Source organism: Candidatus Neomarinimicrobiota bacterium, assembly GCA_036476315.1.
Lineage (GTDB): Bacteria > Fidelibacterota > Marinisomatia > Marinisomatales > S15-B10 > JAZGBI01.
The window spans coordinates 1-45,000 of record JAZGBI010000015.1 but is presented as its reverse complement, the minus strand read 5'-3'; the positions used below and the strand labels follow the sequence as shown (position 1 = coordinate 45,000).

Below are 45,000 nucleotides of genomic sequence, written 5' to 3'. Positions count from 1 at the left end.
ATTGGGAAAACTATCTCTCAGCCTGAAAGAGTCGGGTGCCCCGGAACCTCCCTCGAGAGCCACGGGCCAACCGGCGGGATAAGATACGGGATTCGCTGAATCCGGGAAACTACATGCCACGTTTTGTGCATCAACATCGGACAGACGAACTCCACCAAAACTATCGAAATAGAACGAGAGCATCTCCGCAAGCGGCTTCACTATGCTGAACGTAATCTGAACGAGGGTATCACCCACACCGGGCTGAGTCTTCTCACCCGAAAGGCTGAACCCCAGAATGAGACTGGTGCCGTGATACGTTTCGACGATGGGAACGGTCCACCCTTCGATCTTGTTGCCCGCTTTGGCGGATCTTGCCTTCAGAGCGTCGCCCGTATTGTCGGCGATTTCAAATTGAAAAGCGCGAAGGGGTTCATTGTCAGTAAGAAGAATAGTAAGGGTGACCGTTGAGTCCGTTCCCGCAAGGGTGGATCCAAAATCGAGGCAGGCACAGAGCCCTGTGGCTACGGTATTACCGAACGATGCACTCGTCGTGTCCAGGTCCGGAAAATAAGCACTATCCGGCGGACAATCGAAAGCTGGTGCGCCCGCGAGCACTGTCATAAGAAAAACATTCACCAGATGGAAACCAACGTTTGACATGGATGCCCCTCTCGAAAAATCTACGACCGTTCCTGCTGCTGAGAAACCTTTTTCCAGGACCCGGAGCTTCTATTCCGTCTCAGAAGAACCTCTGTTCGTACACGTACAAGCCCACCGGATCAGGCCCCCGGGAAGTATGTGCCGCTGAAAACGGGACCGCCCTGGACGTTCCTTCGAGTCCCGGATGACCCGGTAGAATGGCGGAAGGTGATGGAGGAAAAGGAATGTGGAGACGACCGGTCTAACGTCTCTCCAGGACTCTATCAATCAGACCGTATTCCTGTGCCTCCGTGGGTGACATGAAAAGGTCGCGATCGGTGTCCCTCTTGAGCTTTTTCAGGGTTTGTCCGGTCTGTTCGGCAAGAATCTTGAGCAGACGATCCTTCACTTCAATGAGTTCTTTTGCCTGGATTTCGATATCGCTTGCCGTCCCCTGCATACCAGCCCAGGGCTGATGAATCATAACACGTGCATTGGGGAGTGCGGAACGCTTACCTCGACAACCGGCAGCCAGAAGAACAGCACCCATGCTCGAGGCCTGGCCCATGCAGATTGTGGCCACGTCAGGCTTAATGTAATTCATGGTATCAAGTATACCGAGACCTGCGGTCACGGACCCTCCGGGAGCATTAATGTAAAGCGATATGTCCTTGTCGGGATTCTCCGCTTCGAGAAACAGCAACTGGGCAATCACGACGCTGGCCACATTGTCGTCGATGGGCATGCCGAGAAAGACAATCCTCTCCTTCAGGAGACGTGAGTAGATATCATACGCTCGCTCCATCCGGCCTGTCTGTTCAACCACGATAGGGATAACTTGGGATTTGCTGCTCATGTTTTTCCTTTCCTATTCAACGATCTTGGGTGGACCACCTCGCTGTCTTCTGAGATCCCTGGTGAAGACCTTGACCTCATCTGCCTTTATGAAGGATGTCAAATGATGGAATAGCTTCTTGTCGAGAAGATCCTCTCTCAGGTGCTCCCTGTTGCTGGGCTTTCGGTAGAATCTCCGGATTTGTCCCTTTCCCTCGTCCGCATTCTCCAGAATCTGCTGGATTCTCGCCTCCACCTCCTCATCGTCAACAGTAAATCCCTCTGCCTCAACAATGGCCTTGCGTATGAGGTACCATTTCAGATTTCTGACGGCCGGGGGTTTCATCTCCTTCCTGAATGCCACTTCGTCTCTTGAGGATCCTTCGGAAAAAGCTTCGCCATCGTTCTTCCTGGCATCGTCCAGAGCATTCTCGACATAATTCTCAACCATTGACTCAGGAACTTCGAGACTCATGTTCCGGACAAAATAATCTCTTATCGACTGTCTTAGCTCACTTGCGGAATCCCGCTGCAGTCTCGCCGTGATCTTATTCATGACATTCTGTCGAAACTCCGCCTCGTTCGCTGCCGATTCGTCGAGCTTCTTGATGAACTCGTCGTTCAGCTCCGGCACTATCTCTTCGTGTACATTCTTAATCGTCAGTCTGTATTTACTCCTGGTATTTTCGGCCTCTCCTTTGACTTCAATGACGACTTCATCGCCCGCCTTAAGACCTGTAAGACGGTCAAGGTTCTCGCCACCGAAAACACCGTCCCCCACCTGTATGTATCGATTCTCCACCTTTCGACCGATGATGGGCAGTCCGGTTCTTTCCAGTTCCTGCATGTCTACCAGAAGAAGATGAGCCTCTTCCGAGCCCGTTTCAACGGTGCGCAATTCCGCGAACTGGCGGCGGGCTTCCTCTATATAGATGTCAACATCCTCAACATCGGGGACGTAGACGTTCTTCTTGATTTTGAATTTCTTTTTGTAATTGGGCAACTGCACATCAGGCTCCATCTCAAATGTGGCTTTAAAACTAAGGGATTCTCCCCTCTCAAAGTGGACGTCATCGATTTTCGCCTGACTCACAGGAGAAATGTTCTTCTCCTTCAGGACTTCCAGATAGTATTTCTGCACCGCCTCTTGAATAAAATCTGCTTCAATCTCCCGTCCAAAATTCCGAAAAAGAATCCGGCGCGGCAGCTTTCCTTTTCGGAATCCCGGCAGGCGCACTCCCCGGCCGAACCTGGCCGCTGCCTGCTCGAACGCCTCCTCGAGGCCATTCCAAGGGACGGTCACGGACATTTCCCTTTTGTACGAGTTCATTTCTCTGATTACGAAATCCATGGGCTCAGAGGATAAGATTCGAAAAATTTACGACCTGCCGCGGCGCGCATCAACGGGAAAAGGCGCCGCGACGCGAGGCGCTTTCGAAGCCACCAGTCGCCAACGCACCCCGGTAAGTGACCCAGAGGGCAACTGTTTGAACCACGTGGTAGATGTCATTGTGAGAGAAACCGGTGTCCGGGGACCAGCTGGACACCCAGAATAGACCGCTCACTAGAGCCAGAACGAGACCCCCCGTTATGACGCCGATTCCCCTGTCATCCGTCCTCAGATAGAGATAAACCATCATCACCAGGGCGAACACAATCACAGGTCCACAGAATCTGACAGCCCAGGTGACCTCTCCCGTGGCCAGCAGTTTGCCCGAATAGACAAGAAATGCCAGAACAGGAATCCAGCGTGAGAGACCATACGTATTACCTGAGAGCACGGCAGAAAGCGATCCAAGCAAGAAGAAAACTCCAGATAGATTCACCAACTGAAGAACTGCCCCCCAGAGGAAGTTCTTCAGATACTCCGGAAAATGAGGACCGAAACCATGAAGGATACCACTAAGAAAAGCCGCCCCTGATATCATGTAAAGGGTCCAGCTTAAGTGAAAATGGAATGGATAGTATTTCTGCCAGTACACTTCTGATATCCTGACGGCGCAGTAGAAAGTCACGAGCCCGAGAAAAAAATCAGTAACGGATGTCATAGGTTCGTAAATCCAGCTACCACCCATCCTTACCGCCTTTGAAGATTGAAGCCAGGAGACCTGACGCTACTCATCCGGTTTCTTTTCTCCACAATAGATGCACTCTGTGCCCATCTGCACGTGGAATCCGCAGGTTGGGCAGATCCACTCGGACAGATCCGCTTCATTTTCCCCGGCCTCCTCGGAAGGATGTTTCAGGATCCGGGCAAACACTCCCGCCACGAGGATTAGCGTAAGGAAAATCAAAATCCAGAGAACGTAAGCCGTCATTCCGCCTGTGAAACCGTCTAACCTTGATTATCCGCAGGATCTTGAGATCCACAGGATCTTCCAAAGGATCTTGAGATGAGATTCATCAGCAAGGGCTAAAACTACAGCGTGAATCCGCCGACGGGGAATACCTTAAACTGACTGATCCGTGACGTCGTCCCATCTGGATTTCTCTGGATGTCCTACACGTTATCCCAGTCAAAAACATTTTGGATGTCCACATAAGCCACCAGACTCATTCAACCAAAATTGTAATGCCACAAAACCGTGATGTCGAATCTCCGGCACGTTGGCTCCCTTGAGAGGCTGATGGGTCGCCTCATCTCGAACCACGCCCCGAATGGTGCTATCTGCTGCCAGAAGCCGGGAAAAGCCGACCAATATGATGGCTGACCTCGCGAGGTCAGCCCCACAGGCCTGAATTGAAAGTGCCAGCGACATTATGTGAAATTCCTTCCCACAATTTGAATAAGGAAGACTAGAACGTTGACGACATGAACAGCGACACAAAGCCGGCAAATCACCCGAAGCCTGATTAACCCCCAGACAAGATATCCCGTCATCGCGAGGGATGCAACGGACAGGTATAGGGTGACCCACGAAGCCGCATCAAGAATCTCCATGCTCACAACAGCGCCAAAAAGGGTGGGATAATAGATGCATCCCCAGAACGCATTCGGCTTTCCCATCAGGCTCCCATATGGCGTATCCGTGATATTCCGGCAGGAGTTTGAATCGATCCTGCAAATCGTGGGAATCCACCAGGTATTGGGAGCCAGTTTTCCGCGATAGACCTGAAGAAAATAAAATGAAAATGCCCCCCCAGCCAATGCCAGAAGGGCCAGAAAAACTACGGATAGGCTCATCTGGTTATTGTCTCAAACGATAGGCAATCCCTTCAATACACTGTGTAAACTTTGATACCTGTGCAGACGTATTGAACAGTCCACTCATGTCCTCGAACGAATCGGAAGGATGATTTTCTTCATCATAATCCTTCAGGAAATTCGACTCCAGTTTCAAACGATAATCCTGGAGAACCGGCCTGGGAATACCCTTCTGCTTTATGGAATTAATGGGGAACTTGATTAATCCCCTGGTGCTGATTTGAAAGAGCGATATCATTCCGAAATCAGATCTTACCTTGAACGTGAGCGTTCCGTGCTCCTTTCCCCTTCCCCACGAGGCTGTATCCGCCTGGCTTTCGGTGAACTCACATAAGGTCTCTCCAATTTGTGCCACCTCTCGGGTGGCATTACCCCTCAGCTCTTTGAGGAAGGTTTCTCTGTTCCACCTCACAAGGGTGGTCCGCTTTTTTCTCTGATTTTCAATTGAACAATTTCCTGGCGAGAAAAGACCCCGTAATTTACCCCTGCCGGGATGAAAAAGGAATTCTGTTTTAGAGTTAGCTACCGGGGTCGATTGAATACTCAAAAACAGGACATCCTGAAAAAGAAGCCTTAAGAACCTCCCAGAACAATTGAAGGTGGGGAAAGTTCAAATCTTATCCTTGCCTTGAGCCAATCGTAGCCAGTAATCAGTGACGCCTCTTCCCAGCTCTGGTATAGCGGAATATATAGATGCAAGACACCGATGGATACCTTGAGACCCGCATCCCAAAAGACCTTATTCAGATCTGTGGCACCAGCAACATCCCCGAACGCACTCACTGGCCCCAGCGACAGGCTCTGATCCATGTTTAACCCCCAGGCGGTGGCAGTGGAAGCCTTACGAACCGCGCCGCGAAGACCGGGTCCAGCCAATATATAGTGGTGATCGTAGATTCGTAGAAAAGTTGTTGTTTCCCCAGGCGTTCGATCGAAAACGAAACTGTTAGCGAAATCGGGGTCTACTCCTCCGCTCATCCAGATCCGATACTGTGGGGGAACGTCGTCAGCGAGAAAAAATGTTCCTAACCAGCCGCGAGCTTTGAAAACCAGCTTCTTGTGATATCTCCATCTGAAATGTCCCGTCACGTGAACCAGACCAAATGAACCGCTTCCGGTTCCGAGAGTAACACCACTGCCCCCTTCGTAACGGACGAATGCGTTGGGCCTGTGACGGTAGCGAACCTGGACCCTGCCAACCGTGTAATCTCCAGACTCATAGAAATTGGGATTTACCGCTTTGTCCTCGATGTGGTGATAAAAAAAGGTCGTGTTAAAAGAGAGTGACGGAGTGGATTTGATGGCCCGTCGAACCGTCCCCGCAAAAGAAACCTGTCCACCCTGCCGGCCACTATAATCACCAAGTCTGGCTCGCACACTCCACGATCGGAAACCCAGGGACTGGTAAAAAGTCTTCTGTGCCGTCAAGTGGCCGACGGGTCTGCTGTGCCTGAAATCCCATTGGGGCGAAAGACTGATCCCGAACCGGTAGCCCGGGATGAAGCCAGCGTAGGCAACAACGCCCGTGGTTGTCCTGTTATATGCATTCCAGGCCAGCCATGGAACCAGATTGATATCTACGTGATCGAATGTGGGCTGATCAAAGACGAAGTTGAAATGTGGCGGCTTGTGGGAGAAGTTGTTCTGCCGGTTCAGATCGGGCATATGATTGTCAGGATCAATGGCTACCTTGACTGTTCCCCTTGGGGGGAAAACGGTCCTGGCCCCTTCAAATCCTCCCATCCATTCCCGTTTGATTTCGGTGCCACTTTCATTGTAGAAGGCCAACTCCACTGGTGGGGACATACTACCAAGGTTTTCCACCTCCACGCCGTCGTCTTCCACCTTACTCACGCTGTAATCGATCACTTTCGTATGGTTGATCATGTCAGCGAAAAACCAGGACAGGTCTTCATCAAGATGTTTCTCAAAGAAGCTTCTGAATTCTGCGGGCGTCGGGTGTTTGAATTTCCAGGTTTCGTAGTAGTCCTGCATGATTTGATCAATCCGTTCTTCACCAAGGTAATGGTGGAGGAATCGCATGCAAACAGCTGTTTTGAAATAGACGATCGATCCGTAATTACCTCTGTCGAAATCAGCCGACGTCATTTCGATGGGTTGATCATCTCCGGATGCAGCACGAGCCTGGTATCCAAAATAGTGTATCCAGCTGAAATCGAGGTTTCGTGCGATACCCAACTTATTCTGAAGAAAGTCCACAATGGTAAGTGCACCATTTCGATGCGGATACTTTTTTTCCCAATAGCGAATGTTCGAATACTCATTTAACCCCTCATCCATCCATGCATGATCACGCTCGTTGGATCCGAGGATGCCGTAGAACCAGTTATGTCCCACTTCATGCATGATAACGAATTCCAGGAGATCTTTGGAGCCTCCGCTGGAGATAACCGTGATGTTCGGATACTCCATCCCGCCTCCTGCTGAAAGGTCACCGTCTACAGCGGTAATGTGGTTGTATGGATAATCTCCATAGAATTTGCTGTACCAGTAACCGGCGTCGTGAACATATTCAATTGAATTTTCCCAGAGCTTTGCGTTTTTCGGAAGGTACATGCTCCAGAGAGTTACTTTCCTTGAAGAATCCGCAAACCATAACTCACCCTTTCGGACAATCCAGTCTGCATCGGCAAACCAGGCGAAATCGTGAACGTTTTCCTGATGAAAATGGAGAATTTTTGAATCTTCATCTGCCGATCTTCTCTCCCCCTTTTCCTCAAGCTTCTTCGATTTCTTCCGGCCTTTTCTCAACTTCTTTACCTTCTTCTTGAATGCCTTTTTGTCCAGGCTGTGAAGGGATTCTCCCTCAGCCGCCAGGGAATCGAGCCAGGCGTACTCTTCATCACCGTCCACAAGATCACCGGTTGCCATGATCCGGTATTCTTTCGGGAGAGTGATGTATACATCGAACGATCCGAACTCGCTGTAAAACTCACCCTGGTCAAGATAAGGCATTGGGTGCCAACCGTCCCTGTCGTAAACGGCCGGCTTGGGATACCACTGGGTAATCTCGTAGTGCTTTCCGGAGTGCCCTAATCGTGAGAATACCAGAGGGATCTTCAAGAAAAATGGGGTCTCGACTGTAACGCTTGCCCCGGGAGGCAGTGGATCTTTCAAGAAGACCTGCGCCACATCAATCCACCGTGGATGGTATTCCCAGCTCAGTGGGTGACCATCCACAGTGAAATTGAGACTGTCGATGTACCCCCTGTCGTCCTCATCTGTATAGAAGAATCGCGTCGAATAATGGTCCAGTTTTTGTTTCGCGAATGCAGTCTCTCTGTTCTTGTAAGCGTTGGGCCATAAATGAAACCAGATGTATTCCAGTGAATCAGGAGAATGATTCGTATAGATCAACGTTTCGCGACAAGTAAGCGTGTGTGCGGAGTCGTCCAACGTTACGTGGATTTCGTAGGCTACATGCTGCTGCCAGTATTCACTTCCCATGACACAAGCGGGAAGCAGCAGCGCCAAAAAGCGGAAGGATCGGATAGAAGAATATGGTGAATTTCTCATGAGGGCGTCTTCGCGAATGGATGTCAAATGAAACCGGAGGAAGTTACGAATCAAGAATCTCCATTCAAACCGAGGAAGGAAATTCCTTGAGAGACCGCAGGTTGATCCGAATGACGAGAAAGAGAAGAGGAAAGAGTGGAAATAAACTCTGTGGCAGGGAAACCTAGCGAAGAAGAACGACAGTTTTCGAGATGATATTGCGTTCCCCTCGAAGATTCACGAGATAAACTCCTGAGCTCGAAGCATGGTCACTTTCATCCGTTGCCCTCCAGAGAAACCGATGAAAACCGGGATTCAACCATCCTGAATAGATGGTATCCACCCATCGACCCGTGATATCGTAAACATCAATCTCAACGCCCTGGCCCGATTCGTTCTCCACCTCGATGGCTACGGACGAATTAAAGGGATTGGGGTAGATCTTTGAAAGGGAAATTGTCCGGGGGATAATGCCTTCCATAATGCCTTCCACATGGTCCACACTCGTGGCGCGCTCACCGATTAAGGACTCTATCACCCGAATCATGGTACCGGGATCGTACTCCGTATCCGCAAAACGAATAGTGCCCCGGGCATCCACGATAAAGTCCCTGGGATAAGGGGACTCGCCACCGCTGAGACTGTAATCTGAATAGGTTCTTCTTCCGTCATCCTGGAGGATTGGAAATGTGATTCCCTGATCGTTAATAAAGCGTTCGATGGTGGAAACCGATTGATTCGAAATTCCCAGGACGATGACATTCTCCTCCCGGTATTCCTGCCATATGGCTACTTCCAGGTCCGAAAACTCCGGAGCACAAACGGGTCACCAGCTGGCAAAGAAAGCTACAACCACAATCTGATCACGAAGCTCAGACAGGGTAATCGACCCGGAACCGTTCACAATATCCAGAGAAAAATCAGGAGCCGGTTCGCCGGATTCCACTCCCCACGATGAATTCCCTTCCACTCTCACATCAACCTGAGGCTCATCGGGATCATTCGTTCGAATGACCAGATTCGTCTCACCCTGGTCAGACGTGGCGCAGTAGGTTATCGTGCCTTCGATTTTTTCACCCGGCTGGAGGGTTTCCATCTGGATGTTATGCTCATAGTCATGATGGCCCAAATCGACTTCCTCAAAGACGAGGGGAGACAGCCCAGTATTGAAAATCGTGATTACGGTATCGCGGCAGCTATTGATCCCTGTATGGGGAAAGTCGACATTCCGAAACGAGAGATCAATGTCCGGACCCTCAACGGGACCGAATTTGAAAGTGTGGAAGAACCGCCATTCAGCAGAGTAGACTATATCGTCAACCATGTTGATCGCCATCACTCGGCCGCCCGTATTCTTATATCCCGCCAGCGTAAGAGATGGAGATTCATCCCACCTGAGAATCTCAACGTCATCCCAGTCTGATACCGCTACGAGATCACCACTCACGGACACCCGTGATGCATAGCCTGACGTATTGTAGTTCGCAACCAGGATGGGATTTGCCGGATCGGACACGTCAAACATGTCCACGCCCCATGCCCCAACCGCCACAAAAACAGAACTCCCAGCAGCGGTCACATCCTTCGCTGTCCCTGAGGTCTCGGACCTGCCCACCACCCGGGGAGACTCCGAATTCCGGACGTCTACAACCTTGAAACCGCCGGCACCATCCGCTACATAGACGAACTCCCCGGTTTCGGATACTTCCACCGCCCAGGCGTTTTGTGTGGGAACGCGTGAAACGAGTATCGGAGATGAAGGATCGGAAATATCTATCACCTCCACGCCTCCAGAATGAACGGCGGCGTATAGAAACGCCTCTCCATCGCCCAAACTGTGTCCTGCGGCATGCTCATAAGACTGGCCCCCAGCTCCGTAGTCTCCCACAAGGAAAGGACTCCGGGGATTGGATACATCCAGAACCTTGATTCCACAGCTTCTGCCACTTCCGTAGGCATAGGATCCGACAACGTGCCACGCATACAGCCGGCCAAATTCGCATCCACCCCCGTAAAAAGTTGCCACGTTGACAGGACTCGAAGGGTCAGAGATATCGATAATGTTCAATCCGCCAAGACCAGCCGGGACGTACGCGTAGTGTCCTTTGATTTCGACGTCGAGCAGTTCATGGTTAGGGGAATCGTACGATGCCAATCGTTCAAGATTCCAGCCAAGAACAACAGCGTGCAGCGATATGGCCGTCGTGAAAATCAGACGGCGAAAAAGGGAATTGTTACTTCCCATTGTTCCGGGTCTCCACAGCGGTCAGAAGTTCCTTCATTTGCACAGGTGATCTAAATCCAGCATACTTGCCCACGACTTCCCCCCGACCATCCAGAAAAACAATGGTGGGTATGCTTACGACACCCACTCTTTGGGCGATTTTCAATCCTTCTCTGCTGTCCACATTCACCCGTATGACGATAAATGATTGGAGAGAGTTCACAACCGCTTCGTCCGTGAACGTTTCTGAATCCATAAGCTGGCACCAGTGACACCAGTCAGCGTGGAATTTGACGACAACTGTTTTGTTCTCCTTCTCAGCCAGTTCAACAGCATCTTTGAAGGAGAGAGCCATGAAGACATCCTCGCCGCCAAGGAGGGTTCTGATTGGCAGGCTAACAATGAGTAAGAGAGCAGCTGCCGAGGTACTCTTCATGGCCTCTCCATACTGAACGTGGTTGTCAGGGTTAGTCCGAGAACAGGTTTTTCTTCGAACCCTGCAGGAAGAACATTGTTCGACCACCTCAGAGTTGGATAGTAGCCGTACAGCCTGAGGATTAGCCCTTGAAGAAAAGTGCCCTTGTACTCCAATCCGGCTCCAACAAGCCCATAGGTAAACAGTGTCGCCGGGAATCTTGTCTGGTAAACAGTCACATCCAGAGGCTTCAGTGCGCCGTGCTTTGCAAACAAAGAAACAAACGGAACGATGTCAGAGTATATCCTGTACCTCAATGCCACCTCTCCTGTAGAGTAGTAAGTGAATTGATATAGGTTGTCTGTTCTTCCGTCTTTGCGCACGTTTGCCCTCAGGGAGATGACTCGCCCCTTTCCACCACTGTTCACGTAATTCTTGACATAACCATACCCAATCTCAACTGACCGGGCTGGTGATAGAATGAAAGGGAAATCCCGGTTCGAATAATGGGACACAAACGGCAGGATAAGACGGGACCAGAACGCGTGGCGCCGGTTTCCGCTGAACCAGCTGCTTCTTAACTGCAGTGTATGGAGTGCCAAACTCGACTCATTCTGTTGAATTGTGAGCATTTCAGAAATGGTCGAAAAATTCCCCGAGACCGCAGCACCCACAAGGAGGCTTCTTCTGGCGAAATGGTTAACGATAAGAGAATAGCTGAGAAGCGGCCCGTTTGTGATAAAACTGTCGCGATCCCAGTCATCGGAACCGGAGAGCTGAAACTGTATCTGGGTGTGATTCCGGGGATTCGCAAAATCGAGACCATCGAAATCCCAAAGGGATCCGTAGGCGGCACTGCCGTTAAATCCTTGTAACGTGCAACAGGCCTGACCCCAAAGGAAAGTACCCGCCAGACCCCAAACAAGAATGCCCGGCGCGACGAGACGGGAGATGTGATGAATCGCTAGAAACATTCCTATTCACCCACCCAGAGCTGAGCCTTAGGATAGAATGCCGTCCAGGAAAACCAGTAGCAGATAAACGAGTCGCCGTAGTCCAAGATTTCACCTTGAAGAGGTCCCGAAATCGCCTCTCCCAGAATGTTCCATTCACTTCCAGTTGCCTCATCCGTGAATACGGCCTCGCCCTCCTCCAGGTTGTAGGTTTTTACACTGAACTGTTTTTCTGTCTTGAACAAAACCGCGAAGTCGTCGGCTGATGAGGCGAATATGACGATATTCTGGTCCTCAACAGTATCATGCAGTACCGATAACGTGTCGAAACTCGACAGAGAATAGGCTTTTGCCGTGTTATCCATAAGAACACCTATCACCCGTTCCTTGGGGTGAAGATCTTCATCAAAACTTTCTATGGGAAAATAGACTGAACCGTCGGTCCTGTAGCTTCCATACGGATAGGCATTATAGTTTCTTGGGTATCCCGTCTGAGAAGAAACAACGTAGGTCTCAGGGAACAGTTTCTTCCAGGTTGCCCATTTGGTTTCAATCATGGCGCCAAGTTCCAGTTTTTCTCCCCGGAATTTCCCAGCGGCCGACCTGAGAAACATCTGTGGCCAATAACTCGTGGACTCCTTGTCGTACATGATGAGGTTGCTATTGTAAAGAAGCCCGGACACACCGAAACCTCTGTCATCTATGATATGAATCGCACTGCCCGTCAATGGACAGTAGGAGATTGTATATTCTTCCATATTGACCACTTCATGCCAGTCGAGCACGCTGTGAGGGAATGCGTAATAGTCATCCCCTTTCTTGACACCCACAACCAGTTCATTGTCGTCAAGGAAAGCCAATTCACTCGATCCTGACTTCACCATCCTGGGATTTGTGAGATTTGGGATACAGTCTTTGCCTGGACAACCCCATTGTACGTAGGATTCGTTGATGAGCCAGGTTCCCGCTCCCGGAAAACTCTCTGCCCCAAGGTCAAGAATATAATCCTTTGAGCAGCTCCATGACGCCAACATCAAAATAGTGACTGAAGCACCCAGCACCGTTCGTTTCAACATTCTCCATCTCCCGGTGCCGTGTTCATTATCTGATTTCATCATGTTATGTCACGATATTACACTGTTCTGTCTGGACGTACTGTCAGATGAGCGACAAATAGTCAAGCTGTGAACAACACACTGAGCTAGTCTGGCTGCCAGAACAGCGATATACCGAAATTCGTTTGACTCAGATCAGCCCCAACAATCCCGATCATCAGAGGGCCACTTGTTGACACGGTCACCCGGTAGTCGGGACTCAACCGCACCGTCAGGGCAGCGATTCCGTGAATGAACCAACCCTCTGAATTCTCGATCTCCCTACCCCCTTTTTTATCGGGACCTTGGTTCCGGTAGATCAGCGCCAGGTAGGGAACAAATCCGGGGCCAGCAAATCTCCGGTCTATGGTATGGAGGCTCAATTGGAGAACTTCTCCCGGATGGATCCCACCGGAAGCTCTATTGAGGGGAAAATCCCACAGAAATTGAAGTCCGAACAGACGTGACTTTTTGGAATCAATCCAGACTTCGGTCACAGCTCTGTTCAGGTAAGCGCTCTGTGCGGCCGGAGTCCTCCCAGCGTCTATCTGCCCTAATGATGGATCCTCATAACTGCCAAAGAGTGACTCGCCCAGAGGAACGACCAGTCCTTCGTTCACATATACAATGACTCCTCTTTCCGTCTCCAGGACGCCGGGTCTCCACCGCAGACCGAACGCTGGATTCCCCATCGTCCATCGACTTTCATCTCTATTCTTTCCCAGGGGAATCTGTCCCCACAGACTGAGTCCCCGCGCCAGACCGATTCCTCCTGATAAACTGACAAGATCGGTGACCCGGAAAAGATCTACAGGAGTATTTCCGATCTCGTTAATTTTAAGAAGAATTCGATCGAAGGATATGCCGAATCTTTTCTCTCCCCGGCCCAGGCCCAACTGCTGAAAATCACCTTCCTCAATTGAGACTATGCCCACTGTCTGTACGGATGAACCTCCTACTTCGCTCCCGCCCGCCGGGGGAGGCGGACTGTTGCACATGGCACACTGTGAGAAAAGAGATCGAGAGAAAATCAAAACCAGAAAAAACGAACGCCACATGGTTCACGATCCATGCAGGTGCCACAGGCGCCTGAGGCTAAGAGACAAGGTAAAGGGATCGAGCTGGGATCCCTCGAACCGCCGCCACACTGGCAACTCTATGGAAACCACGGCTGCGACTGATTCGGTGATCTCCAGTTCCAGACCCACCATGGCAGCCACCATGAACCCCCCGGAATTCGGGGCATCTTTTCCTTTCCATCGGTCCTCTTGCTCTCCCTGCATCCTCAGTTTGATATACGGATAAACCCTGGGAAAAAGCGGGGCCTGTCCAATGGCGTGGAGGTTGAAAAAGAGCTTTCTCCCCGGGAGGAATCCCGCATCACTCTCAAACCAGGGAAACAGGTACTCACCGGTAATGCCCACCACCCAGGGAAACTCAGATCGATACCACCACTGGAAATCAACAGATGATGATACGACTCCGTCTCCCAGGGCGAAGTGACGGTGCGTCACCGAATCGGCATCCTCGGAGAACGGACTCGCCTTATAACTCCTGGCGGTGGGAAGAGTAAGATCTGTCCCCAGGAAAAAACGGTGCCCGGGACCGAAGGACTGGTTCACAGTTAACCAGTGAGCTCCTACCGTAATGTCACTGAAGCCGGCAACGGTTTCAGTCCTGTGATGAGCATCCGGTTCGTCTGCAGTTTGACTCCAGTGGGTAAACGGGATTCCAACCAGCAGGTTCAAACGGTTGGAAGCGCCGTACATGACAAAGGGGGCCAACCTATGAATCGTGACGGTCCCAAGGTGGCTCTCCCCTTCATCCTCTGAGTGGGCCGGTTCCATGCGGGAGAAACGGCTGGGAGCCCACTGTGAAAAACCGTAGTCCGATCCACCGATCCATTGACTTCTCGCCAGCCCGATACCCTCTGTCCCACTCCCGACCGGAAGCGTTGGGTTACTTCAGAGGGGTCACTGCCCGCGCAGGGGTGACTGAAAGGTGATGAGCGATAGACTGATGAGCAGAAGGCCTGGATTGACCTTCATCAATTGTTTCACGATGACAGGAAGAGATGTCATCTTGTTCTGTGGTTCAAACGAGTTATTGACTGGGAACTAACTCGCCATTAGGAGGCAAGAATCTGTGCCAAGGTTTCAAAACTGCTCTTTGGGGGTACCCCTGTTAGAACAAGTTTTCATTGACAACAAGGGAGGGAACTGCCCTGATTCCATATTTCTCAGCCAGCCTGCAACAACTTCCATCCACGCATTCACTCGCTAGATGGATTTTCATGTCCGATTCTGGAAAACGATCCCGGAGAACTTCGAGTGTCCTTTCAGACAACCGACAGCCCGCGCTGAAGAACTCAACTTTCATATACCAGCTCTGATTCTTCCGTTTCGAAAATCCGGTTAATGAGTTCACACGCCTTCCGGCACTCTTCGCTCTCTGCCAAACGGTAGTAGATGGTGAGGCCATCCCGGCGATTTTTCACGAGTCCCCTGTCCCTCAATCTCCGCAATTGATGAGATATAGCGGAAACCTCTTTGTCAAGAGTATCCGCCAGGTCGCAGACGCACAATTCGCCCCCGGTGGCGAGGGAGTAGAGAATCTTGAGACGGGTCGGATCGGCCATCATGGCGAGTATCTCGGCGTGCCGTTCCAGATCGATATTCTGGGCAAGATCGGCTCTCAACGAAATAAGCTTGTCTTTGTCTACATAAGACCGGACACATGAACGCTCAAAACTATCCTTCACTCTGTCGTCTCCTTCTGTTTCTTGGGCACCGCTGCGTATCCCATTTCTTTAACCAGAGCAGGGACTGCCTTGGCCTTCAGAACATCTTCATCCAGGGTGCAAATCATGGATTGAGAATCATAATCCACCTCGCACCGGCTTACACCCTCTACTGAGGAAATGCCTCCTTCAAGCCCCCTGGCACACCATTGACAGGTCATCCCTTCGACTGTCCACTCCGACGTCACGCCACTTTTTTCATTTTCTGGCTTGTCACCAGCGTATAACAGTCCGGTGGAATAGGGGAACAGGATGAGCGCCAGAACGACCGGAGTGATCCCCAACAACGCCCGCCTTTGTAACTTTTGATTCTTCATGAGCTTCTCCTTTTCTTCAATGTCACAACACGTTTCATCAGACTTTTTACGGTAAGTCCTGATGTAAGCAAAACCGAGCAGCCCTATAGCGGCAGTTGACGTGTAGGGCCGGATAGGTTCAAGAAATGAAAACGCTCCCAGAGTCGTGGAACCGAACAGCAGGATCAGAGCCGGACCGATGCAGCAGAACGATGCGGCTAAGCCGGCAAGGACTGAAGAAAGCAGTGTACCTTTCATTCTATGACTCCTCAACTATTTGAATGAATATACAAGAATACCATTAGTTAACTAACTGGCATTTCAAAAGTTTCCGTTCTATTGCTTTCATAATCGCAAGCGACCTATCTCCGCGTCAGCCAGCACAGCATGACAGCTGCGTAACATCTTTTTCAAAGGTCTGAGCGGCCAGTTTAAGCCCTTCAACCTGGGTCAGGTAGGGAAAGAACATTTGTCGAAGATCAGATAGCGTGAAGCCGTTGGTTACCCCGAACTTCACGGCCAGGGCCGCGGTCTGGACTAATTCACCTCCTTCTGCCGCCAGAATATGGGCCCCCAGTAGACGGTCCGTAGCCTCATCGGCCACCAACTTGATGAAGCCCCTGGTGTCGCGTGCCGCCAACGCCCTGGGGACATGATCCAGCGGAAGTAGAGTGGTTTTGACCTGATAGCCCTTTTCGGTGGCCCGGGTTTCAGTTAATCCTACGATGGCTATTTGAGGATCTGTAAAAATCACTTGTGGCAACACAGACAGGTCCAGAGGCTGCGGTGCATCTCCAAAGGCGTGGGAAGCAGCAATTCCGCCTGCGGCCGCCGCCACGTAGACCAACTTGGGTAAGGTTGTGACGTCACCAACAGCGTAGATATGGGGATTTGTGGTTTGAAGGGTGTCGTCCACCAGGATAAATCCGCCTTCATCCGTCTCCACACCTGCTTCCTCCAGACCCAAATCTTGACTGTTCGGTTCTCTGCCAACGGCCATTAATACCTCTTCGGCCTGAAAATCCTGGAGGAACCCGTCATCCTTTGCTACAGTAACGATTTTTCTACCCTTCTCTTCCTTAATTCGTTTTGCACTAACGCCCGTGTAGATGTCCAGTCCTTCATTCTGAAGATACTCTTGAATGGCTTCAGAAATTTCTGGCTCATGGTCGGGAATAAGTCTGTCACTACGCTGAAGTATCGTTACTTTCGTACCCAACCTTGCAAGTGCCTGACCAAGCTCCAGAGCAATAGCACGACCACCAATTATCACTAAAGAGCCCGGTTGCTTCTCCAGGCTCATGATTGTGGTACTCGTGAGGACATTAACGTTATCGATTCCTTCAAGGGGAAGAACGTTGGGTCGAGCGCCAACGGCAATCACTATCTTCTTCGCAGAATAGTAATGTTCGCCATCTACGACGACTCCGCCTCCCTTTATCTCGGCGCTCCCCTCCATGAACGTAATGTTTTCCGCTTGGGAGGCAAGAACATTCGCGTATTTTTGTTCCCTGAGTTCGTCCACAAGTCCGTCCTTTTGTTTCACCACCTCGTGCCAATTCACCCCATTGGTCTGGATGTCTATTCCCTTAAATGGGTGGTTCTTGGCCTTGTGGTAAACCTCGGCAGCCCGGATCAGTGTTTTTGAGGGAACACACCCGATATTTACGCAAGTCCCTCCGATGGTTCCCGCCTCCACGACAAGAACGGACTTCCCAAGTTCTGAAGCTTTGAGCGCGGCTGCCATACCGCCACAGCCGGTTCCAATAACGATTAGATCGTAGTCCGAACTACGGTTGTCAGGCTCAAGACTCTCAAATTCCCTGGTGGGAGAGCGGAGAGTAGCACTGTAACCGGCGGCCTTGACAGCTGAAACCAGTCGATCTTCAATAACACCGTCTCTGGTTTTCACCGCTGCTTCTCCCGCCGTCCAGTGGGGCACAGAGGCAGATAATACGTCAGGGACAGATTCCAGAGCATTCTTCACATGCACGGCGCAGGAGTCACACGTCATACCCCGGACTTCAAGTTCAATTTCATGGGACTTCTCCTTCGAAACAGATTTCACTTTCATTTCTCCTTGTCTATCATCTTCCGTCGCCATGGCAGATGTAGGGTATGCGCGGGCATGATTGTTATGGCGTTTTGAATGCACATGTTGCTACTCGACTAGTTGAATATATAGTCAAATACTTGAACAAGCAACAAATGATTTTGTTCCCCGTTCAGAGCAAAAACCTAATTCACGAGATAGGATTGAGAGGCAGGATCGTTTCCTGGGTGAAGAGATATTGAGGCGGGAGCCCCAGATGTTTGTACAGGGATGGCGGAACGCCTATGTCAGCGAGGAATAGATCTCCCACACATTCCTTTGCCTTCGGTTCCCGAAGACCGGTCTTCGGGAGGGCCAGCGTCACGGTCGCCATTGCCCGGATGCAGGCCTTGCCAAAGGATCCGTCCGTTGAGTCGAGGCCGGAGGGGACGTCAAGGGAAAGCACGTTTGTGTTTCCGGAATTGACAATCTCACTGATGACGCGAGCCGGTGTGCCTTTTGGCGTATCCCTCAGCCCATAGCCGAAGATCGCGTCAATGATCAGGTCGCATTCGGCAAAAACGCCCCTCTCATCGTGTCCATTCGCCACCAGGGCGGTTACCGGCAGCCGTTTGAGAGTTCGCCATCTTTGAGCGGGAGCGGTCTTAAGCCTCGATTCCTCACCGGCCAGAACTACCGTTAAATCGAGACCTCTGTTGAAAAGAAATCGCGTCGCTACCATGCCACCGCCTCCGTTATTTCCAGTTCCGCATGCGACGACCACGTGGCGACCGTTCTCCAGGGGTCCCTTTCGATTAAGGATTTCCATGGTCAGATCTGCCAGATTCCTCCCTGCGTTCTCCATCATTTCTTCGAGCGAAATATTGTACTCCTCTACCATGAGGCGATCTACTTCCCTCATCTGATCTGCGGTCACGGCCGGTACGCTGAGTTTGCTCACGAATCCCCTTCAGCCAGAGTGATTATCTATTCGGTTCAATCACCAGGTCCAGTACAGCAGGTTCCGACGGATCGACTTGAACGGACCGGGTCACCTCTCCCAACCTCTCATGCCAGATCCGGATCTCCTGGTCACCTGCGGACACGCCGCTAAGTGCGTAACGCCCGGTGGAGTCTGTAATCGCGTAGATTGCATCGCTGAAAATCAAGAGGTAGCCGTTCATCCAGCTGTGCACATCGCACTTGAATTTGATAACTCCGGAGACATCATCCAGACTTCGCTTCATACTCTTCATGACACCCGGCTGAGCGATGTTGAACAGCGTCTCGTCCCTTCCATCGTAGGCGTGGATATTATGAAGTATGCCGTCGTTGTTGACGATTTCCAGCATTGCGCCAACGGAACCCACCTGGACATGGGGCTCGTACCTGCACTGACTCTGGGCGAGAACGATGGGTGCAGGCTCACCTTTTTTTGTATGGGAAGAGGACGGAGGAATCCAGTAAACCACTGCGTTTGCGAGACCTCGCGAATCCGCATCGACCAGGAACGATTCATTGGGCTTACTGTGCCCACACACCTCCTGGTCCCTCGCAACCCGTACTGTTTTTCTGGGAGGGAATGCATCGGCAAAGCCGACAAATCCCTCAATCGCTCCCGTTTCCTGAGAGTAACCCAGGCACCCCAGAAGAATTGCCAGGCAAAGGGTAGCCCATTCCCGCTTCACCGGAATCTCCATTCTTTTTTCTCTGGACCGAGTGTCTTCAGATAGGCAATGAGACTGGTCATTTCATCGTCCGAAATGTCGTCTTTCCATTCAGGACAGGCGAAGTAAGGCGGCGGTTTGTCCTGATCCAGCGATGGAGACCGGGATCCGGTCCTTATGATTTGTTCCACCTGTTCATCCGACAGACGGTTCATGGTTCCCCACAACTCCGGCACCCTTTCATCCGGTGCCGCATTCGGGTTCCTGTCCGGTTTGCGTCCTTTCTTTCCGTGGCATCCCCAGCATCCAAAACGGTCATAAACCATCTTTCCCGCCGTGACTCGTGACCCCCCAAGGAAGAATCGCGATCTGGCTTCCCATCGTTTTCCTGCATCGTTGTGCTCTCCTTGCAGAGTGCTCAGGTACGCAGCGAGTGCTCTAATCTCGCCATCCGTCAGACGAAAATTCGGCATGAACGTCTCCCGGTTCCATTCCTGGGGATTTTTCAACCATATCTGCTCCCACGCTGTCGATTTTCTTTTTCCCACCCATGTGAGATCCACCCCAACAAAACGACCGGCATCCCCGATCCTGTGACATGCTTGGCACCCGTACGCTTCCAGAAGTTCCCTCCCTTTTTCCGCAAGGGGTGCCTCCCGGCTGAGAATTTCCTGGGTAGGTACCTCTTTTCGCAACCGCGTGAGATATCCCACGACTTCCTCGACTTCCTCAGGGGAGAACTGGAAATTGGGCATTTGTGTGCCCGCCTTGACGGCGTTGGGATCCTTCAACCATGTGGAAAGCCACTCTTTTGTCCTCCGGTTTCCGACCTGGTCAAGAATCGGTCCAACGGTCCCACCCCGGTCGCCCACGGTATGGCAGGTTAGACACGATTTTTCTCTAACTATGCGGCTTTCCTGAAACGCTTTTAAGGTGGACAGATGCCTAGAAGGGGGATCGTTACTTTCCTCACCTCCGGCCGCCCATCTGGAACAACCTGACAATGCAATAACCAGAAAGAGTATTTCCGTCAGGTTGAGTTTTCCAGCCAATCGTATCCGGCGGCAGCAGCAGGTCAATGAAATCGTGCTACTTCATCATTCCCATCTTGCCCGGCTCAACCGCCTCCCCTTTGCTGAGAGATGTGACATAAAGGGCGATAGCATGAGACTCCCTGGCATTGAGGGGCAAGCGTTTCTTCCCACCAACGAACATCATGAGGCAGTTATTATTCATTTGAGAAAGAGTGATCACTTCGGCATTGGGGACCTTGAATTTCGGGAAAGTCGCCGCACTGCCGTGGAGATCAGGAATGGGAAGGTTCCAACCGGGATATCCCATCATAGGGGGGATTTCCGCTTCACCCCCCGTGGTTCCTCCACCAGGATGACAGCTATTGCAGGAGACCCCCTGTGTAGCACCGGACAGGGTTGGATCGTTGAAAAGCCGGTTCCCCAGGGCGAGGGTTTCCTGCTGTTTTCCCATTACCGTTTTCATCATCATGTCCATGTCACCCATCATTTTCATTCCCATGTCGATGTTTTTCAGTGCCTCAGCCATTTTTATGGGGGGATTCGCTTCTACCGGTTCCGGTGCGGGAGCCGTCGCGCATCCGGTCAATCCCAGTACCAGTGCCCCAATAGCAGACGGCAACATCTTCTTTGATATTATCATCTCGCTCCTCCTTTTACTCTTCAATTTCTTGATTGGAAAAGGTATTCGACGGAGAATCTGAAAACTGTCAACTCAGTGACAGTTTATGATTCATGGCCCTTCGCCTCCCACGAGTTCCGGGGCATCGGTCTTGAGATAACGCCGGGTATACTTGATTTTCCCCTCGCTTTCCAACTCATTGAGAATAGGATTTACCGTCTGACGGCTGGTCGCCGTGAGTTCCGCTATCTCCTGGTGGGTCAAGAAAGGCCTCACTATCCAGCCATCAACCAGCTCCTTCCCGAATGTTTTCACGTACCGCCTCAGGAACGCGATCACACGTTCCCTGGCATCCTTGAAAACGAGATCTTCCACGTGAGCTTGAATGGTTCGAATCCGGAAACCTATGAATTTCGTGATCCGAAGATTTAGATGAGGATTCTTTTCCATCAAATCTTGAAACATTTCCCTGCTGACGGAACAGATGACGGCATCCTCCACGACCTCTGCGATATTCTCATGTTTTTCCTGACCGAGAATGGAACTCTCACCGAAAATCTCCCCAGGACCGATGAGCTGAAGAGTCGTTGAGCGGCCATCCTCCGATAGGCGTGATATTTTCACTTTTCCCTTTTTTAACAAATAGATGGTATCGCTGGCTTCATCGGGAAAATAGATAATCTCCCTTTTCTTGTTTTCGCTCATTCTCGTGTACTTTTCCAACTCCGTCATTGATTTCTCGTCCATTCGAGCGAGGAGATTGAAATTCTGCAAATACCAGAGTTTTGTCTTTTCTGCCATTCAATTTTCCTCCCTGTTTTGCAACACCGAAAGGGAAATCAGACAACATGAGCTTTCCGGGGCGCCCAGGACACAGATGATGAAAGGGAGACAGTGAGGTAATGCACGCTGAAAAGTTTTCTTTCATCCGTCCATGTCTTTTCCACGTTGAAGCCTGCCAAACCAGCCAATCTCCGAAATCTTTCCGGCGAATACTTGTACGCTGATTCGGTCCAGATAGTTTCTCCTACCCCGAACGATATATCGACACCATCCACACGGACTTCTTGATCTGTTTGACTCACCAGGTGCATCTCGACGCGGCCCACGTTCTCGTTATACACGGCAAAATGGCTGAACTGACCGGTCTGAAAATCCGCACCCAATTCCCGGTTGATTCGTTCCAGAATGTTCATGTTGAATTGGGCAGTAACACCGTCGGGGTCGTCATAGGCCTCGTGGAGGATGAGTGGATCTTTGACCAGATCAACTCCGATCAGAAGTCCACCACCCTCTCCACAAATACCGGCGATATGCCTCAAGAACCTCACCACCTCCCGGGGATGGAAATTTCCAATAGTGGAGCCAGGGAAAAAAACGACGCGTTTCGAGACGGGTCTATCAATCTTCGGGAGCTCAAAATCACCGGTGAAATCCGCGCATACGGGGAGCACGTCCAGATCCGGGTAAGATTCACAAAGGGAGGCTGTTACCTCCATCAACTGCTCCCTGCAGATGTCGATGGGAACATAGGCGGCAATATTCTTAAGGTTGTCCAGTAGAAGCCTGCTCTTTCTACTGCTGCCACTGCCGTATTCAACCAACAGACAGTGAGGTCCCATGAGAGAGGCGATCTCTCCAATCTTTGACTCAATGATGGCTATTTCTGTACGCGTAAGGTAGTACTCATCGAGGTCACATATTTCATCGAAAAGTCGGGCTCCTTTTTCGTCATAAAACAGTTTGCAGGGAAGTTCTTTCACCGGCTTTTGCAGTCCCGATAGAACTTCGCGGCGAACGACATCAGTTCCCACCTCAGAGTCAACCAGTGGGGTTTGCGTCGTCATGGTCCACTATTCCTCCAAGTTCCTGGCCAGTCGAATTCCTGAGAATTGCCACCGGGCGTCACCAGGAAAGAAATTTCGATAAGTTGACCGGATGTGGGTCCGGGAAGTGGCGCAGCTCCCTCCCCTTAACACAAACTGGTTGGACATGAATTTGCCGTTATACTCTCCCAGCGCTCCAGAAAGGGGCTTGAAACCGGGATAAGGCGAATAGTGGCTCTGTGTCCATTCCCAAACATCCCCGAACATCTGGGAAGGATGCTTTTCTGACCCACCTTTCTCCAGGGCAGCGGGGTGAAGATTCCCGCTCTCAACAAAATTGCCATCAATGGGAAGATCAATGGCGGCGACCTCCCACTCTCCCTCGGTGGCAAGTCTTGCACCCCTCCAGCGGCTGTAGGCATCGGCTTCGTAGTAACTCACGTGGGAAACAGGCTCCGACTCATCCAGTTCCTTCAGACCTGACAGCGTCATAATCCACCACCGCCCGTCACGCTTCTCCCAGTACAGCGGTGCACTCCATCCTTCGGACTCCACCCGATTCCAGCCGTCAGATAGCCAGAGAAGGGGCTCATTGTATCCTCCATCTTCAATGAATTCAAGGTATTCTCCATTGGTCACGAGCCGGGAGGCAAGCTGGAAAGAGTCCAAAAAGAGACGATGGCGTGCCAGTTCATTGTCATAAGCAAAGCCTCGGCCGTCGTGCCCGATGGTGTAAACACCTTCTGGATGGCCGATCCACTCCAACGCCGGTATTTTGACATCCTGCCGGCTATTGGCTCCATCCCTGTTATAGGCGGGGTGGAGCGGGCTGATTGAGAACACGTGTTTGATATCGGTCAGAATAAGTTCCTGGTGCTGCTGCTCGTGGTGAATACCTATCTCAAGAATACGCAGCCATTGATCAAGACTATCTACGGATAAATCCTGGAACAATTCTTGAACGTGCCTATTCACGTGCAAACGGTAATCGTAGATTTGTTTAACAGTAGGTCGGGATAATAGCCCCCTCTCAGGCCGAAAGTATCGCGGACCCAGACTGACATAGTAAGAATTGAATAGATAGGCAAACTGTGGGTCGAATGGGACGTAGCCCGGATAGGCAGGAACCAGGATGTTCGTCTCGAAAAACCAGGTTGTGTGTCCCAGATGCCATTTCGTGGGACTCACATCGGGCATGGATTGTATGACATAATCCTCGATTTCCAGGGGCGCAGAGAGCTGTTCGGTGAAACGGCGAACATCTCCATATTGATCAAGGAAACGTTTCACTGAGGACTTTCTTCCCCTCTCCAGGCCACCTACCACGCGCCTTGTTTTCGTACCGACAGTCATGCTATGCCCCTCCCTTATATTGAATTCGCCTCTTTTTGGAATTGCTCTACCTGAAGCTCCGGATGATTCCCAGGCAAACCTACCCTGAAAGCAACAAAAGGGAAAAGGGGATTTGGCAGCCAATAGAACCAGCCAATATCTTTAATCTTCGTCTTATCATTGAGGACGAGGTCCAGCCACACATAAAGGAACTTGTAGGGACAGAATCCCAAATGAAAGTTCGGTCGAAAGCTTTCAGTCAGAAGATATTTCCGGCGAACATAAAGATTACCTTCGAACGGAGTAATGCCCCATCCCACAGGTCCTTCAGCAAGTTTTGTACCGCTGGGAATATGCGTTATTCGAATGAATCTCACGGCTATCTTCCGTCTCATTCAGCGGTCTGCAAATCTCGTCCCACCAATTCGTCCTTTACAATTTCGTGTAATTCCCCTTGTTCAGCCAGAATGAGCAGGTCATCATATCCACCCACCGGTCTATCTCCCACGACAATTTGCGGTACAGTCATCCTGCCCGTGAGTTTCTCCAGATCTTTTCTCGAGATGCCCGCCTGTTCGATATCTATCTCCTGGAACTCTATTCCGTTTTCCCTTAAAAGACGTTTTGCATTTATGCAGTAGGAACACCAGCTTGTTGTGTATATCCTCACGCTCGCCATCAGATGGTCTCCTTTCGATTATCGTTTCTCAAATGGATTTCCTTCATTTGGAACGTAAGAGTATACCTTCAACGGGTACTACGTTTCTATCATCCGGCCGACATTTTCGGAATCCCATGAGGAAACCAGGACTTTATATGAAGGGTGAGGGGTGCCAGGGAGGCGGGGTAGGTGCTACACCAAACGCTCCATCAGGCTGATTCGGTATTTATCAACCTGTTGATTCTTTCATCGAAGCGATCGATATTGAATCTTCCCAGATACCAGAGCTTGCCGTTCACCCAAACGGAAGGTGTGATGATAGAGGATTCTCCGTTTGGAAGCTTTTCGCCTCTGTCGAGATCTAGAAGTTGAAAAGAAATGCTCTCCCTGAGGCTGACGTACCGCTCCAACTCCCGCTGAACTTCCTTGCACACGATACAATCATCGCGAACGATCAGCTTGATCTTTACCGCTGGTGATCGTTTTCCACGTTCGGTCATGTCAGTCAAGTTTAAGGTTTTGAAAAGTAGAGAACTGTCAGTGGATTGACAAAAACGAAAGGACGACGGGAATTACCCGGCGGGAGGATGGGTCATTCTATTTTCATTTTGTCTGTCGCCAGAATCTTCCCAACAGCGGAGAGAATCCGGTGAGCCATGTCTGATTTGGATTCGAGGGGAAGTACAGTTCTTTTCTTGCGACCTCCGAGAAAAAGAATCCCCTCATTGGTGGGGGTTTCGAATCCGGATCCGGGCCGGTCCACATAGTTTAGAACGATGGCGTCCAATCGTTTCATCTTCATTTTCTCCCGGGCGTTCTCCTCGCCGTTTCCTGTTTCCAGGGCAAATCCCACAATAGTGGCACGGGTGATATCCCGCAGACCCTTGAGAATATCCGGGGTTGATTTGATCTTCAGAGTTCCGGGAAGTTCCTGTTTCTTCATTTTTGAATCTTTCGGCTCGGTTGTTCTGAAATCCGAGACAGCCGCTGCCATAATTATTAGGTCCTGGTCGGGCGCTTCCTTGCGCACCGTCTGGTTCATCTCATCAGCCGTATTTACCCTGATAACATCGCAGCCCGAAGGCACTTCGATATGGGTGGGCCCCGAAACCAGAGTAACCGAAGCTCCTCTGTCCACAGCAGCCTGGGCAAGGGCATAACCCATCCTGCCGCTCGAGCGATTCGAGATAAACCTTACTGGATCGATGGGTTCCCTGGTGGGTCCTGCCGTCACCAATACCCTTTGCCCTGCGAGGTCCTGGGGAGTGCCCAAGAGATCTCTAAGAACCGAGACAACCGCTTCAGGTTCCACCATCCGCCCCTCCCCCGTTGCCAGACTTGCCAGAAGACCGTGCTCAGGCTCCATGACTGTGAGCCCCCGCTTCCTTAGAAGCTCAACGTTCCCCTGAGTGGCCTCATTACGCCACATGCGGAAATTCATGGCAGGCGCGATCAGAGTGGGAACTTCACAGACAAGTGCAGTTGTAGAAAGGAGGTCATCGGCCACTCCCTGAGCCATTTTGGCGATGATATTGGCCGTGGCTGGGGCCACGACCAGGGCATCCAGAGTTTCTGCCAGATGAATATGTTCCAATCCAGCCTTGGGGGTATCAGGGAAGAGATCCATTAACACCTCTTTTCCTGAGAGAGCCGCAAATGTGGAAGGACCCACCATCTTCGAGCCCGAATAGGTCAACATCACCTGAACGTCAGCACCCGCTTTTCGCAAGAGTCGAATGATTTCGCACGCTTTGTACGCCGCAATGGATCCGGTAACACCCAGGAGAATCCTTTTTGCTTTCAGAACGGACATTATGAAATCCCGGCCTGCATCTTTGACCTCCCCCCGAGGATAGATTGAAGAGGGGAGGAGAGGTCAACAAAATTTGTCTCACAAGGGGAACCGTCACCGTACCAGAACCGATCCGGGTAAGAGGATTCATCGCCGTCTTGTGATCGTCGCCCAAGCGCCAAAACTTGCGAGGATCGTGTTCCAAAGACACTACTGTGCTTGCAAATGTCAGGATGCCTTGCCAGAAGACGCCTGATTTCCGTAAGCCACCCCTCAGACAGTTTTTCGTCTCCGGACAGGGAGGGAAGAACAGCCTCTTCCGGTCGGTCCGGTGAGAACGGTGCATTCAAAATGGTGGCAGAGCCTTCTGAAAGGGGATACTCCCGAAGTTCTCCAGCATGGGTGAAAACGGTCGCGCCTGCGGCGGATGCCGCAAGAAGGTTAAAGTAATCGTACGTATCGTCACGAATTCTCTGTTGAATGAGATCAGAAATCTGTCCCAGTTTCTCGCAGTTAAGCACATCAAGCGTCAACAAGCCCCTGGATCGCGTGGCTTGAATCGCGGGCCCCTGAGACTCATTTGGAAGAGTGAGCCATACATTGGTGACCGCCGCCACCAATCCCCATTGGTTGATACCGAACCAGGTCCCCCCCGCTTCAAGATCCCTCGGTGCAAATATGGCGGGATCTTCTGACATCACCAAGGGGGGAACACTCGGCCTCGAGTAAAACTCATCCCGGTTGGCAATGACCACAAGGGGATAGTCGGCATGCTGCTGGAATCTGACGTTCAGGGTACACATTTTACTGGAAATTATGTTAACGTATACACCGGATCAAGGTTTCATGGATCTGATAAGGAGTCCGCGGAGGACTCAGACTGTCTCTTCCTCTGACCGGGACTCCTTAATTCCGGAATGCTCCAAATCGTCCAGTGCGGCATCAACCAGCATGTCAATATCGAGAGCTTCTTCAGTTTTCTCCACGTCCTCAAGTCTGGCACCGGTGGAGGGCCGTTTGGGAAGGAACAGGGAGCAGCAGTCCTGATCCGGTTGAATGGAAATCTCATACGTCCCGAGATCCCTTGCCATGTCCACGATTTCCTGCTTATCAAAGCCTACAAGGGGCCGAAGAATCGGCATCTTGACCACATGCTCGATTACTTCCATATTTTCAAGCGTCTGGGAAGCCACCTGTCCCAGCGACTCCCCCGTCACGATGGCATGGGCGTTTTCCCTTTTGGCAATAGCTTCTGCGATGCGAAACATAAGCCGGCGGTAGAGTATGACACGGAACCTGGCCGCCGTCTTGAGCATGATTTCCTTCTGAATGGGGGCAAACTTGACCAGGAGAAGCCTAGACCTCGGCTGAAACTTCTTCAGCATATCCACCACTTCCCTTACCTTGTCGATGGACGCCCGGCTGGTGTAGGGGACTGAATGAAAGTGGAGAAAGACCACATGGGCACCTCGTTTCATGGCGTAATATGTCGCCACCGGTGAATCGATGCCACCTGAAACCATGGCTACCACCTTTCCGCTAATCCCAACAGGGAGACCTCCCCTGCCGGCTATTTTTTTCGTGTAAATAAACGCATACCTTTGGACTAGATCGATGTGGCAGGCTACATCGGGATTGCTCAAGTCTACCTTTTTCCCGAGATTCTCCACGATAAAGGAACCCACTTTCTCATTCACGTCCTGAGTGCCGAAAGGTATGCTTTGGTCTCCCCGTCGAGCCGTCACGCGGAAGGAATCAAACTGCAATCCAGACAACACCTCCAGGGAATCCCGCTTCAGACTTTCCATCTCCTGTTCCGACAGACGGGCGAATGCGAAATAGGCGATCCCGAAGGTGTTTCCCAGCACAGGCTCGATTTCATCAAGGGACCTCTTTCCTTTATCCGTCAGCTGTATGAGAATTCGACCGCGTATCCGTTTTACGTATTCGTAACTTTCAGGGCACTGAATTTTCAGGGCCTCTTTGATGTTTTCTTTGAGTCTTTTCTCAAAGAACCGGCGGTTCCCGCCTTTGAGACCGATCTCAGCATAATGACAGAGAATATGATCCGGTTTCATTCTATTCATCAGCCGCCCTGCCAGCCCTCCCTGGCAGCTCCCGAGCTCTCGAGAGAGCAGGCTGGTAACTTCGCAAAGACACTATAATGATCACAGCCTGACTGGTCGAGTGTTCGAGAACCGGCCAATCTCCCCATACCCGAACACCTGAACACTCTAACACCTTGTCTTCTTGTGTCTTCGAGGCGAATCTCATCTCAAGATCCTTTGGAAGATCCTGTGGATGATTCTACCAGAGTGTCAAATCTCTCCCGCCAGCTGGGCACCCAGATGTCCGCCGTAGAACAAAAGGACGACAGCAAGACCTCCGATTCCGAAGTACAAATAGAGAAGGGGTTTTTCTGGAAGTCTGCATTGAGCTTTCCATCTCCACACCAGGAGAATCAAGAACAGTACCGATGAGGTTATCTGAAGGACGCCGTGAGTGTTGTAAAGGGGAAACGGGTCAGCCATGTGACCGGTAACTCTGTCTGCCAGGAATCCGGTGGGAATAGTGAACAGAGTCGAAACAACACCAAAAACGAGACACCACCATCCGGAGTCACGCAGGGACTGTTTCTTGAGGAATGTACCCATCACATCGAATAACCATCCTGTGGAAAGCAGCGCGATGGGAAAATGGACAAACAGGGGATGAACCGTTTCGGGTCTCCAGGGAAACACGACGTAAATCCTCCTCAGACGACCATGGGAACTATAGATATGGATAATTCACTGTCAACTACCACCATGTGATTGGGAGGGACCTTGTGCCAGTCTTCGTCAATATCTGTCAATTTCTCAGAGACAATGAGAACGGCATGTTCCGAAGGGTCTCCTTCGCTCATACGGCAAACGCCCTCTATGCATTCAAATCGACCGCCTTTAGAATGATACAGGGAATGGGGTTCGAGACTTGAATCCGACACGTATCGCGTGGCAAGGACAGTCTCACCATCCGTAAGGACTGAATTCAGAAAGAAGGGTCGGGAAATACCATGTTCGTCAAGAAGTCCAAGGATTTCCTCAACCGCAGTGATAAGGGACTTAATCAGATCGTCCCGGGTGTAGCTGTCCTTCTTCCCGTAAAGGTGTTCCAGAAAGAGAGCGAAAAAGTGCTCAGAGTCCGTCTCGCCTTTGATCCAATCATAAATGCCGTCCGAAAGACGCATCCTGAGAGCCCGCTTGATTATCCGAAAATCCCCGATGGATCCGTTATGCATAAAGAGCAAATTCCTGTAATGAAACGGGTGACAATTCGCTTCCGAGACATCGCCAGAAGTAGCTGCCCGAATATGGGCGAGAATGCAGGCCGAAAGGACTTTTGGGGAGAGATATTTCAGATTCGCGTTGTTCCAGGCAGGCTGAATGGAGAGAAATACCGCTGGCTCGGGATCAATCTCGGGCATGTACCATCCCACACCGAAACCGTCCCCGTTCAACGGCTCCGCCCGCTCCCGTGCGCCGTAACTTTGATGAATCAGTGAGTTCTCAGGCCTATAGAGAAGTTTATCCATCAAGATGGGCGCGCCCTTATATGCAAGGAACCGACACATAGAAAATCCTCCTGAACGTTAAAACATGTCTAGCTGGCTTTCATCGCCATTTTTCAGATCATCCCCTCTTCTGAGAATGTTCACGGCCAGGTGTGCCTGCCTGGTAGGTTCGGGTACCCTGAAACCCTTGACGCAGTTGAGTGCAAGCTTTATGGCGCTCGCAAGATCCACACGGTGACCTACAGTGACAAAGACGGGGCTCACGCCGTCCCGGGTCCGGACAGCAGCTCCCACTTCCTCACCTCCGTCCAGAAGAGGTGAAAACTCACCAGCTGTCAATCCTGGTTCCGAATAGCTCCCAACCAGCACGCTCTTTGCACAACCGGCTGAGGGAACATCCAGAATGACTCCCAGGTGACAGGCCAATCCAAATCTTCGGGGATGCGCAAAACCGTGAGCATCGAACAGGATGACATCTGGTTTCTTCTTCAATTTTTCCCATGCACTGAGCACCGGAGGACCCTCCCGGAAAGCGAGAAGGCCCGGCACGTATGGAAAATCCACAACTTCGGTAGCTCCCTTTTTTTCAACGATGGAAAGATCAGGAAACTGAAGGACAACGATGGCCGCATGAACTACGTTGGAACCCCTGTCAAACGAGACGTCGGCACCAGCAACATAATCAATCGTGCCGGTCAGGGGTGAGATCACGACTTTCTGCCGGAGCCTCTCCTGAATCTGTTTCGCCTCGGCGACTGAAACATCCCATGAATGGAGATTCCTGTGCCGCACGCAATTATCTATCGAACCACCAGAATCGGACAGTTACCCAGTTCCAGCGTTTTGATGGGTTTGCTTCCCACAAAGAATTTCTTAAGGGGTGACTGGGTGGACAGTCCCATGACAATGATGTGATCGTCACCGGCCACTTTCACAAACGTCCTTACAGGATCTCCGGTGAGGAACTGTTGATTGTAGGTTATGTTTTTGGAATCGAGGTAGCGCGCAGCGGACCTAGCGGCACCCCGGTACCCGGAACCGAAGTGCGTGGTTTTCGACACAGTGAGGAGTTCCACGGCCATTTCGAGATTTTGGGCTATCGTGGCACCGAACCGAACGGCCCGTTTCGTCGCCTCCGAATCATCCACACACAGGAGCACTTTGTACTCCCTCGACAGATCAACATTCTCACTAACAAGAACGGAAGTGGGAATGTACTGGATTAAGTTGTGGGCCATGCGCCTCTTTTTGCTTCCACCAATAATAGTGAGCGTATAGTCATCCTGATTGCATTCCCGTCGCAGCTCACCGATGATATCTCCCTCCCTCAGGATCAAACTGATAGTTTGTCCGTACCTCGCCGGCAGGACCATCCGGAACCGTCCTTTCTCTTCCACCATATTCTCAGGGTGAAAGACATCTATCTCTTCTTTCTCCTCAAGGAAACTTGAATCGTGCAAGTAGTCAAATGCCCACTTCAGGATTTCAATTCCCGGATGGTATATTTCCCAGTTCGCCAGGGCGTCACGAACCAGATTGATGCGCCCCTCATGGATCTGCTTCGGTTTTGGCCCTACGTAAACAACACTCAGGTCTGCACCAAAGGATTTGGCAATGCGGGACCCGATATTGAGAGTTGGCTCCGAATACTCCTTGCTTCCGATTCCCACTAAGAATTTCACGATCTTTTCACCATTCCGGAGAAATTATGCCAATTTTTCTCCTCGAATCCAAGACAATTAACGTAACAGGGGCCACCATAGTTGCGAGACTAGAATGAGAACCACGATGGACATGAGAGCCATCTTCCAGCCCGCCTTTACAAATTCCACCGCTCTGAGCAATCCGCACGAATAGACGATCATACAGGCCGGCGCAGCAACAACGGTAAAGTAGCCAAAAGCAGAAGAAATCGCCGTGGTAAAGCCCATTACGACCGGGTCACCTCCCATATTGAGTACGATGGGCCCAATCATCGCAACGGTAGCCGAACTGCTCATTAGATTGGACAGAACAGTCGTGAGAACAACGGCCACCGTTCCTCTTATGGCCGGTAGATTGGAAATGACCGAACTCAGTCCATCAACCGTGAGGTGCGCGATCCACATGGCAGCACCCGTCTGCCTCATCTGGAAGCCCATGGAAATGGCGGCCCCGAAGAGAACAATGACACCCCAGTTCGTGTTTCTGTTCAGGTCCTCCCATTCCACAAGTCCCAGTGCCAAATAGAGGAATACACCAATCAAGGCTACAATTCCGAGGCCGATGGAGTCGCTCAGAAAAACCCAGCCCAGAAAAATCAATACGAATACGAAGATGGCCAAGATTTGCCTGGCCGTCATCCTTCCGCTCTTCGCTACTTTGACCACCAGTTTTCTTACACCGGTGTCCAGTATCTTCTTCTCAGGCTTGAATGTCCACCAGAGGATGAGGACAGTCAGGGGAATTTCAAAAAGGAGTATGGGATAGGCGTATTTCATCCACTCCAGATAGGTAATACTGTGAATGCCAAACTGGGACCAATATTCCAGCATGATGACATTTCTGCCGCCGCCCGATGGTGTCCCTATGGATCCGATGGTGCTGCCGTATGCGATAGAAAAGAGCAGAAGTGAAGTGAGACCGGTCACTTTCCTGGGGTCTCTGTCTGCGTAGTGGATAAGGGTCAAAGCTACCGGCAGCAACATGGCCGCGACAGTGTGCTCGCCGATGAAGGATGACAGGAGGGCAGAAATAGTTGTGAAACCGGCTACCAGCTTCCAGGTCTTATTCCCCGTAAGGCGTATGATCCCCAAAGCAAGCCGGGTATCAAGACCCTGCTTCACGATGGATACTGCCAACATCAAAGATCCCATGATGAAAAAAACGGCATCACTCATAAACGATTTTGCTACCATGTCCGGTGAGGCGATCCCGAAAATCACTTCGAACGCCAGAATTAACATGGCTACGGCCGGAAGAGGAATAGGCTCAAAGACGATGAGCACCAAGGCAACCACCACAATGACAAGGGTCCGGTAACCTGCCATGGAAAGACCGGAAGGAGGGGGAAGAAGGAAAAGGAGAGCACCAGTGGCGAAGGCGACAAAGAGCCACCGTCTCTCGGTAATCCAGTATATTAAGTTGGCGATCACCGAACCGGACTGCCCACGGGGTGAGTCGGCGATTCAGAGGGTAATTTTTGCCCGTCCGGAAGAACGGCCCACTTCCAGATGGGAACCCGGCTCTTGAGTTCCGATAGGAACCAGGTAATGGCTTCCAATGCTTCCGTTCGATGTTCGGACCAGATCGATACATGCATGGATACCTCTCCAACAGGCACCTCGCCAACGCGGTGACGGCAAAAAAGGTCGTGGATGGGGAACTTCCCCTCCGCTTCCTCGGCCAGGACTTGAAGCTCCCGGGCAGCCATTCCTTCGTATTGCTCGTATTCCAGGGCCATAATTGCGTTTTCCCCCTCGACGTTGCGTACCCGGCCATTGAAAACCAGTTCCGCACCATCCGATGTCCGGGAATCCTCGCTTGGAAAAGGAGTAATCTCCCCGTCAATGATTTCGGCTATGACCACATCACCCTCCCTGCATGGGTGGGATTAAAGACACCTCATCCCCTTGCGACAAAACTACGTCTCTTGAAACGAATGTCCGATTGACCGCCAGTCGAAAGGGAACATTTTCCAGCCGTCCTCCAGCCATCTCCCGAATGTGCTTTTCCAGATCCGCGCCCGTTGCGTCAACAGGAAGCCGAACCTCCAGTTCTCCGGACCCCAGAGCGTGCTTCACAACGGAATGGCAGACCAATTTGACGGAAATTGTGTCCGTCATGACTGATTCCCCATGGACTCCCACGGCAGAGGGGAGACCTTGATCCGATCACCTTCCTTAAAATGATCCTTCCCGGGACCCGATTCGAGGATGGCGTTGGCGCCCACTGCCGAGGTGAGCATGTGAGACCCGAGCTTTTTCGTCGGCGCACATTTGACAATGCCCCTATCCGTCCAGAAGTTGCCGAAAAGAAACCGGTGCATCACGGGATCTCTCGGGAAGGGTTCCGAGAGAACCGCCTCCAGTTTTCGCTGAGGTTCAAGCCCCATACAGCGTTCGAAGGTGGGCCACACGTATTCCATGAAACAGATGAATACAGAAACGGGATTGCCCGGGAGACCGAATACCAGAATCTTTTCCATGGTTCCGAAAAACAGTGGCTTCCCCGGCTTCTGAGATACGCCCCAGAAACGCTCGCGCAAACCCATATCCGCAAGCACGGCGCGCACAAAATCGTAACGACCCATGGAAATGCCCCCGGAGGAAAGGATCACATCGGATAGGGAAAGTGCGCGTTCAAAGAACTGCTTCAGCTTGGCAGGATTGTCCCCAATTTCTTCCTCAACCACAAGCTCCGCCCCCACCCTGTCCACAAGACTCCTCATAACCGGAAGATTCGAATCATAGATTTCACCTGGACGGAGAGGTTCACCGGGGCTCTTGAGTTCATCACCCGTGGCGAAGATCGCCACCTTGGGTTTACGGTACGCTTCTACCTCTGCGTATCCGAATGTCGCAAGGGTACCTGTTTCCGCTGCACCCAACCGTCTCCCCACCGGGACCACGGTTTCCCCCTTCTCAATTTCTTCGCCTCTGAAACGAATGTTTTCCCGGGCCCTGGCGGGTCTATAGAACTCCACATCACGTCTTGAGTCAAAGCCGCTCGTATCTTCCACCCTGACCACTGCGTCGGCACCCGGGGGAATGGGAGCTCCCGTCATCACCTGTGCACACTCACCCCTCACCACATCAATAGCTGGAACCGTTCCCGCCGAGATTTCCCCCTTCATTCTCAGGCTGACTGATTTTTTTCTCGAGGCACTCCGTGTGTCCCTCCATCTGACCGCAAAACCATCCATGGCAGAATTGTCGAAGCGAGGGTGCGGGAAACTTGCCCGAACTTCTTCAGCAAGTACCCGGCCTGAGAACCGGTCATACGGAACCGATTCCACTTCTGGTTCCGGGGCGGCATCTCGGATGATCTGTTGCGCCTCGGGGACTGAAATCAAATAATCTTCCTCATGAGATAGAAAATCGCCGCAAGGATGACAATTCCCAGAAGTCGTTGAACCATCTTCGGGCTGAATCGCTCTGCCCCCAGGTGGGATCCCAGCAATCCTCCAAGAACCACCGCCCCCACCATGGGAAAAAAAGTGGCACCACTGAAGGCTCCCCTCTGGACACGCGAAATGAAACCCGCCGCAGAATTAACCCAGACGAAAACCGTCCCCGCAGCAGCCGCCTCCTTTTCCGTCGACATGCCGAAAAGAATGATGAGAGGAACCAGGTAGATTCCTCCTCCGATCCCAACGGTCCCTGCCACGAAACCGAGGAGTGCACCGATGAGCAGTGAGAGTGCGAGGCTCTGGCGGCGGTCCAAATGAATTCGAAGCGTCAGATCGTTCACAAGATAAAGCCGCGCCGCCGCTAACACCAACGTCACCAGGAGTAGCCAGAAGAAGACCTCCTCAGGGAGGCGAACTGCTCCCCCAACGTAGGACATGGGGACTGAGGTAACAACAAACGGAAGAATAAGCCTGAAATTCAGGTGCCCTCCCCTCCAGAATGCTATCATCCCTATGAATGTTACCACGAGATTCAATGCCAGGGAAATGGTGGGAATCAACTCATGCTTCATCCCAAAGATGGCCATCAGGGCCGTATAGGAAGATCCTCCTCCCAGACCGACACTGGAATAGAGCATGGAGACAATGATGAACAGAAAGGGTAAAATGATGTCCGGATTCACGTCAGTCAGACTCAAGGCCGGCGTGACCTTTCCCCTCCATAACAGGGTAGGCGTGGAAAATTGAGGGGATCAGGACTTTCAATGCATCCCGGGCGGCGCCCGGACTCCCAGGAAGGCAGATGACCAGAGCACTCTTAACGGTGCCCGCCGCCAGACGCGAAAGCATGGCTGTACCGACCCGGGTCCGCCCGTAGGCGTGAAGGGCTTGCTCCACTCCAGGAAGACGCGAGTCAAACAATTTCTCCACGACCGGAATGGTTAGATCCCTAGGACCCACGCCGGTCCCTCCGGAGGTGATAATGAGCTCTGCCCCCTTATCAATCCACGAACCGATCGTCTCTTCAAGATCCTCCGATCCATCTGGGAGGATAGCGGAATGATCCACCTGACATCCCGATCCCCTGAATTCCACCTTCAAGATATCCCCTGACACGTCATCACTTTTTCCGGCGTGGACAGTGTCCGAGATTACGATAATCCCCACCCGGGGACGATAGTCGGTAGGATAATCGGACTTTCCCCCTTTTTTCTCCAACAATCGAATACCGGTGATCGTCATCTTTTTGTCCATTGCCTTGCACATGTCATAAATGGTTAAAGCCGCCACCGAAACGGCTGTCAGAGCCTCCATCTCCACACCCGTCGCATCCTTCGTCTTCACCTCCGAATCGATGCGGATCCGATCCTGTTGTAGAGTAAACTCCATCTCCACCCACGAAAGGTCCAGGGGATGGCAGAGTGGGATAATATGAGCGGTCCCCTTGGCAGCCTGAATCCCGGCGATCTTGGCCGTCGTGAGGACGTTCCCCTTGGGAGTTTCACCACTTTGAAGGGCATCGAGCGTCGTCCTCTGCATACTGACGTATCCCTCCGCCCTCGCCACTCGGGATGATCTCCTTTTGCCGGAAACATCCACCATCCGCACGTTTCCCGTTTTGTCAAGATGTGAAAAACTATTCTTTGAACTTTTTTTCACCACGACGAAGGAATCAACGTTGAATTACGTTACTCCAGCCCCTTAACTTGAATAATTCTTCAATTGTCAATTGCCAATAGTCAATAATCAATTAGGCCTTAGCCTCCAATTTGCGTCATACTTTCTCGAAGGTGATTTCCACGGTGCTGGGCTTCCCATCCATCTTTCAGTTTTGTCCACATGGCCCGTTTGAACAGATCGGCGATTTTCTCATGGGAATCGCCCTGACGAGCCAATTTTTTCACATCAAACTCGTTATCGGAATAGAGGCAGTTCCTGATCTTGCCGTCCGCGGTGAGGCGGATCCGGTTGCACCCTTCGCACAGGCTGCGGGTGAAAGAGGGTATTACGGCGAATTTCCCTTCGTGGCCCGGGATACGATAGACGTGCTCCTCAGTGACGCTTCCTTCTTCCTCATCCATGTGAGGATAGAGTCCACTCAGGTATTCCAGGATTTTTTCAGCCCCGAAGAATTTCCCCGTTTTCCATATTTGATGAGCGTCAAACGGCATGAGCTCTATGAAACGAACCGTAAGGCGGTTATCACGGGTCAATTCCACAAAGTCTCCGATCTCTTCATGATTGAAATCTCTCATGACAACCACGTTCACTTTCACGCTGGGGAACGGTAACGACAGCGCGAGATTCAGACCCTCAAGAACCTTGTCCAGACAGTCGCTTCGCGTGATCTTCAGGAATTTCTGTCGGTCCATCGTGTCAAGACTGATATTGATTCCATGAAGCCCCGCCTTATAAAGATCGTTTGCGTACTCACTCAGAAGGAGTCCATTTGTCGTTATATGGACGGACTCAATTCCGGGGGTTATCGACGCCTGGGAAACAAGGTGAGCCATATCTTTGCGAAGAAGGGGTTCCCCTCCGGTGAAACGAACCTTGGTCACCTGGAGTTGAGCAAGGATGTGAACGATTCTGATGATTTCCTGTGAAGTGAGGAGTTGCTCACTGGGAAGGAAGTCGATTCCCTCCTCCGGCAGACAGTAGATGCAGCGGAGGTTACACCGTTCGTTGACGGCTATTCGCACATAGTCAAACAGGCGACCGTGTTGGTCAATGATATGATCTCCTTCGGGATGAACGGAGATTCTGCCTTTGGTCGTGGGTTGGGGCTGATAAGGGCGTTTACCAAGAACAGTCACGTCAAGTCTCCTTCCAAAGCGGGAGCTAGTCCCGGCGTTTCCTCCGGGACCGTACCGGCCTTACACCATATCCCAAAGGTCGGAACTTAGGTGCTTCGGCTTGGAGACCTCATAAAATCGCCATGCAGGTCTTTGATTAAATATAATTACTGACTCGCAGCCTAAAAAGCCTCTTATGCGGATCGATGGGGTTGGATCAGATGAAAAGTTGAATATCCGCATCTGCCGCATATTCCAGAAAAGTCGCGGCACCTCCCAGTTCAACACCTTCAATGAAATCGTCTTTGTTGATCCCGAACACATCCATGGTCATGGTACAGCCGATGAGCCTTACTCCGGATTCCAGGCAGATGTCACGCAATTCTTCCACAGTAGCCACCCCGTTCTTCCGGAATGCCTGCTTCATGAGTGACGTGGCGACAGTCTCGAATCCGGGAAGATTCGTCGACAGAAGATTTGGGACGGGCCATTGGATATTCTGAAGTCCTTGAGGACCGAAAGGAATTCTCATGGGCATGGCCGGATTGGCGTGAGGGGCGACTTTTGCTTCAATCTTTTTTTTAAGAAGCGTAAGCCCGTAGAATGTGAAAAACATAGCCACTTCCATCTCCATGGCAGCGGCAGTAGACGCGAGAATAAATGGTGAGTACGCCCAATCGAGGGTCCCCCTGGACGCAACGAGAGCCAGCCGCTTCGGCTCACTACTCCTCTTCTTCGTTTTCATCATGACCTCCCACTACGGTTACCATTCCATTCGCCGGGTCTCCGCCTTCCTGGGTTCCTCAGACCTTCCGAATGTAAAAAATATATTCTCCATCTCCGGCCTCACTGTCCAGAAGCTTGTGACCGGTGCGTCGAGTGAACGCATCCACGTCGCTAATGGAACCCTGGTCTGTTGACACCATCTTCACTATTTCACCCTTCCGCATATCCGATATCACCTTGCTGGTCTTCAAGATGGGCAGGGGGCAGTTCAGTCCTCGGCAATCGAGAAATTGATCTTCTTGAATTTTTGTCATGTTACATTCCCAGAATTGATTAGCCCGCTTTTCTCACCATAAATCGTAGTCCCGATGCGTCGGGAAGGAGATGTTTGTGAATACAAGGCCTACGCAGAAGAATTGACGGAGCCGTACTAGACAGTACGTCGAGTACATCCCGATAGCTATCGGGACGCCCTGGTCGTAAGCATATACTCCGTTGCAGTAGATTGGGTGGTGAGAAATGCGGGTCAGCATCAATAGTTCACTTTTCCTTGACATTTCTGCGCATAATGGGGAATCTCCTTAGCGATTGTGGACCGTCATATCCTTGCATAATGCATAGTTAGTACCCGATGGTAATTTACGCGTCAGCATTTATTCTGGTAGGAGGAAAGTCTGAAAGGTTCGGATCACCGAAATGGAAGGCCGGGTTTGAGGGCACCACCCTCCTGGGCCGGGCGTGGGACCTCCTGGATCCCCTTTTCAAGGAGACGAACTGTGTAACGAAAAGAATCGGGGAGTCAACGGGAAAACCGAGCATTTATGATAGTTTGCCCATCGCTTCTCCTTTCTCGGGAGTCCACACTGCCCTGGCGGCGACGAGCACAGAATGGAATTTCATCCTATCCTGTGATTTGCCTCTGGTTGATGAGACGGTTATCCGGGACCTGTGGAGCGCTGTTTCAAAGGACTATCAGATCATCGTGCCAGAAGCAGGCCGGGGAATGGAGCCGACCTGCGCATTCTATCACCGGTCTCTGGTCCCCACATGCCGTAAGATGATTAAAGAGAAAGACTACGCCCTCTACAGCCTCATCAGCCGGTCAAAATCGAGAAGGCTGGACTTTCTCAATAGAGATGAATTATTCATAAACATAAATACGCCGGAAGATTTGGAAAGGGCAAAGAGGAGAGCATCACTATAGATCATTATTTCAGTCAATTTTTTTTGTGCGCCGGTCGTGCCGTCCTCCGTCAAAGGGGGTTCCCAACCACATTTCCACAGCCTTTACGGCGAACTCACTCCCCACAAATCGTGCTCCCAGGGACAGGATATTGGCATTGTTGTGCTGCCGGGAAAGTTTTACAACGTCATCAGGACCTCCGTAGTAGACGGCGGCCCGAATGCCGGTAACGCGGTTAGCCACCATGGCTTCTCCCTGGCCGGATCCCCCAAGAATAATGCCGCGGCTCTCTGGATCCAGCGCCACGGCCTCCGCAACGGGCCTGATGAAATCTGGGTAGTCGTCTTCGGCATCGTACCAAAAAGCTCCCTTGTCCTCAATTTCAAAACCCTTTTCTTCCAAGAATGTTTTGATGGTCTCCTTGAGCTCAAATCCGGCGTGATCGGAGCCGAGATAGATAGTCATATTCTCCTTGCCTTTCAGACTATTTGACTTCCTTGAAAGCTTTAATGGTGGCCACAGGATCCTCGGTTCCAAATACACCCGACCCCGAAACCAGGATATCCGCTCCAGCATCGATCACCGCTTTGGCATTCTGGAGCTTTATCCCCCCGTCCACTGATATTTCCGGTCTCTTTTTCGGAGAAACCCCTTGAAGAATCTCTCTCAGCTTTTCAATCCGGTTCAGAGATCCGGGAATGAATTCCTGCTCCCCAAATCCCGGCTCCACGGACATGACCAGAACGAGGGAGACCGAGGAAAGGTCATTCGCGATTGATTCCAGAGGGGTCCCCGGCTTGAGGGTGATGCCGGCCCTGACTCCATGCCCTTTGATGAGCCGAATTGTTTCTTCAAGATTCGGGCACGTTTCGGCATGAACGGTGATGAAATCGGAACCCGCCTTTACGAATTCCGGAATGAACCGTTCAGGGTTCTCGATCATCAGGTGAACGTCCAGGGGCAGGCTGGTGGCCTTCCGGATATCCTTCACCACTACGGGGCCGATGGTGAGGTTCGGAACGAAATGACCATCCATGACATCCACGTGAATCTGATCTGCTCCCCCTTTCCGGCATAGGTCGAGAGCTCCCTCCAGATTGGCAAAGTCCGATGACAATATGGATGGGGCGATTCTAGCCATCAAGCATCCAGGGTTAGTGAAAGGGCCAGAAAACTGGAATAAGGATCGACGCGAGTATCCACAGCACAAGGTTCAGTGGTGCTCCCGCTCTCACGAAGTCACTGAAACGGTATTGACCGGGCCCGTAGACCATCAAATTGGTCTGGTATCCCAGGGGAGTCATGAAGCAGGTGGAGGCGCCGAAGCAGATGGCAAAGATGAACGGCCTGGAGTCAACCCCGAGATGCATGGCGACATCCACTGCAATGGGAAAGAGGACGATGGCCGCCGCGTTGTTCGACATGATGGAAGTCAGGAGTACGGCAATGAGGTATGTTGCGGACAGAACAGCATAAGGGGCTAGAGTGTCGGGGAAGGACTGTCCCAGGCCGGCGATGGCGTTGCCCATCAGTGCGGCGGTTCCCGTCTTTTCCATGGCGATGCCCGCCGGGATAAAGGCGGCCATCATGACAATGACCGACCAGTTGATAGATTCATACGACTCATTAATCGTGATGCTGCGCAAGATCAGCAGTATCACAACCCCGATCAGGGACGCCTGAAGAATGTCCACGATTCCTGCAGCCGCCACTATCATAATCAGGGGAATGAGGACAATGGCCAGCCACCAGAACCGCACTTTGTGGAGCCGGATGTCGTGTTCCTGTAGAATGGCGAAGTCCCGGGAATCGGCCAGAGAATTCAACCTGGATCTGGCAACATGAATCAACAGGGTATCCGCGAAGTGGAGAACAATATGGGCAATTCTTTCCCTGAGAGTTTTCCCCTCTCGCCGGATGGCGAGAACGAAAGCCCCGAACTTGTTCCGGAAATCGACCTCTTTCAAGTTTTTCCCTATCAGGCTCGATCCGGGTGTCACGAGCCCCTCCACAACGACACTCTCCTGTCCGGCCAATTCTGACTGACTCATTTTCACGTCGGTAAGCAGGAGCACTTTTTCCTCCTCCCGGAAGCGAACAAAGTTGTTGAGGGTACCCCGGGCCAGGAGGATATCGCCATACTGAAGTTTCGTATTGCGAATGTTGGTGTCATGCCGGGTCCCGTCACGGATGATAGAAAGGATCGTAATGTCGTAATTCTCGTTGACACCCCTCTCCAGGCAGGTGGAACCGATAAGAGGCGATGCTTCCGCCACTCTGAATTCCGTTAGGTAAGGGGACATACTGTAGTTTCTAGTGAGAGAGGAAACGCCGGCGCGGGGCTTGAGAAGCCTGGGTGCCACCCAGATACTGTAGACGGTCCCCACAAGGAGAAAGATTAATCCCATCTTCGCAAACTCAAACATACGAAGGGCCGGGAAACCGTGGGTTTCGACCATAGAGTTCACGAGAAGATTGGTGGATGTGCCGATAAGGGTGAGAGTGCCCCCGCATATGGCCGCGTAGGAAAGAGGAATCAAGATCTTAGAAGGAGACAGGCGGAACCTGGCGGAAAGCTGAAGAGCCAGGGGGATAAAGATCGCCACGGCGGCCGTATTGTTGATGAAGCCGGAGATAAGACTGGTGGCCATCAAAAAGATAAAAATCCCCACGGTCTTTCTCCCACCGCCAAGGCGTTCCAACTGCGCCACCAACACCTCGAGAAAGCCCGTTTTTGTCAGGGCCTGGCTCAGGATGAACATGGCAGCTACCGTCAAGACAGCCTTGTTGCTGAACCCCGAAATCGCCTCCGAAATGTCCAGGTATCCCCCAACCAGGAGAATGGCCATGAATGCGAGAGCCGTAACGTCTATGGGAAATACCTCCCTCGCAAGGACAACCAGGACCAGTCCCAGCAAGAAAAGAAAAAAGAGCACGTCGGGAGTCATGACTCAGAAGCTAAGGATTTCGCATTTGCCCTGGTCAGGGAGTTAGAAAAGAGACCTAGTGGGAACTGCCCGGCAGCAGTCGGAAGATTGAGAGGACTAGACCTCAACCTTGTCAATCTGCTCGGGAGGCAGGTATTCCCGGGCGTACTTTTCGTAGACCTTCTCCTTGAGAAAAATCTCGAAAATGTCCGGATCAATATGGTAATCGTTTCGCATGAACGTCATGATCTTGATGCTCTGAGAGACTGTCCTCCCCTTCTTGTACGGTCTGTCGTTGGCGGTGAGAGCTTCGAAGATATCGGCGATAGCCATGATCCTGGGTTGAACGGGAAGTTCCTGGTGGTTCAACCCTTTCGGGTATCCAGTGCCATCCAGCTTTTCATGGTGAGCAGCGGCGTGGAAAGGTACGTCTTCAAGATTCCTGGGCCATGGGAGTTTCTCCAGCATGTCAATGGTAACTACCATGTGGTCGTTGATGATCTTCCGTTCTTCAGGCGTCAGGGTGCCCTTGGAGATGGAGAGATTGTTCACCTCTTCATCTGTAAGGAAATTCCGTGTTTCCCCATTGAATTGCCACTTGTACCCCGCAATCTTTTCAACACGCGCCTTTTTGTCCGGTGAAAAGAACTCTCCCCCGATGTTTACCTCCTCAAGGAAGTCACGATCGTCTTCTAGCTGTGCCAATCGCCCACGGAATCGTTTTTCAAGTCCGGCTACTTCGTCGCCCTTCCCCTCACTTTGCAGCCTCTGTTTCTCCTTCATAAACCGGATTTCTTCGTCCCGTTTAAGTATCTCGAATCGAGATGTCACATCGTGAATTCGGTCGTAAATGGTCTCCAGTTTGGTGGACTTATCCACCACGTGGACGGGGGTAGCCACCTTTCCCGTGTCGTGCAGCCATGCGGAGATCAACAATTCCCGCATGGCGTCGTCGTCAAAGTATAGCTCTGCGTACGGACCTTCTTTTGTCTTGTTGATAGCCTCCGCGAGCATCTTGGTGATAACGGGGATGCGCTGACAGTGACCCCCAGTATAGGGTGATTTGGCATCAATGGCAGCCGCAATTACCTGAATGAATGATTCGAACAGTTCTTCGAGTTGTCTGATCAACTGTTTGTTCGTAATAGTAACGGCGGCCTGACTGCAGAGCGATTCCACCAACCGCTGTTTGTCCTGGGAGAATGGGACAATTTCACCTGAATCCGGATCCTGGGCGTTGAGGAGCTGGATCACACCAAGGATTTCGTCCAGATGATTTTTCAGGGGAACGGTGAGAAAGGACTTGGACCGGTAATCATTCTTCTGATCAAAGGCTTTCATTCCCGAAAAATCGAAACCTTCCGCTTCGTATGCGTCCTCAATATTCATCGTTTCGCCCGTGAGACCCACATAGGCCGAGAGCATTTGATAGTTGGGCTCTCCCGTTTCCTGATCATGAAGTTTAATAGGATAGATTGTCTCGGGAACGGGATCCGGAGCCGTCCCACCGAACCGGATATTCTTCGATGCCGTCTGCATGATCTCAAATTTCAGACGGGTACCGTCATCGATCATCATGTAGAGCGTTCCTCCGTCGGCGTGAGTAATGCGGCGACCTTCATCAATGATCATTTCCAGAACCTTGTTCATGTCCTTTTCTTTCGAGAGAGAAAGACCGATTTCACTGAAGCGCTCGATCTGATATTCAAGACCTGAGATCAATTCTCGAACATCGGATCCGGCTTTCTTCAGAATGTCCGCCTTCTTCATGTCGCTCAGAAGATA

General features: G+C 51.4%; 50 protein-coding genes, 1 pseudogene and 1 riboswitch (1 of these 52 only partly in view). Of the genes and pseudogenes, 1 reads left to right on the top strand and 50 read right to left on the bottom strand.

Annotated elements, in window-relative coordinates; all coding sequences use genetic code 11:
- From V3U24_01930 to V3U24_01705, 46 genes and pseudogenes are all read right to left on the bottom strand, one after another.
- Positions 1–642, bottom strand: the 5' portion of a protein-coding gene (locus V3U24_01930) for a T9SS type A sorting domain-containing protein (GenBank protein ID MEE9166215.1). 246 nt of this gene lie to the left of the window's left edge; the window shows 642 of its 888 coding nt (coding positions 1–642); its start codon is at positions 640–642; its stop codon lies off the left edge, out of view.
- 241 nt (positions 643–883) lie between these two features.
- Positions 884–1,477, bottom strand: a complete 594-nt coding sequence (clpP, locus tag V3U24_01925) for an ATP-dependent Clp endopeptidase proteolytic subunit ClpP (GenBank protein MEE9166214.1) — start codon at positions 1,475–1,477, stop codon at positions 884–886.
- A gap of 12 nt (positions 1,478–1,489) precedes the next feature.
- Complete coding sequence (gene tig / locus V3U24_01920; protein ID MEE9166213.1) at positions 1,490–2,806, bottom strand: trigger factor; 1,317 nt, start codon at positions 2,804–2,806, stop codon at positions 1,490–1,492.
- Positions 2,807–2,855: 49 nt separating this feature from the next.
- The gene (locus V3U24_01915; protein ID MEE9166212.1) at positions 2,856–3,530 is read right to left on the bottom strand and encodes a hypothetical protein; all 675 of its coding nucleotides are present in this window, start codon (positions 3,528–3,530) and stop codon (positions 2,856–2,858) included.
- A 39-nt stretch (positions 3,531–3,569) separates the two neighbouring features.
- On the bottom strand, positions 3,570–3,773 hold the full coding sequence (locus V3U24_01910; protein ID MEE9166211.1) for a hypothetical protein: 204 nt from the start codon (positions 3,771–3,773) through the stop codon (positions 3,570–3,572).
- A 198-nt stretch (positions 3,774–3,971) separates the two neighbouring features.
- Entirely contained in the window at positions 3,972–4,214 is a 243-nt protein-coding gene (locus V3U24_01905) for a hypothetical protein (protein ID MEE9166210.1), read from the bottom strand.
- Positions 4,214–4,639, bottom strand: coding sequence for a vitamin K epoxide reductase family protein (locus V3U24_01900; GenBank protein MEE9166209.1), 426 nt, complete (start codon positions 4,637–4,639; stop codon positions 4,214–4,216). The genes V3U24_01905 and V3U24_01900 overlap by 1 nt, the downstream gene beginning before the upstream one ends.
- Before the next feature lie 4 nt (positions 4,640–4,643).
- Positions 4,644–5,072: a hypothetical protein gene (locus tag V3U24_01895; protein MEE9166208.1), complete on the bottom strand. Its 429-nt coding sequence runs from the start codon at positions 5,070–5,072 to the stop codon at positions 4,644–4,646.
- A gap of 161 nt (positions 5,073–5,233) precedes the next feature.
- Entirely contained in the window at positions 5,234–8,197 is a 2,964-nt protein-coding gene (locus V3U24_01890) for a M1 family metallopeptidase (protein ID MEE9166207.1), read from the bottom strand.
- A 163-nt stretch (positions 8,198–8,360) separates the two neighbouring features.
- Entirely contained in the window at positions 8,361–8,657 is a 297-nt protein-coding gene (locus V3U24_01885; protein MEE9166206.1) for a T9SS type A sorting domain-containing protein, read from the bottom strand.
- 63 nt (positions 8,658–8,720) lie between these two features.
- Positions 8,721–8,990: pseudogene (locus V3U24_01880) on the bottom strand (redoxin domain-containing protein).
- A 12-nt stretch (positions 8,991–9,002) separates the two neighbouring features.
- Complete coding sequence (locus V3U24_01875; GenBank protein ID MEE9166205.1) at positions 9,003–10,421, bottom strand: hypothetical protein; 1,419 nt, start codon at positions 10,419–10,421, stop codon at positions 9,003–9,005.
- On the bottom strand, positions 10,411–10,836 hold the full coding sequence (locus tag V3U24_01870; GenBank protein MEE9166204.1) for a thioredoxin family protein: 426 nt from the start codon (positions 10,834–10,836) through the stop codon (positions 10,411–10,413). Before V3U24_01870 ends, V3U24_01875 begins: the two co-directional genes overlap by 11 nt.
- Complete coding sequence (locus V3U24_01865) at positions 10,833–11,789, bottom strand: hypothetical protein (GenBank protein MEE9166203.1); 957 nt, start codon at positions 11,787–11,789, stop codon at positions 10,833–10,835. The genes V3U24_01870 and V3U24_01865 overlap by 4 nt, the downstream gene beginning before the upstream one ends.
- A 2-nt stretch (positions 11,790–11,791) precedes the next feature.
- Positions 11,792–12,844 (bottom strand): DUF3179 domain-containing protein, encoded by a 1,053-nt coding sequence (locus tag V3U24_01860; GenBank protein ID MEE9166202.1) that lies wholly within the window; start codon positions 12,842–12,844, stop codon positions 11,792–11,794.
- 125 nt (positions 12,845–12,969) lie between these two features.
- Complete coding sequence (locus tag V3U24_01855) at positions 12,970–13,920, bottom strand: hypothetical protein (protein ID MEE9166201.1); 951 nt, start codon at positions 13,918–13,920, stop codon at positions 12,970–12,972.
- A gap of 3 nt (positions 13,921–13,923) precedes the next feature.
- The gene (locus V3U24_01850) at positions 13,924–14,709 is read right to left on the bottom strand and encodes a hypothetical protein (protein ID MEE9166200.1); all 786 of its coding nucleotides are present in this window, start codon (positions 14,707–14,709) and stop codon (positions 13,924–13,926) included.
- Positions 14,710–15,230: 521 nt separating this feature from the next.
- Complete coding sequence (locus V3U24_01845; protein MEE9166199.1) at positions 15,231–15,623, bottom strand: metalloregulator ArsR/SmtB family transcription factor; 393 nt, start codon at positions 15,621–15,623, stop codon at positions 15,231–15,233.
- A complete protein-coding gene (locus tag V3U24_01840; GenBank protein ID MEE9166198.1) occupies positions 15,620–16,216 on the bottom strand; it encodes a mercuric transporter MerT family protein in 597 nt (198 codons plus the stop codon). Before V3U24_01840 ends, V3U24_01845 begins: the two co-directional genes overlap by 4 nt.
- A 115-nt stretch (positions 16,217–16,331) precedes the next feature.
- On the bottom strand, positions 16,332–18,032 hold the full coding sequence (gene merA / locus V3U24_01835; GenBank protein ID MEE9166197.1) for a mercury(II) reductase: 1,701 nt from the start codon (positions 18,030–18,032) through the stop codon (positions 16,332–16,334).
- A gap of 169 nt (positions 18,033–18,201) precedes the next feature.
- Positions 18,202–18,951 (bottom strand): NAD(P)H-hydrate epimerase, encoded by a 750-nt coding sequence (locus V3U24_01830; GenBank protein ID MEE9166196.1) that lies wholly within the window; start codon positions 18,949–18,951, stop codon positions 18,202–18,204.
- 22 nt (positions 18,952–18,973) lie between these two features.
- Positions 18,974–19,678, bottom strand: a complete 705-nt coding sequence (locus tag V3U24_01825; protein MEE9166195.1) for a carboxypeptidase regulatory-like domain-containing protein — start codon at positions 19,676–19,678, stop codon at positions 18,974–18,976.
- On the bottom strand, positions 19,675–20,709 hold the full coding sequence (locus tag V3U24_01820) for a c-type cytochrome (GenBank protein MEE9166194.1): 1,035 nt from the start codon (positions 20,707–20,709) through the stop codon (positions 19,675–19,677). The genes V3U24_01825 and V3U24_01820 overlap by 4 nt, the downstream gene beginning before the upstream one ends.
- 37 nt (positions 20,710–20,746) lie before the next feature.
- Positions 20,747–21,331 (bottom strand): cytochrome c peroxidase, encoded by a 585-nt coding sequence (locus tag V3U24_01815; GenBank protein ID MEE9166193.1) that lies wholly within the window; start codon positions 21,329–21,331, stop codon positions 20,747–20,749.
- 90 nt (positions 21,332–21,421) lie between these two features.
- A complete protein-coding gene (locus tag V3U24_01810) occupies positions 21,422–22,111 on the bottom strand; it encodes a Crp/Fnr family transcriptional regulator (GenBank protein MEE9166192.1) in 690 nt (229 codons plus the stop codon).
- Positions 22,112–22,149: 38 nt separating this feature from the next.
- A complete protein-coding gene (egtD, locus tag V3U24_01805; GenBank protein ID MEE9166191.1) occupies positions 22,150–23,157 on the bottom strand; it encodes an L-histidine N(alpha)-methyltransferase in 1,008 nt (335 codons plus the stop codon).
- Positions 23,158–23,163: 6 nt separating this feature from the next.
- Complete coding sequence (gene egtB, locus V3U24_01800) at positions 23,164–24,489, bottom strand: ergothioneine biosynthesis protein EgtB (GenBank protein MEE9166190.1); 1,326 nt, start codon at positions 24,487–24,489, stop codon at positions 23,164–23,166.
- Positions 24,490–24,503: 14 nt separating this feature from the next.
- Positions 24,504–24,863 (bottom strand): hypothetical protein, encoded by a 360-nt coding sequence (locus V3U24_01795; protein MEE9166189.1) that lies wholly within the window; start codon positions 24,861–24,863, stop codon positions 24,504–24,506.
- Positions 24,860–25,147 (bottom strand): glutaredoxin domain-containing protein, encoded by a 288-nt coding sequence (locus V3U24_01790; protein ID MEE9166188.1) that lies wholly within the window; start codon positions 25,145–25,147, stop codon positions 24,860–24,862. Before V3U24_01790 ends, V3U24_01795 begins: the two co-directional genes overlap by 4 nt.
- A 191-nt stretch (positions 25,148–25,338) precedes the next feature.
- Positions 25,339–25,638, bottom strand: a complete 300-nt coding sequence (locus tag V3U24_01785; protein ID MEE9166187.1) for a hypothetical protein — start codon at positions 25,636–25,638, stop codon at positions 25,339–25,341.
- Between the two features lie 83 nt (positions 25,639–25,721).
- Entirely contained in the window at positions 25,722–26,942 is a 1,221-nt protein-coding gene (coaBC, locus tag V3U24_01780) for a bifunctional phosphopantothenoylcysteine decarboxylase/phosphopantothenate--cysteine ligase CoaBC (protein MEE9166186.1), read from the bottom strand.
- On the bottom strand, positions 26,942–27,724 hold the full coding sequence (locus tag V3U24_01775; GenBank protein ID MEE9166185.1) for an NRDE family protein: 783 nt from the start codon (positions 27,722–27,724) through the stop codon (positions 26,942–26,944). Before V3U24_01775 ends, coaBC begins: the two co-directional genes overlap by 1 nt.
- A gap of 72 nt (positions 27,725–27,796) precedes the next feature.
- The gene (gene thiI, locus V3U24_01770; GenBank protein MEE9166184.1) at positions 27,797–29,008 is read right to left on the bottom strand and encodes a tRNA uracil 4-sulfurtransferase ThiI; all 1,212 of its coding nucleotides are present in this window, start codon (positions 29,006–29,008) and stop codon (positions 27,797–27,799) included.
- Positions 29,009–29,239: 231 nt separating this feature from the next.
- The gene (locus V3U24_01765) at positions 29,240–29,662 is read right to left on the bottom strand and encodes a DUF2231 domain-containing protein (GenBank protein MEE9166183.1); all 423 of its coding nucleotides are present in this window, start codon (positions 29,660–29,662) and stop codon (positions 29,240–29,242) included.
- A 14-nt stretch (positions 29,663–29,676) separates the two neighbouring features.
- On the bottom strand, positions 29,677–30,534 hold the full coding sequence (locus V3U24_01760; protein MEE9166182.1) for a class II glutamine amidotransferase: 858 nt from the start codon (positions 30,532–30,534) through the stop codon (positions 29,677–29,679).
- Positions 30,535–30,552: 18 nt separating this feature from the next.
- On the bottom strand, positions 30,553–31,266 hold the full coding sequence (nfi, locus tag V3U24_01755; GenBank protein MEE9166181.1) for a deoxyribonuclease V: 714 nt from the start codon (positions 31,264–31,266) through the stop codon (positions 30,553–30,555).
- An 8-nt stretch (positions 31,267–31,274) separates the two neighbouring features.
- Complete coding sequence (locus V3U24_01750) at positions 31,275–32,156, bottom strand: universal stress protein (GenBank protein ID MEE9166180.1); 882 nt, start codon at positions 32,154–32,156, stop codon at positions 31,275–31,277.
- 57 nt (positions 32,157–32,213) lie between these two features.
- Positions 32,214–33,608 (bottom strand): DASS family sodium-coupled anion symporter, encoded by a 1,395-nt coding sequence (locus V3U24_01745; GenBank protein MEE9166179.1) that lies wholly within the window; start codon positions 33,606–33,608, stop codon positions 32,214–32,216.
- Positions 33,605–34,042, bottom strand: a complete 438-nt coding sequence (locus V3U24_01740) for a molybdenum cofactor biosynthesis protein MoaE (protein MEE9166178.1) — start codon at positions 34,040–34,042, stop codon at positions 33,605–33,607. The genes V3U24_01745 and V3U24_01740 overlap by 4 nt, the downstream gene beginning before the upstream one ends.
- A gap of 1 nt (position 34,043) precedes the next feature.
- A complete protein-coding gene (locus V3U24_01735) occupies positions 34,044–34,298 on the bottom strand; it encodes a MoaD/ThiS family protein (protein MEE9166177.1) in 255 nt (84 codons plus the stop codon).
- Positions 34,295–35,527, bottom strand: coding sequence for a gephyrin-like molybdotransferase Glp (gene glp / locus V3U24_01730; protein MEE9166176.1), 1,233 nt, complete (start codon positions 35,525–35,527; stop codon positions 34,295–34,297). The genes V3U24_01735 and glp overlap by 4 nt, the downstream gene beginning before the upstream one ends.
- Positions 35,524–36,282, bottom strand: coding sequence for a sulfite exporter TauE/SafE family protein (locus V3U24_01725; GenBank protein ID MEE9166175.1), 759 nt, complete (start codon positions 36,280–36,282; stop codon positions 35,524–35,526). The genes glp and V3U24_01725 overlap by 4 nt, the downstream gene beginning before the upstream one ends.
- Positions 36,269–37,243 (bottom strand): bifunctional molybdenum cofactor biosynthesis protein MoaC/MoaB, encoded by a 975-nt coding sequence (gene moaCB / locus V3U24_01720; GenBank protein MEE9166174.1) that lies wholly within the window; start codon positions 37,241–37,243, stop codon positions 36,269–36,271. The genes V3U24_01725 and moaCB overlap by 14 nt, the downstream gene beginning before the upstream one ends.
- A 98-nt stretch (positions 37,244–37,341) precedes the next feature.
- Complete coding sequence (moaA, locus tag V3U24_01715) at positions 37,342–38,400, bottom strand: GTP 3',8-cyclase MoaA (protein ID MEE9166173.1); 1,059 nt, start codon at positions 38,398–38,400, stop codon at positions 37,342–37,344.
- A riboswitch (molybdenum cofactor riboswitch) is annotated at positions 38,392–38,518 on the bottom strand. Its footprint overlaps the gene before it by 9 nt.
- A gap of 78 nt (positions 38,519–38,596) precedes the next feature.
- A complete protein-coding gene (locus tag V3U24_01710) occupies positions 38,597–39,127 on the bottom strand; it encodes a DsrE/DsrF/DrsH-like family protein (protein MEE9166172.1) in 531 nt (176 codons plus the stop codon).
- Positions 39,128–39,182: 55 nt separating this feature from the next.
- Positions 39,183–39,419, bottom strand: a complete 237-nt coding sequence (locus V3U24_01705; protein MEE9166171.1) for a sulfurtransferase TusA family protein — start codon at positions 39,417–39,419, stop codon at positions 39,183–39,185.
- Between the two features lie 317 nt (positions 39,420–39,736).
- On the opposite strand from V3U24_01705, the gene V3U24_01700 reads away from it, so the two are divergent.
- On the top strand, positions 39,737–40,309 hold the full coding sequence (locus tag V3U24_01700) for a molybdenum cofactor guanylyltransferase (GenBank protein ID MEE9166170.1): 573 nt from the start codon (positions 39,737–39,739) through the stop codon (positions 40,307–40,309).
- A gap of 9 nt (positions 40,310–40,318) precedes the next feature.
- Here V3U24_01700 and V3U24_01695 read toward each other — a convergent pair whose 3' ends face one another.
- From V3U24_01695 to V3U24_01680, 4 genes are all read right to left on the bottom strand, one after another.
- The gene (locus tag V3U24_01695) at positions 40,319–40,753 is read right to left on the bottom strand and encodes an RpiB/LacA/LacB family sugar-phosphate isomerase (GenBank protein MEE9166169.1); all 435 of its coding nucleotides are present in this window, start codon (positions 40,751–40,753) and stop codon (positions 40,319–40,321) included.
- Positions 40,754–40,772: 19 nt separating this feature from the next.
- The gene (rpe, locus tag V3U24_01690) at positions 40,773–41,429 is read right to left on the bottom strand and encodes a ribulose-phosphate 3-epimerase (GenBank protein MEE9166168.1); all 657 of its coding nucleotides are present in this window, start codon (positions 41,427–41,429) and stop codon (positions 40,773–40,775) included.
- A 13-nt stretch (positions 41,430–41,442) separates the two neighbouring features.
- Positions 41,443–43,236, bottom strand: a complete 1,794-nt coding sequence (locus tag V3U24_01685; protein MEE9166167.1) for an SLC13 family permease — start codon at positions 43,234–43,236, stop codon at positions 41,443–41,445.
- A 96-nt stretch (positions 43,237–43,332) separates the two neighbouring features.
- On the bottom strand, positions 43,333–45,000 hold a 1,668-nt coding region (locus V3U24_01680), incomplete at its 5' end, for an HD domain-containing phosphohydrolase (GenBank protein ID MEE9166166.1).

Excerpts from the sequence above, each read along its gene's own strand:
- clpP (MEE9166214.1), bottom strand. The coding sequence starts at position 1,477 with ATGAGCAGCAAATCCCAAGTTATCCCTATCGTGGTTGAACAGACAGGC.
- tig (MEE9166213.1), bottom strand. The coding sequence starts at position 2,806 with ATGGATTTCGTAATCAGAGAAATGAACTCGTACAAAAGGGAAATGTCC.
- V3U24_01915 (MEE9166212.1), bottom strand. The coding sequence starts at position 3,530 with ATGGGTGGTAGCTGGATTTACGAACCTATGACATCCGTTACTGATTTT.
- V3U24_01910 (MEE9166211.1), bottom strand. The coding sequence starts at position 3,773 with ATGACGGCTTACGTTCTCTGGATTTTGATTTTCCTTACGCTAATCCTC.
- V3U24_01905 (MEE9166210.1), bottom strand. The coding sequence starts at position 4,214 with ATGTCGCTGGCACTTTCAATTCAGGCCTGTGGGGCTGACCTCGCGAGG.
- V3U24_01900 (MEE9166209.1), bottom strand. The coding sequence starts at position 4,639 with ATGAGCCTATCCGTAGTTTTTCTGGCCCTTCTGGCATTGGCTGGGGGG.
- V3U24_01890 (MEE9166207.1), bottom strand. The coding sequence starts at position 8,197 with ATGAGAAATTCACCATATTCTTCTATCCGATCCTTCCGCTTTTTGGCG.
- V3U24_01885 (MEE9166206.1), bottom strand. The coding sequence starts at position 8,657 with ATGGAAGGCATTATCCCCCGGACAATTTCCCTTTCAAAGATCTACCCC.
- V3U24_01875 (MEE9166205.1), bottom strand. The coding sequence starts at position 10,421 with ATGGGAAGTAACAATTCCCTTTTTCGCCGTCTGATTTTCACGACGGCC.
- V3U24_01870 (MEE9166204.1), bottom strand. The coding sequence starts at position 10,836 with ATGAAGAGTACCTCGGCAGCTGCTCTCTTACTCATTGTTAGCCTGCCA.
- V3U24_01865 (MEE9166203.1), bottom strand. The coding sequence starts at position 11,789 with ATGTTTCTAGCGATTCATCACATCTCCCGTCTCGTCGCGCCGGGCATT.
- V3U24_01860 (MEE9166202.1), bottom strand. The coding sequence starts at position 12,844 with ATGTTGAAACGAACGGTGCTGGGTGCTTCAGTCACTATTTTGATGTTG.
- V3U24_01855 (MEE9166201.1), bottom strand. The coding sequence starts at position 13,920 with ATGTGGCGTTCGTTTTTTCTGGTTTTGATTTTCTCTCGATCTCTTTTC.
- V3U24_01850 (MEE9166200.1), bottom strand. The coding sequence starts at position 14,709 with ATGGAACCGGCCCACTCAGAGGATGAAGGGGAGAGCCACCTTGGGACC.
- V3U24_01840 (MEE9166198.1), bottom strand. The coding sequence starts at position 16,216 with ATGAAAGGTACACTGCTTTCTTCAGTCCTTGCCGGCTTAGCCGCATCG.
- merA (MEE9166197.1), bottom strand. The coding sequence starts at position 18,032 with ATGAAAGTGAAATCTGTTTCGAAGGAGAAGTCCCATGAAATTGAACTT.
- V3U24_01815 (MEE9166193.1), bottom strand. The coding sequence starts at position 21,331 with ATGATAATATCAAAGAAGATGTTGCCGTCTGCTATTGGGGCACTGGTA.
- V3U24_01810 (MEE9166192.1), bottom strand. The coding sequence starts at position 22,111 with ATGGCAGAAAAGACAAAACTCTGGTATTTGCAGAATTTCAATCTCCTC.
- egtD (MEE9166191.1), bottom strand. The coding sequence starts at position 23,157 with ATGACGACGCAAACCCCACTGGTTGACTCTGAGGTGGGAACTGATGTC.
- egtB (MEE9166190.1), bottom strand. The coding sequence starts at position 24,489 with ATGACTGTCGGTACGAAAACAAGGCGCGTGGTAGGTGGCCTGGAGAGG.
- V3U24_01795 (MEE9166189.1), bottom strand. The coding sequence starts at position 24,863 with ATGAGACGGAAGATAGCCGTGAGATTCATTCGAATAACGCATATTCCC.
- V3U24_01790 (MEE9166188.1), bottom strand. The coding sequence starts at position 25,147 with ATGGCGAGCGTGAGGATATACACAACAAGCTGGTGTTCCTACTGCATA.
- coaBC (MEE9166186.1), bottom strand. The coding sequence starts at position 26,942 with ATGTCCGTTCTGAAAGCAAAAAGGATTCTCCTGGGTGTTACCGGATCC.
- V3U24_01775 (MEE9166185.1), bottom strand. The coding sequence starts at position 27,724 with ATGTGTACCCTGAACGTCAGATTCCAGCAGCATGCCGACTATCCCCTT.
- thiI (MEE9166184.1), bottom strand. The coding sequence starts at position 29,008 with ATGAATAGAATGAAACCGGATCATATTCTCTGTCATTATGCTGAGATC.
- V3U24_01760 (MEE9166182.1), bottom strand. The coding sequence starts at position 30,534 with ATGTGTCGGTTCCTTGCATATAAGGGCGCGCCCATCTTGATGGATAAA.
- V3U24_01735 (MEE9166177.1), bottom strand. The coding sequence starts at position 34,298 with ATGACGGACACAATTTCCGTCAAATTGGTCTGCCATTCCGTTGTGAAG.
- V3U24_01710 (MEE9166172.1), bottom strand. The coding sequence starts at position 39,127 with ATGATGAAAACGAAGAAGAGGAGTAGTGAGCCGAAGCGGCTGGCTCTC.
- V3U24_01705 (MEE9166171.1), bottom strand. The coding sequence starts at position 39,419 with ATGACAAAAATTCAAGAAGATCAATTTCTCGATTGCCGAGGACTGAAC.
- V3U24_01700 (MEE9166170.1), top strand. The coding sequence starts at position 39,737 with ATGGTAATTTACGCGTCAGCATTTATTCTGGTAGGAGGAAAGTCTGAA.
- V3U24_01695 (MEE9166169.1), bottom strand. The coding sequence starts at position 40,753 with ATGACTATCTATCTCGGCTCCGATCACGCCGGATTTGAGCTCAAGGAG.
- rpe (MEE9166168.1), bottom strand. The coding sequence starts at position 41,429 with ATGGCTAGAATCGCCCCATCCATATTGTCATCGGACTTTGCCAATCTG.
- V3U24_01685 (MEE9166167.1), bottom strand. The coding sequence starts at position 43,236 with ATGACTCCCGACGTGCTCTTTTTTCTTTTCTTGCTGGGACTGGTCCTG.